The 54,042-nt window shown below is 59.3% G+C and carries 57 protein-coding genes and 1 pseudogene (2 of these 58 only partly in view); 30 read left to right on the forward strand and 28 right to left on the reverse strand.

What is annotated here, in order from left to right; genetic code table 11:
- Together ACYAS9_RS23645 and ACYAS9_RS23650 are read right to left on the reverse strand one after the other, a co-directional pair.
- Positions 1–697 carry the 5' portion of an Ig-like domain-containing protein gene (locus ACYAS9_RS23645; RefSeq protein WP_463570796.1) on the reverse strand. The gene continues 2,252 nt to the left of window position 1, outside the view, so only the first 697 of its 2,949 coding nucleotides appear in the window; it begins with the start codon at positions 695–697; the stop codon falls past the left edge of the window.
- Between the two features lie 53 nt (positions 698–750).
- Complete coding sequence (locus ACYAS9_RS23650; protein ID WP_463570798.1) at positions 751–2,589, reverse strand: hypothetical protein; 1,839 nt, start codon at positions 2,587–2,589, stop codon at positions 751–753.
- Between the two features lie 706 nt (positions 2,590–3,295).
- Here ACYAS9_RS23650 and ACYAS9_RS23655 point away from each other — a divergent pair.
- The gene (locus ACYAS9_RS23655; RefSeq protein ID WP_463570946.1) at positions 3,296–5,131 is read left to right on the forward strand and encodes an autotransporter outer membrane beta-barrel domain-containing protein; all 1,836 of its coding nucleotides are present in this window, start codon (positions 3,296–3,298) and stop codon (positions 5,129–5,131) included.
- 62 nt (positions 5,132–5,193) lie between these two features.
- On the opposite strand, the gene ACYAS9_RS23660 is transcribed toward ACYAS9_RS23655, so the two are convergent.
- The 6 genes from ACYAS9_RS23660 to acnA form a co-directional block, all read right to left on the reverse strand.
- The gene (locus ACYAS9_RS23660) at positions 5,194–5,871 is read right to left on the reverse strand and encodes a hypothetical protein (RefSeq protein WP_463570800.1); all 678 of its coding nucleotides are present in this window, start codon (positions 5,869–5,871) and stop codon (positions 5,194–5,196) included.
- Between the two features lie 388 nt (positions 5,872–6,259).
- Positions 6,260–6,730: a hypothetical protein gene (locus tag ACYAS9_RS23665; protein WP_463570802.1), complete on the reverse strand. Its 471-nt coding sequence runs from the start codon at positions 6,728–6,730 to the stop codon at positions 6,260–6,262.
- Positions 6,731–7,128: 398 nt separating this feature from the next.
- Positions 7,129–7,779, reverse strand: coding sequence for a hypothetical protein (locus ACYAS9_RS23670; protein ID WP_463570804.1), 651 nt, complete (start codon positions 7,777–7,779; stop codon positions 7,129–7,131).
- A gap of 304 nt (positions 7,780–8,083) precedes the next feature.
- On the reverse strand, positions 8,084–9,649 hold the full coding sequence (locus ACYAS9_RS23675; protein WP_463570806.1) for a methyl-accepting chemotaxis protein: 1,566 nt from the start codon (positions 9,647–9,649) through the stop codon (positions 8,084–8,086).
- Between the two features lie 255 nt (positions 9,650–9,904).
- Positions 9,905–10,696: a CPBP family intramembrane glutamic endopeptidase gene (locus ACYAS9_RS23680; protein ID WP_463570808.1), complete on the reverse strand. Its 792-nt coding sequence runs from the start codon at positions 10,694–10,696 to the stop codon at positions 9,905–9,907.
- Positions 10,697–10,792: 96 nt separating this feature from the next.
- Entirely contained in the window at positions 10,793–13,537 is a 2,745-nt protein-coding gene (gene acnA, locus ACYAS9_RS23685) for an aconitate hydratase AcnA (protein ID WP_463570810.1), read from the reverse strand.
- Between the two features lie 178 nt (positions 13,538–13,715).
- Between acnA and rlmM the strand changes: the two genes are divergently transcribed.
- From rlmM to pdxB, 3 genes are read left to right on the forward strand one after another with little or no spacing between them, the layout of a single operon-like run.
- Positions 13,716–14,786 (forward strand): 23S rRNA (cytidine(2498)-2'-O)-methyltransferase RlmM, encoded by a 1,071-nt coding sequence (gene rlmM, locus ACYAS9_RS23690; protein ID WP_463570812.1) that lies wholly within the window; start codon positions 13,716–13,718, stop codon positions 14,784–14,786.
- Positions 14,787–14,835: 49 nt separating this feature from the next.
- The gene (gene tusA, locus ACYAS9_RS23695; RefSeq protein WP_459748037.1) at positions 14,836–15,090 is read left to right on the forward strand and encodes a sulfurtransferase TusA; all 255 of its coding nucleotides are present in this window, start codon (positions 14,836–14,838) and stop codon (positions 15,088–15,090) included.
- A gap of 29 nt (positions 15,091–15,119) precedes the next feature.
- Positions 15,120–16,262 carry a 4-phosphoerythronate dehydrogenase PdxB gene (gene pdxB / locus ACYAS9_RS23700; RefSeq protein WP_463570814.1) on the forward strand — a complete coding sequence of 381 codons (1,143 nt, stop codon included), beginning with the start codon at positions 15,120–15,122 and terminating at the stop codon, positions 16,260–16,262.
- A gap of 93 nt (positions 16,263–16,355) precedes the next feature.
- Here the strand turns inward: pdxB and ACYAS9_RS23705 are convergent, their stop codons facing one another.
- The gene (locus tag ACYAS9_RS23705) at positions 16,356–16,532 is read right to left on the reverse strand and encodes a PA1571 family protein (RefSeq protein WP_459748040.1); all 177 of its coding nucleotides are present in this window, start codon (positions 16,530–16,532) and stop codon (positions 16,356–16,358) included.
- A gap of 254 nt (positions 16,533–16,786) precedes the next feature.
- On the opposite strand from ACYAS9_RS23705, the gene ACYAS9_RS23710 reads away from it, so the two are divergent.
- Positions 16,787–18,556: an ABC transporter transmembrane domain-containing protein gene (locus ACYAS9_RS23710; RefSeq protein ID WP_463570816.1), complete on the forward strand. Its 1,770-nt coding sequence runs from the start codon at positions 16,787–16,789 to the stop codon at positions 18,554–18,556.
- Between the two features lie 8 nt (positions 18,557–18,564).
- Here ACYAS9_RS23710 and ppnP read toward each other — a convergent pair whose 3' ends face one another.
- Together ppnP and ACYAS9_RS23720 are read right to left on the reverse strand one after the other, a co-directional pair.
- On the reverse strand, positions 18,565–18,846 hold the full coding sequence (gene ppnP / locus ACYAS9_RS23715; RefSeq protein ID WP_463570817.1) for a pyrimidine/purine nucleoside phosphorylase: 282 nt from the start codon (positions 18,844–18,846) through the stop codon (positions 18,565–18,567).
- 91 nt (positions 18,847–18,937) lie between these two features.
- Entirely contained in the window at positions 18,938–19,480 is a 543-nt protein-coding gene (locus ACYAS9_RS23720) for a 3'-5' exonuclease (RefSeq protein WP_463570947.1), read from the reverse strand.
- Positions 19,481–19,682: 202 nt separating this feature from the next.
- On the opposite strand from ACYAS9_RS23720, the gene ACYAS9_RS23725 reads away from it, so the two are divergent.
- Positions 19,683–20,510, forward strand: coding sequence for a substrate-binding periplasmic protein (locus ACYAS9_RS23725; RefSeq protein WP_463570819.1), 828 nt, complete (start codon positions 19,683–19,685; stop codon positions 20,508–20,510).
- A gap of 32 nt (positions 20,511–20,542) precedes the next feature.
- On the opposite strand, the gene ACYAS9_RS23730 is transcribed toward ACYAS9_RS23725, so the two are convergent.
- Positions 20,543–20,710 (reverse strand): DUF2897 family protein, encoded by a 168-nt coding sequence (locus ACYAS9_RS23730; RefSeq protein ID WP_463570820.1) that lies wholly within the window; start codon positions 20,708–20,710, stop codon positions 20,543–20,545.
- A gap of 199 nt (positions 20,711–20,909) precedes the next feature.
- On the opposite strand from ACYAS9_RS23730, the gene pyrF reads away from it, so the two are divergent.
- The 4 genes and pseudogenes from pyrF to ACYAS9_RS23750 all read left to right on the forward strand — a co-directional run bounded on the left by pyrF (position 20,910) and on the right by ACYAS9_RS23750 (position 24,745).
- A complete protein-coding gene (pyrF, locus tag ACYAS9_RS23735) occupies positions 20,910–21,608 on the forward strand; it encodes an orotidine-5'-phosphate decarboxylase (protein WP_463570822.1) in 699 nt (232 codons plus the stop codon).
- A 54-nt stretch (positions 21,609–21,662) separates the two neighbouring features.
- The gene (locus ACYAS9_RS23740; protein ID WP_463570823.1) at positions 21,663–22,592 is read left to right on the forward strand and encodes a S66 peptidase family protein; all 930 of its coding nucleotides are present in this window, start codon (positions 21,663–21,665) and stop codon (positions 22,590–22,592) included.
- A 1,067-nt stretch (positions 22,593–23,659) separates the two neighbouring features.
- Positions 23,660–23,887 (forward strand): annotated as a pseudogene (locus ACYAS9_RS23745) (HAMP domain-containing protein); the annotation flags it as partial.
- Complete coding sequence (locus tag ACYAS9_RS23750) at positions 23,882–24,745, forward strand: methyl-accepting chemotaxis protein (RefSeq protein ID WP_463570948.1); 864 nt, start codon at positions 23,882–23,884, stop codon at positions 24,743–24,745. The pseudogene ACYAS9_RS23745 and the gene ACYAS9_RS23750, both read left to right, overlap by 6 nt.
- A gap of 12 nt (positions 24,746–24,757) precedes the next feature.
- Here ACYAS9_RS23750 and ACYAS9_RS23755 read toward each other — a convergent pair whose 3' ends face one another.
- Complete coding sequence (locus tag ACYAS9_RS23755) at positions 24,758–25,951, reverse strand: benzoate/H(+) symporter BenE family transporter (protein ID WP_463570825.1); 1,194 nt, start codon at positions 25,949–25,951, stop codon at positions 24,758–24,760.
- A gap of 106 nt (positions 25,952–26,057) precedes the next feature.
- Positions 26,058–26,528: a MarR family winged helix-turn-helix transcriptional regulator gene (locus ACYAS9_RS23760; protein WP_463570827.1), complete on the reverse strand. Its 471-nt coding sequence runs from the start codon at positions 26,526–26,528 to the stop codon at positions 26,058–26,060.
- A gap of 82 nt (positions 26,529–26,610) precedes the next feature.
- On the opposite strand from ACYAS9_RS23760, the gene ACYAS9_RS23765 reads away from it, so the two are divergent.
- Both ACYAS9_RS23765 and ACYAS9_RS23770 read left to right on the forward strand, forming a co-directional pair.
- Entirely contained in the window at positions 26,611–27,777 is a 1,167-nt protein-coding gene (locus tag ACYAS9_RS23765) for an aminotransferase-like domain-containing protein (protein WP_463570828.1), read from the forward strand.
- 34 nt (positions 27,778–27,811) lie between these two features.
- Positions 27,812–28,414, forward strand: a complete 603-nt coding sequence (locus ACYAS9_RS23770; RefSeq protein WP_463570830.1) for a glutathione S-transferase family protein — start codon at positions 27,812–27,814, stop codon at positions 28,412–28,414.
- Positions 28,415–28,422: 8 nt separating this feature from the next.
- Here the strand turns inward: ACYAS9_RS23770 and ACYAS9_RS23775 are convergent, their stop codons facing one another.
- Positions 28,423–29,316, reverse strand: a complete 894-nt coding sequence (locus ACYAS9_RS23775; protein ID WP_463570832.1) for a LysR family transcriptional regulator — start codon at positions 29,314–29,316, stop codon at positions 28,423–28,425.
- Positions 29,317–29,417: 101 nt separating this feature from the next.
- Here ACYAS9_RS23775 and ACYAS9_RS23780 point away from each other — a divergent pair, with 101 nt between their 5' ends.
- Positions 29,418–29,822, forward strand: a complete 405-nt coding sequence (locus ACYAS9_RS23780; RefSeq protein WP_463570833.1) for a (R)-mandelonitrile lyase — start codon at positions 29,418–29,420, stop codon at positions 29,820–29,822.
- Positions 29,823–29,845: 23 nt separating this feature from the next.
- On the opposite strand, the gene ACYAS9_RS23785 is transcribed toward ACYAS9_RS23780, so the two are convergent.
- Together ACYAS9_RS23785 and folE are read right to left on the reverse strand one after the other, a co-directional pair.
- The gene (locus ACYAS9_RS23785; RefSeq protein ID WP_463570835.1) at positions 29,846–30,223 is read right to left on the reverse strand and encodes a glutaredoxin family protein; all 378 of its coding nucleotides are present in this window, start codon (positions 30,221–30,223) and stop codon (positions 29,846–29,848) included.
- Positions 30,224–30,277: 54 nt separating this feature from the next.
- Positions 30,278–30,823, reverse strand: a complete 546-nt coding sequence (gene folE, locus ACYAS9_RS23790; protein WP_056840245.1) for a GTP cyclohydrolase I FolE — start codon at positions 30,821–30,823, stop codon at positions 30,278–30,280.
- Positions 30,824–31,037: 214 nt separating this feature from the next.
- On the opposite strand from folE, the gene ACYAS9_RS23795 reads away from it, so the two are divergent.
- Positions 31,038–31,232 (forward strand): hypothetical protein, encoded by a 195-nt coding sequence (locus tag ACYAS9_RS23795; RefSeq protein WP_463570956.1) that lies wholly within the window; start codon positions 31,038–31,040, stop codon positions 31,230–31,232.
- A 23-nt stretch (positions 31,233–31,255) separates the two neighbouring features.
- Here the strand turns inward: ACYAS9_RS23795 and ACYAS9_RS23800 are convergent, their stop codons facing one another.
- Both ACYAS9_RS23800 and ACYAS9_RS23805 read right to left on the reverse strand, forming a co-directional pair.
- Positions 31,256–31,813, reverse strand: coding sequence for a Smr/MutS family protein (locus tag ACYAS9_RS23800; RefSeq protein WP_463570836.1), 558 nt, complete (start codon positions 31,811–31,813; stop codon positions 31,256–31,258).
- Positions 31,814–31,818: 5 nt separating this feature from the next.
- Positions 31,819–32,409, reverse strand: a complete 591-nt coding sequence (locus ACYAS9_RS23805) for a cysteine hydrolase family protein (protein WP_463570838.1) — start codon at positions 32,407–32,409, stop codon at positions 31,819–31,821.
- A gap of 225 nt (positions 32,410–32,634) precedes the next feature.
- Here ACYAS9_RS23805 and prmB point away from each other — a divergent pair, with 225 nt between their 5' ends.
- On the forward strand, positions 32,635–33,543 hold the full coding sequence (gene prmB / locus ACYAS9_RS23810; protein ID WP_463570839.1) for a 50S ribosomal protein L3 N(5)-glutamine methyltransferase: 909 nt from the start codon (positions 32,635–32,637) through the stop codon (positions 33,541–33,543).
- A gap of 3 nt (positions 33,544–33,546) precedes the next feature.
- Here prmB and ACYAS9_RS23815 read toward each other — a convergent pair whose 3' ends face one another.
- Together ACYAS9_RS23815 and ACYAS9_RS23820 are read right to left on the reverse strand one after the other, a co-directional pair.
- Entirely contained in the window at positions 33,547–34,329 is a 783-nt protein-coding gene (locus tag ACYAS9_RS23815; protein ID WP_463570841.1) for a hypothetical protein, read from the reverse strand.
- 76 nt (positions 34,330–34,405) lie between these two features.
- Entirely contained in the window at positions 34,406–35,431 is a 1,026-nt protein-coding gene (locus ACYAS9_RS23820) for an alpha/beta hydrolase (RefSeq protein WP_463570842.1), read from the reverse strand.
- Between the two features lie 131 nt (positions 35,432–35,562).
- On the opposite strand from ACYAS9_RS23820, the gene aroC reads away from it, so the two are divergent.
- The 4 genes from aroC to ACYAS9_RS23840 all read left to right on the forward strand — a co-directional run bounded on the left by aroC (position 35,563) and on the right by ACYAS9_RS23840 (position 39,246).
- Positions 35,563–36,654, forward strand: coding sequence for a chorismate synthase (gene aroC, locus ACYAS9_RS23825; protein WP_463570844.1), 1,092 nt, complete (start codon positions 35,563–35,565; stop codon positions 36,652–36,654).
- A 25-nt stretch (positions 36,655–36,679) separates the two neighbouring features.
- Positions 36,680–37,843, forward strand: a complete 1,164-nt coding sequence (locus ACYAS9_RS23830) for an MFS transporter (RefSeq protein ID WP_463570846.1) — start codon at positions 36,680–36,682, stop codon at positions 37,841–37,843.
- Positions 37,840–38,379: an acireductone dioxygenase gene (locus tag ACYAS9_RS23835; RefSeq protein WP_463570848.1), complete on the forward strand. Its 540-nt coding sequence runs from the start codon at positions 37,840–37,842 to the stop codon at positions 38,377–38,379. Before ACYAS9_RS23830 ends, ACYAS9_RS23835 begins: the two co-directional genes overlap by 4 nt.
- Positions 38,380–38,553: 174 nt before the next feature.
- Positions 38,554–39,246, forward strand: a complete 693-nt coding sequence (locus ACYAS9_RS23840) for a helix-turn-helix transcriptional regulator (protein ID WP_463570850.1) — start codon at positions 38,554–38,556, stop codon at positions 39,244–39,246.
- A gap of 118 nt (positions 39,247–39,364) precedes the next feature.
- On the opposite strand, the gene ACYAS9_RS23845 is transcribed toward ACYAS9_RS23840, so the two are convergent.
- Positions 39,365–39,643 carry a DUF3509 domain-containing protein gene (locus tag ACYAS9_RS23845; protein ID WP_459748066.1) on the reverse strand — a complete coding sequence of 93 codons (279 nt, stop codon included), beginning with the start codon at positions 39,641–39,643 and terminating at the stop codon, positions 39,365–39,367.
- A gap of 335 nt (positions 39,644–39,978) precedes the next feature.
- Here ACYAS9_RS23845 and ACYAS9_RS23850 point away from each other — a divergent pair, with 335 nt between their 5' ends.
- Together ACYAS9_RS23850 and ACYAS9_RS23855 are read left to right on the forward strand one after the other, a co-directional pair.
- Complete coding sequence (locus tag ACYAS9_RS23850) at positions 39,979–40,503, forward strand: ankyrin repeat domain-containing protein (RefSeq protein WP_463570852.1); 525 nt, start codon at positions 39,979–39,981, stop codon at positions 40,501–40,503.
- A gap of 73 nt (positions 40,504–40,576) precedes the next feature.
- Positions 40,577–41,098, forward strand: a complete 522-nt coding sequence (locus ACYAS9_RS23855) for a hypothetical protein (RefSeq protein ID WP_463570854.1) — start codon at positions 40,577–40,579, stop codon at positions 41,096–41,098.
- A 2-nt stretch (positions 41,099–41,100) separates the two neighbouring features.
- Here the strand turns inward: ACYAS9_RS23855 and ACYAS9_RS23860 are convergent, their stop codons facing one another.
- Positions 41,101–42,027, reverse strand: coding sequence for a ZIP family metal transporter (locus tag ACYAS9_RS23860; protein WP_463570856.1), 927 nt, complete (start codon positions 42,025–42,027; stop codon positions 41,101–41,103).
- Positions 42,028–42,199: 172 nt separating this feature from the next.
- Between ACYAS9_RS23860 and ACYAS9_RS23865 the strand changes: the two genes are divergently transcribed.
- The 7 genes from ACYAS9_RS23865 to ACYAS9_RS23895 all read left to right on the forward strand — a co-directional run bounded on the left by ACYAS9_RS23865 (position 42,200) and on the right by ACYAS9_RS23895 (position 49,403).
- Entirely contained in the window at positions 42,200–42,391 is a 192-nt protein-coding gene (locus tag ACYAS9_RS23865; RefSeq protein WP_463570858.1) for a PLD nuclease N-terminal domain-containing protein, read from the forward strand.
- A gap of 225 nt (positions 42,392–42,616) precedes the next feature.
- Positions 42,617–44,689: an LTA synthase family protein gene (locus ACYAS9_RS23870; RefSeq protein WP_463570859.1), complete on the forward strand. Its 2,073-nt coding sequence runs from the start codon at positions 42,617–42,619 to the stop codon at positions 44,687–44,689.
- 242 nt (positions 44,690–44,931) lie between these two features.
- Entirely contained in the window at positions 44,932–45,168 is a 237-nt protein-coding gene (locus ACYAS9_RS23875) for a hypothetical protein (RefSeq protein WP_463570861.1), read from the forward strand.
- Between the two features lie 211 nt (positions 45,169–45,379).
- Positions 45,380–45,718 carry a ribonuclease E inhibitor RraB gene (locus ACYAS9_RS23880; protein ID WP_463570862.1) on the forward strand — a complete coding sequence of 113 codons (339 nt, stop codon included), beginning with the start codon at positions 45,380–45,382 and terminating at the stop codon, positions 45,716–45,718.
- 455 nt (positions 45,719–46,173) lie between these two features.
- Positions 46,174–47,583: a circularly permuted type 2 ATP-grasp protein gene (locus ACYAS9_RS23885; protein WP_463570864.1), complete on the forward strand. Its 1,410-nt coding sequence runs from the start codon at positions 46,174–46,176 to the stop codon at positions 47,581–47,583.
- A gap of 12 nt (positions 47,584–47,595) precedes the next feature.
- On the forward strand, positions 47,596–48,555 hold the full coding sequence (locus ACYAS9_RS23890; RefSeq protein ID WP_463570865.1) for an alpha-E domain-containing protein: 960 nt from the start codon (positions 47,596–47,598) through the stop codon (positions 48,553–48,555).
- Entirely contained in the window at positions 48,552–49,403 is an 852-nt protein-coding gene (locus ACYAS9_RS23895; protein WP_463570867.1) for a transglutaminase family protein, read from the forward strand. Before ACYAS9_RS23890 ends, ACYAS9_RS23895 begins: the two co-directional genes overlap by 4 nt.
- Before the next feature lie 58 nt (positions 49,404–49,461).
- Here ACYAS9_RS23895 and ACYAS9_RS23900 read toward each other — a convergent pair whose 3' ends face one another.
- Positions 49,462–49,833, reverse strand: a complete 372-nt coding sequence (locus tag ACYAS9_RS23900; protein ID WP_463570869.1) for a rhodanese-like domain-containing protein — start codon at positions 49,831–49,833, stop codon at positions 49,462–49,464.
- A gap of 599 nt (positions 49,834–50,432) precedes the next feature.
- Here ACYAS9_RS23900 and ACYAS9_RS23905 point away from each other — a divergent pair.
- Positions 50,433–51,182: an amidotransferase gene (locus ACYAS9_RS23905; RefSeq protein ID WP_463570871.1), complete on the forward strand. Its 750-nt coding sequence runs from the start codon at positions 50,433–50,435 to the stop codon at positions 51,180–51,182.
- On the opposite strand, the gene ACYAS9_RS23910 is transcribed toward ACYAS9_RS23905, so the two are convergent.
- The 4 genes from ACYAS9_RS23910 to ACYAS9_RS23925 form a co-directional block, all read right to left on the reverse strand.
- Positions 51,160–52,131: a magnesium and cobalt transport protein CorA gene (locus ACYAS9_RS23910; RefSeq protein ID WP_463570872.1), complete on the reverse strand. Its 972-nt coding sequence runs from the start codon at positions 52,129–52,131 to the stop codon at positions 51,160–51,162. The genes ACYAS9_RS23905 and ACYAS9_RS23910 overlap by 23 nt on opposite strands.
- 101 nt (positions 52,132–52,232) lie before the next feature.
- Positions 52,233–52,922 carry a crotonase/enoyl-CoA hydratase family protein gene (locus tag ACYAS9_RS23915; protein WP_463570874.1) on the reverse strand — a complete coding sequence of 230 codons (690 nt, stop codon included), beginning with the start codon at positions 52,920–52,922 and terminating at the stop codon, positions 52,233–52,235.
- Positions 52,923–53,030: 108 nt separating this feature from the next.
- Entirely contained in the window at positions 53,031–53,324 is a 294-nt protein-coding gene (locus ACYAS9_RS23920; RefSeq protein WP_463570875.1) for a DUF6388 family protein, read from the reverse strand.
- 41 nt (positions 53,325–53,365) lie between these two features.
- Positions 53,366–53,809 (reverse strand): DUF4124 domain-containing protein, encoded by a 444-nt coding sequence (locus ACYAS9_RS23925; RefSeq protein ID WP_463570877.1) that lies wholly within the window; start codon positions 53,807–53,809, stop codon positions 53,366–53,368.
- Between the two features lie 122 nt (positions 53,810–53,931).
- Between ACYAS9_RS23925 and ACYAS9_RS23930 the strand changes: the two genes are divergently transcribed.
- On the forward strand, positions 53,932–54,042 hold the 5' portion of the coding sequence (locus ACYAS9_RS23930) for a DUF6021 family protein (protein ID WP_463570879.1). Its footprint extends 57 nt past the window's final position; the window shows 111 of its 168 coding nt (coding positions 1–111); the start codon lies at positions 53,932–53,934; its stop codon lies beyond the right edge, outside the window.

Below are 54,042 nucleotides of genomic sequence, written 5' to 3' on the forward strand. Positions count from 1 at the left end.
CAACGTAGGCAGGGAATGAAAACCGCGACCAGTTACTGACCACGTCGCGAATGTCATAACGCACCACGATATTTTCCGAGTCCCCGGCTTCAATCACGGTATCCCTTGGAATATCGACCACGACCGGACGGCCCGCCTGATCGGCCAGCAAAGGCGGCAATGCGATCTTGATGCCTTGCCAATAGACTGAAAGCAGATCGCCTTCGATCATGTTCTCGTAAGGTTGAACCGTGACAGAAACGCCTTCGGGTGAAGTAATGACACCCGTGGGTTTAACGGCGGGCAGTTGCAGTTTCTCGTTTTCATACGGGGTGCCCGGATCGGGATCGCGGCCACCGGGGATGGAGAGTTTTACGGTGACGGTTTTACTGGGAGAGTGTTCAGGATTACCACCTGGAAACGGGGTGTAGTTATAACGCACGGCAGGTGTACTGGGTTTTAGCCAGCGAGTATCGACATAGAGGGAGAAGACGCCATTGGTGTCGGGGGCGTCTGGGGAGTGAATGTAGGAGTCAATAATTTCAGTGTTTTCGCCCCAGTAGAGGTCCAAGCGATCTCGTGGGCTTAAAAGTAAAGGGCCAATGAGAACTTCCAGGGGTTTTGCAGGGTCCGCCACATCGATATCTCCGATGCCCTCGGGGTAATGGCTTAGAATATGCGGCGTTGGAAGCATTGAGGTAGTAGGAAGTTTATTCATTTTATCTATCCTTAAAAAAGAGAGAGGTAAGCGTGCTCACCTCTCTTGAAGGTTTAGAGACGGCAAACGCTTTCGAAGCGCATATCAATAAATACGCTCGTGCGCTTGGAATTACCCTGTCCTTTATCGCTTTGAACCTGGAAGGTTGCCTCTACATGGCCGTAGCAATGCCTTTTCAAAGTGGTAACCGGGACGGTGAGGTGGTAACCATTTTCTACTTCGTTCTGAGTAAGTATTGCTGATGTGTGGGACCATTCGAATTTTTTATCGCCTCCCACTAATTGGTCATAGGCCTCATAGGTGAAGACAATGACTTGGCCCTCATTGATGTTGATATAGGGTTTGATGAAAACAGTAGCGCCCGTAGCGCTGCCTATACGGTCAATGGCTCCGTATTCATTAAGTGACGTGAACTCCGGGGCATCAGGTCCCTCAGGTCCGCCTGGCAGCTCATCCTTGGATTGAACAATAATACCCTGCTCAAAAGAGGTGGATGTGTTCGGGTTTTCGTCGGCAGTTACGGTGTAGTAAACCCGAATATCATTACCCGTGCCCACTGGTTTGAAGCGGCTGTTCAATACGGTCAACAGCAATGGGCGACCCGCAACAACGTCGGTGTTTGTGATGATGTAGGGTTGCTCCAGGATTTCTGCGCCACCCCAATAAATGGTGATAATCTGAGCCGCTTTAAATGCGGGATTCCAATTGATCAGGATCGTTGCGTTGAGCTCGAAGTCATTTTCATCGATAAAATTGTCTTCATTGCTGGGGGTACTGCTGCCGCCTCGAATAGTGGGTTTGTCTGGAGTGCCGGGCACAGGGAACTCAATACGGACATTGACTTCAAGATCACTGGAAATGCCTATGGTCTGGCCGCTTCGAATAACTTCATACTTGAGTTGGCGAATGCCGTCTCTGGCCGCTTCAATAGTGGCGTACGGTATATCGAAAATCAGAATGAAGGGTTCTTCCAGGTCTTCCGGCACTACGGGTACAGGGCCGAGGTATTCTGTTCCCCAATACAGCAGAATCTGATCACCTTCCATTACTAGATCAGAGGCAGGAATCTTGACTTCTACACCAGCACGGGCGTCGGCATGGTCAATGAGACCATCGTAATTGTCGATCACCGGTGGAGGCAGGTCGGGAGTGATTTCGGTCAGAAACAGCGGAATGGTCACTTTTCCGGAATCGACAGAAATATTACCAGCCCGATCGGTCACGGTGTAGTAAGTGGCGCCCGTCGGGCTGGGCAGGCTGGTCAGGAAAGCTTTGGTAAAGGCGACGTCAATGGATTGATCTTCGTCTTCTTCGCCGCTAAGTACGATTTCAGGCCCGGCTACACTGCCCCAATAAGTATTGATGATATCTCCCTTTTGCAGTCCGGAGTAACCGAAAATTCGGCCAGTCAGTACGTCACCCATGCTACGCAATTCATCAGCAGTCAGGCCGTCCTTGGCTTGTTCAGGAAAGTCCATATACCCCAGTTGATGCGATCCTGGCGGGGTTCGGTCTACCACAATAGTTGTGGGTAGTGACGGATCGGCGATGCCGCTGGGGAAACCGGTCACAACGTAGCGAAGCTCATAAACCCCATCCTCTTTTAGTTCGGTGCTAACGGGGATGGACATTCGTAAGAGAGTGCCGACAGGAGGGACGGTTTCAAAGAACTCCTCGATCCCAACCAGCACGTTGTTCAGGCTCAACTGATAGCGGTCATTGGGTTTGGCGCCTGTCCAGAGAGGGAAGTCCACACTGACATCTGTTTCAAGGTCAATGGTCTTGATCAGGCCATCAGTTTCATCAGCCGCCGGAACAGCAGGGGGGATGTAGTTACTTTGTTTTTTTTCTCGAGGGCGGCGAGCAATTTTTTCAGTCTGAAGATATTTCATTGTTATTTCCTGATGTTTGAGATTTTTAAGGCTCAAAAGAATACGTCATCGAATAAGGCTTCGACTTTAAAGTACTTCTTCTGTAGATGATGAGGGGCTTTGGCTCTCATCTGCTAATCAAGTAATAGCAATGGTTCTGCTGTGTCAATAGGGTGCCTGTAGAAAAGTCATGGTTTCCTGGCAAAAGTGAGGGAAGTTAAAAGTGCAAGTGTGCTTGGCATCTTTTGCTGTAGGACTCTTGGGGTGGGTTCTTAGGAAAGGGACTACATATTTCAGTTTTGTAGGACGGTCTGTAGGGCGTTTCTGTTGGAGATAATTTGGCCTCGATGGTGTGGAGGGTAAGTCCATGTTGGGTTGTAATTGTGCAGTGGGTTGGAAGTTTAAGGTGGGCGTCGGCGCGGCGGTGTATCTGATTTGCGCACCCTTGCTGGCGCAGCAGCAGATCGCTGGAGTATTTATTGATAATGAAATCAAAGTAATCGATTCTTCTTATGCGCCTGATACTTATCAGGTGTGGAACGGTTCTCACTTTACGGTAGATAATGCTGTTATCAATGGTTTGTATGCCAGTGACTCTACGATTGTGTTGAATGAGGCGGCCATTCGTGGGGGGGCGATTGTAATACGGGCGCGTGAGATGCAGGTGAACAAGTCTTATCTTCAGAACCTTGATAATCCTGCGTTGGCTGTTAGTGATATTGAAAGGATGAGTATCCGGGACAGTGAGTTGGTGGGCGCCGGGGCGGGACTGATCGTTGATAAAAGTGCGACAATACTGATGAATACAAAAGTAGTTGGGGGAGCGTATCGTAATGATTCTAATTGGCTAGGATGGGGGTTGGGTATACTCGGCGCGACGGTGGAAGTCAGATCTGGAAGTCACGTTGTCGGAGAAACCTACAGTGTTCACTTTACGGTTCCAACTTATAAGCCCGAGAGCAATGGGCGTCTGATTGTCGATGCCTCTCGTCTCGAATCACTAAAGGGGGCCACCATCAGAGTTGAAGGGTTAGACGGACGTGCTCACGATGCCGAGATCGATATCCTGAATAATTCATCACTGATCTCAGGCAATGGCAATTTGCTGGAAAGCTTTAGCCAGAGCACTACACAGTTCAAGGTCGACAACACCACACTCACGGGGCATCTGGTCGCCGATGATACAAGTACGCTGAATGTAACCTTGCAGAACCATGCCCGACTGGCCGGCAATATCGTCAATGGCAACGCGGTGTCCGTCAATTCCGGTGGTTACTGGCAAATGAGAGATGACAATGCCATCAAGTACTTGAAAATGGACGGTGGCACCGTGAATTTTGGCGAAGGAGATTTCAAAACACTATCGCTGAATCAACTGTCCGGTACCGGCACCTTTGCCATGCGCATTGATCTGGATCAGGACGACGGTGACTTGCTTGATGTGCAGGGCCAGGCCAGTGGCGTGTTCGGCCTCCGTGTACGCAATACCGGTGCTGAAGTAGTGTCGCCAGAGCTGGAGCCGTTGCTGCTGGTGCACACCGAGGGTGGCAATGCCAAATTCAATCTGGTCGGCGGTCGAGTCGATCTGGGTGCTTACTCCTATGAACTGGAGCAGCAAGGCAACGACTGGTTCATTGTCGGCAATAACCGCACGGTTAGCCCCTCCACTGCGAGCGCCCTGGCGTTGTTCAATGCAGGACCGACCATCTGGATGAGCGAGCTTTCGACTTTGCGCAGTCGCATGGGTGAAGTACGTAGCAGCGGGGCGGGCGGTGGCTGGATGCGCGGCTATGGCAACCGTTTTGAGGCCACCACCGGTGACGGGATCGAATACAAACACAAGCAACAAGGTTTCACTCTGGGAGCTGATGCACCCATACCTATCAGTGACGGCCAATTGTCCTTGGGTATCATGGCCGGCCATAGCCAAACAGATCTGGATTTGAGCCATGGCACCAGCGGTAAGGTCGACAGCCTTTCTGTCGGCACCTACGCGACCTGGTTGTCGGACCAGGGTTATTACCTGGACGCAATGCTCAAACTCAATCGCTTGCGCAACAAGGCCAAGGTCGCGATGAGCGACAGTACCAGAGCCAAAGGTAACTATGACAACACCGGTATTGGTGGTTCGGTGGAGTTCGGTCGGCATATCAAGCTGGCGAATGACTGGTTTGTTGAGCCCTATACGCAACTGGCGGCAGTGACGCTCAAAGGTCAGCGTTATCGTATGGACAATGGTTTGCAAGCCAGCAACACCCAGACTCGTTCGGTGCTCGGTAAGGTCGGTAGTTCACTGGGGCGTGATTTTGCGCTCACGGATGGTGGGGTGTTGCAACCTTACCTGCGTGTCGCGCTGGCTCAGGAGTTCTCGCGCAGCAATGATGTGAAGGTTAACGACAGCCATTTCGATAACGACGTGTCCGGCACTCGGGCGGAGTTGGGGGCAGGCGTCTCGGTATCGTTGTCCGAACGTCTGCAACTGCATGCCGATTTCGAATATATGAAGGGCAAGCGGGTTGAGCAGCCCTGGGGGGCCAATGTCGGTCTGCGCCTGGCTTTCTAAAACCCGTTCCTGAGTGAGCGCAAAGCCCCCGGCGTGTAATCGCCGGAGGCTTTTTCATGGTTTTAGCGAGTGTTGGAAAACGCTTGGCCTGTCATGCCCAGTGTCAAAGGCCAGGAGAGGTTCGACTTATTGCCTGCACGGTCAGTTACTTGATAAGTAAATTCAATCTGGCCGCTGTCAAGACACCGTAGAAAATCGTGGCTGAAACTGATCTGTATGATGTTTTCGCTCAAGTCATGCTCACTGACGGTATAGGCCGGGCCTTGTATACCATTGCAAAAAACTTGCAGCGTGTCGCCCACGTTTATATCGGCATAGCCGGGTATTTGAGCGGCAAGTACTTCTCCAAAATTGATCTGTGGAAAGATCATTGGCGCCAGCAAGGCGGCACCCGGTGCAGTGCGGTCAATTCGGATCGTGGTTGCTAAAGAATCGTCAGACAAACCTGAAGGATAGCCAATGGTTCTGTATGCAACTTTATGTTTGCCATCGGCATTAAGTAATTCCAAAGGGATTTTCAAGGTCAATAAACCTTCAGGAACCGGGTCTGGGAAACGAATGAACTCCCCTATACCAATGCCATTGAGTGCCAGCTGGTAACCGTCTCTTGGTCTGGAACCCTTCCAGACAGGAAAGTGCATTAGCACATCTTGAGTTAGGTCGCTGAGTTTAATCAGCCCATCCTGCTCTGCGACGGGCACGGTAGGGGCTGGTAGATAGTCGAGCTCTAAGGTGTTCATACTGTTTTTCCATTGTAATGCAGGGCGTGAGTGCCCTGCTTGTGAGTGGGTCTTGCGGTTGTCTGATTTTTAATTAGCCGTCATATGAATGTGATGTCAATCACCCAGGCAAAGTTTGATAGGTTTTTAGAGTATTTGGGAGGTTTCCTACGATTGTCTAGGGTTGTATTTTCTGGCTGTGTAGGACACGCCATAGGTTTATCTTCCTGGTTTCTCTAAAGTAGTTTTCCTATAAAGCACAATGCCGTATTCAGTATTGCAGAACCCGGGTATAGCACCGGCTCCAGCGGAACCGGTGCTGTAAGAAAGTACCGCGATCAGAAAACACAACACTGTCGCGGGTACCGCACTTTCGGCCGCTGTACGTCCGTTCAGATTGTCTTTCCAGTCAACGCCTACCGTTAGACTCGACCACCACTTGCAAAAACGGTGAGGTACCGATCAGTTCCTCGGCACGCCAGACTTCGTAATACAGGTCCAGAGAACCGTATTGCTGCAAGTCGATGTACTCGTAGCAAATGCACAACACCCATACGATGTTATGACCGATCGAGTTGTGAAACAGGATGTTCGAGCATGCATGTGCACCCCAGTGGAAGACGATAACGTCTTCTCTGCGCATCATGGGTGAGCCGGGAATCAGCACCTTCACTCCGGCTTTCATCTGGTCGCGGCTGATCAACTCAGGGTTGGCATTGTCCAGTCTGGGTGGTTTGAGGCTGATGGAAATCTCCGGCAGGCTCAACAGAGAGCGAGTCCCGTCGATGTGCCGTTGAAGATAGAGATCGACAGGTTGGGGTTCGACAGTGATAGCGCAATGGCCATCTAATGGCATGTCTTCTGGTTCAAGTTCTTTCATGGCGCTCTATGGTAATTGGGTGTTGATGAGAGGGGGCTTATTAAGAGCAGTTGCTTGTAAATCAATCAAGTGGGGCTCGTGGATGACTATTCTTCGTTTTAAGGTGATTAGATGTTTCGATATATTTCCAAAGATGTTGCTTGGCGAAAGTGATGCATCTGCTGAAAGGCGGGTTTTAAAGCCTGTGCGATGGTTTCTTTCATGAGTTATGTTTAGAGGGAAAGGCAAAGGGCTTGTAGTCTGCGTATGACAGGATGACTTATTTTCAGGTAGGAGAATTCGTTGTTCCTGGATTTTGTTAAAACTGTGGGAAGTTTCACTCAAATTTTTCCTAGATGTCCTGCACTCAAAAGGGTGCAGGACATCGAGTGGCATACTTGAATGAGTGTGGGAAAGACTCAGGCTGACATTGTGAGGGTCACAGGCCAGGCGAGAAGCGACTGATTGCCTGCGCGATCAGTGATCTGATAGCTGAATTCGACCTGGGTATTGGCGAGGCTTTGCAGAAAGTCGCGGGTGAAGCTGATCTGCATCGGCCGCCTGTTCAGATCGTCATCGCTGATAGTGTGCGACGGGCCTTGTACTCCGTTGCACAGGGTTTGCAGCGTGTCGCCCACCGCCATGCCGGCATAGCACGGTACCTGAGCTTTCAATACGTCAAAATTAATGTTTGCAAAGATCAATGGTGCCAGCAGCGTAGCGCCCGGTACGCTTCGATCCACTCTGATCTGGATGGCAGGAGCATCCGTAGAGTGCAGGCTCTTATCGTTGGTTGCCCGGTAACCAAGCCGATACAAACCCTCATGTTCAAGATTCCCGACGGGAAGTGTCAGGGTCATGATATCCCCTGCCAGATCTGCGTCGGTTTTAGCGTAGGGTTCGCCTAGCAATTGACCATTCAGTGTCAGTTGAACAAAGTAGCCTGTTTGCATGTTCTCCCAAATGACAATATTTACCGGCAGTGGCTTGTCCAGTGCTGAAACAGGCAGTAACCCGTCAATAGGGGCTGCAAGCGCTACAAAAGGAGAAGGTAGTTCGAAAGTGTTCATGTGCTGTTCTCATTAAGATGACGAGTTCCTTATGGTGCTCGTCAGGGATAAGGGGCAGGCTAAACAGGATTAAGGGTGTGAAGTCCCTGTCTTATTGCCTGATTTCGAACTAATCGACTTGCCTTCCCCCTGTCAACCCACTCCAACCCAGCCAGACCCACTTCAATAATATTTGGGAAATGTCCTGCAAGTTCACACATGCTTTTTACAAAACCCTGTAGGACCCACGCCCACTACTAAAACCCGGCCAATAAAAAACCCCGCCAGGCATGCACCTGGCGGGGTTCCAATAAGCCGTAAAAGCCTACCGGTTAAAACGCTCCACCAACGAGTATTGCGAGTGCGCGGTATGAGTCAGTTCTGCGCTGAGCACCGCCGAGCGTTGGGCGCCGTCGGAGGTCTGGTCGGCCAGGTCGGCGATGTTGGAGATGTTGCGGCTGATCTCGTCGGCTACCGAGCTTTGCTGTTCGGTGGCGGCGGCGATCTGGGTGGCCATGTCGGTGATATTGGCCACCGCCTCGCTGATGCCCACCAGTGCCTGGTCGGCTTCCAGCACGCGGGCCACGCCTTCTTCAGCCTGGCGATGGCCGGCGTTCATGGTCTGTACGGCGTTATTGGCGGTTTGTTGCAGTTTGGCGATCAGGCCATGAATCTGCCCGGTCGATTCGGTGGTGCGTTGTGCCAGTTGCCGCACTTCGTCGGCCACCACGGCAAAGCCGCGGCCCATTTCGCCGGCGCGGGCGGCTTCGATGGCGGCGTTGAGGGCCAGCAGGTTGGTCTGGTCGGCGATGCCTTTGATCACATCGACCACGCCGCCAATTTCATCGCTGTCGCGGGCCAGTTGGGTTACGGTCAGGCCGGTTTCGCCCACCGCAGTCGACAGGCGCTGGATCGCTTCACGGGTTTCGCCGGCGATGTCGCGGCCGCGACGGGTCAGGTCGTTGGCCTGCTGTGTGGCGGTGGCAGTGCTTTGTACATGGCTGGCCACTTGTTGTGTGGTGGCGGCCATCTGGTTGATGGCGGCGGCAACCTGTTCGGTTTCGACGCGCTGACGCTCAAGGCCTGCAGAACTTTCGTTGGCCAGAGCATTGGATTGCTCGGCTTGCAGGTTCAGGTGCTCGGCGGTGTCCTGCAGACGAGTCAGGCAGGTTTTCAGGCGTGCGTCCTGGCTGAGGATCGACATTTCAAGGCGCGCTTGCGGGCCGCGGCTGTCGGTGTACATCTGCGCGATCAGCGGGTCGGAGGTGGTCTGCTCGGCCAGGCGCAGCAGGCGCTTGATGCCGCGTTGCTGCCAGCTCAGGCCAATCAGGCCCAGCGGTACCGACAGGGCCGCTGCGAGGATGAAGCCCCACCACGAGTCGAGCCAGACGCCGATCAGAAAGCCGATCTGGCTGATCAAAATGAATGGCACCCAGTCTTGCAGCACCGGCAGCCACTTGTCGCGGCTCGGCACGGCGGATTTGCCGCCGTTCAGGCGTGCATACAGGGCCTGGGCGCGGCGGATCTGCTCGGCGGTGGGCTTGACGCGCACGGACTCGTAACCGATCACCTTGCCGTTTTCCAGAATCGGCGTCACATAGGCGTTGACCCAGTAATGGTCGCCATTCTTGCAACGGTTCTTGACGATGCCCATCCAGGGCTGGCCGGTTTTCAAGGTGGCCCACATGTGCTCGAACACCGCAGGCGGCACATCGGGGTGACGCACCAGGTTGTGTGAAGCCTTGAGCAGTTCTTGTTGGCTAAAGCCGCTGATCTGTTGAAAGGCTTCGTTGCAGTAGGTGATTACGCCTTTGGTATCGGTTGTGGAAATCAACCGTTGTTGTGCTGCAAATGTCCGCTCACGCTGAGTGATGGGCTGATTATTACGCATGGGTATTCGATCCTTCGATCCAATAAGGCTTTGAGGCACCGCTAAAAACTACCTGCGTTGTCATCGCTGCGTTAAAAACAGCCTCTCAATGCTCATTGACAACTCGTCAACTCCGCTTGCTCGCCTGTTTTTGCCTCGCGCTGACTGCCTCGCCTACGTTTTTAAAGGTGCCCTTTGGCGAGTTATCGGCACGCGACGCCGGAAATTGAGGCGTCGATCACGTTATTGAGCGCACGTCTTGCCCGCGATCAATACTCAGCGTGCCAGCATCGGGTAGGCGAAGAGGGTGAAATGCACCAGATTCAGACCGAAGTGCGCGCTGACCGCCGCCCATAGTCCGCCATAACGCCAGGCAATGCCGTAGCCGACACCGGCCAGACCGGCCAGCAGCACCCAAGCCCAACCCCCTCCGATATGAGCCAGCCCGAATAACAGGGCGACCGTGACAACTGGCAGTATGCCTCCAGCCGACCATCGATGACAGTAACGTTGCAGCGCGCCCTGAAGATAGGCCCGAAAAAATAGCTCTTCGGTCAGGCTCACCAGCAGCAGGTTGTTCAGCAGCCACATCAGGCTATAAGGCGGCCACTTCGGTGCCCAGGTCGTCACACCCAGCGCCCAGGCCAGTGCCAGGCACAGGCTGATGACCAGCAGCGTGACCGATGCGGCGACCTTGAGCGCGCGAACCGGGTCCACCGGCTGCAAGAGCCACGGGCAGGCCAGCAGGATCCAGAGCCCGATCAGCGGCTTGTCCAGGTTCCAGTAGGTGATGAAGGGCACCGACTCAGGGCTTGAGCGAGCCAGCGTCATGAGCGGCGCATTGTTGAAACCCGGCAGCGCGTGCATCGCCAGGGCCAGGCCGGTAACGATGAACACGCCATGACCCAGGCAACGCACCGGCAGGCGTTGGGTTGGACGCACGGCAAAGGCGGCAATCAACAACAGCCCGATTGCGCCCAGCGCTGCAGGTTCGAGCTGGCCGTGGTACAGCGCAATGCCATAGCCCAGGCTGAGCAGGGTCAACGCTGTCCAGCGCGATGCAGTCATGAGAATCACCTGAATAAAGAGCAGGCGATTCTAGCGGGATAAGGGATGTACAGGAAAAGGTCCGTCAGCGGTTTACAGCCGTGACGGACCCCGTTTTCAGGCTGCGATCAACTGACGCAACACGTAGTGCAGGATGCCACCCGCCTTGAAGTATTCCACTTCATTGAGGGTGTCGATGCGGCACAGCAGCTCGATGTCTTGCTGACGGCCATCTTCGAAGGTGATGCCCAGCTTCAGGGTCATCCCCGGATGCAGCTCAGCCTGGCTCAGGCCGCTGATAGCCAGGGTTTCCTTGCCGGTCAGGCCCAGGCTCTTGCGCGTGTGCGGTGCCTTGAACTGCAAAGGCAGCACGCCCATGCCCACCAGGTTGGAGCGGTGAATGCGCTCGAAGCTTTCGGCGATCACCGCCTTGACGCCCAGCAGGTTGGTGCCTTTGGCCGCCCAGTCGCGGCTGGAGCCGGTGCCGTACTCTTGACCGGCAACGATCACCAGCGGCGTGCCTTCTTGCTGATAGCGCATCGACGCATCATAGATCGGCAGTTTTTCGTCGGTGGGAACGTGCAGGGTATAACCACCTTCTTCGCCGCCAAGCATTTCGTTGCGAATGCGGATATTGGCGAAGGTGCCGCGCATCATCACTTCATGGTTGCCACGCCGTGAACCGTACGAGTTGAAGTCCTTGGGCTCGACGCCTTGCTCGCGCAGATAGCGACCCGCGGGGCTGTCGGTCTTGATGTTGCCGGCCGGGGAAATGTGGTCGGTGGTCACCGAGTCGCCGAGCAGGGCCAGGATGCGCGCCTCGTGGATATCCTCGATCACCGGCAAGGGACCGGCAATATTTTCGAAGAACGGCGGGTGCTGGATATAGGTGGAGTCGTCCTGCCAGACATAGGTGGCGGCTTGCGGTACTTCGATGGCTTGCCACTGCGCGTCGCCGGTGAAGACCTGGGCGTATTCCTTGTGGAACATGGCGGTGTCGACCTTGAGCACAGCGTCGGCGATTTCCTTCTGGCTGGGCCAGATGTCGCGCAGGTACACCGGCTGCCCGTCGCTGCCTTCGCCCAGTGGTTCGCGGCTGATATCGATGCGCACGTTACCGGCCAGCGCGTAAGCCACCACCAGTGGCGGCGAGGCCAGCCAGTTGGTCTTGACCAGCGGATGCACGCGGCCTTCAAAGTTGCGGTTACCGGACAACACCGAGGCGACGGTCAGGTCCGAATGCTGGATGGCTTTTTCGATCGGCTCCAGCAACGGTCCGGAGTTGCCGATGCAGGTGGTGCAGCCATAGCCCACCAGGTCGAAACCCAGCTTGTCGAGGTACGGCGTCAGCCCGGCTGCCTCGTAATAGTCGGTGACCACCTTGGAGCCGGGGGCCAGCGAGCTTTTCACCCACGGCTGGCGCTTCAAGCCTTTTTCGACGGCTTTCTTGGCCAGCAGCCCGGCGGCCATCATCACGCTGGGGTTGGAGGTGTTAGTACAAGAAGTGATAGCGGCGATGACTACCGCGCCGTTTTTCAGGCGATAACTCTGGCCGTTGTATTCGTATTCGGTGCCGTCGATCACTTGTTCGGCGTTGCCCACGGCCACGCCGCCACCGCCTTCGCTTTCCAGACGGCCTTCGTCGACCTGGGTCGGCTTGAGCTGCAAGCCGAGGAAGTCATCGAACGCCTGGGCAACCGCAGGCAGCGGCACGCGGTCTTGCGGGCGTTTTGGTCCGGCAAGACTGGCTTGCACCTCACCCATGTCCAGCGCCAGGGTGTCGGTGAACGCCGGCTCCTGGCCGGGCAGGCGCCACAGGCCTTGCGCCTTGCAGTAGGCCTCGACCAGCTCGACGGTTTCAGCCGGCCGGCCAGACAGGCGCAGGTAATCGAGGGTCACGTCATCGACCGGGAAGAAGCCGCAGGTGGCGCCGTATTCCGGGGCCATGTTGGCGATGGTCGCGCGGTCGGCCAGCGCCAGATCGGCCAGGCCGTCGCCATAGAACTCGACGAATTTGCCGACCACACCTTTCTTGCGCAGCATCTGGGTCACGGTCAGCACCAGGTCGGTGGCGGTGATGCCTTCCTTGAGCTTGCCAGTGAGTTTGAAGCCGATGACCTCCGGAATCAGCATCGACACCGGCTGGCCGAGCATCGCCGCCTCGGCTTCGATACCGCCGACGCCCCAGCCCAGTACGCCCAGGCCGTTGATCATGGTGGTGTGCGAGTCGGTGCCGACCAGCGTGTCGGGGAAGGCATAGGTGCGGCCGTCTTCTTCCTTGGTCCACACCGTGCGGCCCAGGTACTCAAGGTTGACCTGATGGCAGATGCCCGTGCCCGGCGGCACCACGCTGAAGTTATCGAAGGCGTTCTGGCCCCAGCGCAGGAAGGCATAACGTTCGCCATTGCGCTGCATTTCAATGTCGACGTTCTGCTTGAAGGCGTCGTCCGAGGCGTAGCTGTCGACCATCACCGAGTGGTCTATCACCAGGTCGACCGGCGACAGCGGGTTGATGCGTTGCGGGTCGCCACCGGCCTTGGCCACGGCGGCGCGCATGGCGGCCAGGTCGACCACTGCCGGTACGCCGGTGAAGTCCTGCATGAGCACGCGGGCAGGGCGGTACTGGATTTCGCGGTCCGAGCGGCGTTCGTCCAGCCAGGCGGCCAGCGCCTTGAAGTCTTCGCCGGTCACGGTCTTGTCGTCTTCCCAGCGCAACAGGTTTTCCAGCAGCACTTTGAGCGACATCGGCAGCTTGTCCAGATCGCCCAGCGTGCGGGCGGCGTCGGGCAGGCTGAAATAATGATAGGTCTTGTTATGAGCGGTCAGCGTTTTCAGGCTTTTCAGGCTATCGAGGGAGGGCATCAAATGGCTCCTTGAACAGTAAGCAGGTGTTCCGGGGCTAAATCGGAACCTGATCGGTGGCGCAACACGGTAAGTGCGCCGATTCCCGTACTGTTGGTGTGGACCCCTGGGCCGAGTCAGAGGTTCCGGTTTCAGCTATCATGCGCGGCTTTGATCGTCGCAGGCTCTGGAATCGCTCATGAATACGCTGTTTATGCATTGCCGGCCCGGCTTCGAAAGCGAGGTCTGCTCGGAAATAGCCGATATCGCTGCCCGCCTGAACGTGGCCGGCTATGCCAAGGCCAAGGCTGACACCGCCTGCGCCGAGTTCATCTGCCTTGAACCCGAGGGCGCCCGGCGCCTGATGCAGGGCCAGCGTTTTGATCGCTTGATCTTCCCGCGCCAGTGGGCCCGCGGTGACTTTGTCGAGCTGCCGGAAACCGACCGTATCAGCGTGCTGCTTGAGCGCCTGCAGGCTTATCCGGTGTGCGGCAGCCTGTGGCTCGAGGTGCTCGACACCAATGACGGCAAGGAACTGTCGACCTTCTGTCGCAAGTTCGAAGCGCCGCTGCGCAAGGCCTTGCTCAAGGCGGACAAGCTGCGTGACGACCCGGCCCTGCCGCGCTTGCTGCTGACCTTCAAGAGCGGTCGCGAAGTGTTTCTGGGCATTGCCGAGTCCGATAACAACGCGATGTGGCCGATGGGCATCCCGCGCCTGAAGTTTCCCCGCGAAGCGCCGAGCCGCTCGACGCTCAAGCTCGAAGAGGCCTGGCATCACTTCATTCCTCGCGACCAGTGGGACGAGCGCCTGTCCGGTGAGATGACTGGGGTCGACCTGGGTGCGGCGCCCGGTGGCTGGACCTATCAACTGGTGCGCCGTGGCATGCTGGTGACCGCCATCGACAATGGCCCGATGGCTGAAAGCCTGATGGACACCGGTCTGGTCCAGCACCTGATGACCGACGGTTTCACCTGGAAGCCGCGCCAGACGGTGGACTGGATGGTCTGCGACATCGTCGAGAAGCCTGCGCGTAACGCAGCCTTGCTGGAAACCTGGTTGGGCGAAGGCCTGTGCCGCGAGGCGGTGGTCAATCTCAAGCTGCCGATGAAGCAACGCTATGCTGAGGTGCGCCGGCTGCTGGAGCGGATCGAAGACGGCTTCAAGGCACGCGGTGTCAAAGTCTCCATCGGCTGCAAGCAGCTGTACCACGACCGCGAAGAGGTCACCTGCCATCTGCGCCGCCTTGACCTGCGCCGCCCTGACCGGTGAAGGCGCTGAGCTGTCTATTTGTGCACCATCTGTTTTTTCGGAGTAACCGATGCCTGAACCGATCGAAAACCTGACCGCCGACGCTACCCTGGACGCCACCGGCCTCAATTGCCCGGAGCCGGTGATGATGCTGCACCAGAAAGTGCGTGACCTGAGCGCCGGTGGCTTGCTCAAAGTCATTGCTACCGATCCTTCGACACGCCGCGACATTCCCAAGTTTTGTGTGTTTCTGGGGCATGAGCTGGTGGATCAACAGGTTGAAGGCTCGACTTACCTGTACTGGATTCGCAAGAAAGCCGACTGATGGCTTTGATTAATTCGCAGGAGCCACCCATGCAAATCGTTGCTGACGAAAACATTCCGCTGCTCGACGCCTTTTTTGCAGGCCTTGGCACCTTACGGCGCCTGCCGGGCCGCGCCATCGACCGTGCGGCGGTGGCGGACGCCGATATCCTGCTGGTGCGCTCGGTGACTCAGGTCGACCGCGCCTTGCTTGAAGGCAGCCCGGTGCGTTTTGTCGGCACGTGCACCATCGGCACTGACCACCTTGACCTTGAATACTTCGCCAAGGCCGGTATCCAGTGGTCCAGCGCGCCCGGTTGCAATGCCCGTGGCGTGGTGGATTACGTACTCGGCAGCCTGCTGACCCTGGCGGAAATCGAAGGTGTCGAGCTGGATCAGCGCACTTATGGCGTGGTCGGCGCGGGGCAGGTGGGTGGCCGGCTGATCGAGGTGTTGCGTGGCCTGGGCTGGAATGTACTGGTCTGCGACCCGCCGCGTCAGGCCGAGGGCGGCGATTACGTCAGCCTGGACGAAATCATCCAGCGCTGCGATGTGATCAGCCTGCACACGCCGCTGGAGCGCACGGGCCAGCACCCGACCTGGCATTTGTTTGACCGCGAGCGGTTGCAGCGCCTGCGCCCCGGCACCTGGCTGATCAACGCCAGCCGTGGCGCGGTGGTCGACAATCAGGCGCTGTATGAGGTCATGCTCGACCGTGAAGACCTGCAAGCGGTGCTCGATGTCTGGGAAGGCGAGCCGCAGGTGCATGTGCCATTGGCCGAACTGTGCACCCTGGCGACACCGCACATCGCCGGCTACAGCCTTGATGGCCGTCAGCGCGGCACGGCGCAGATCTACCAGGCGCTGTGCGCGTTTCTCGGCCAGCCGGCCCGCATTCAGTTGCAAGACTTGCTGCCGCGCCAGTGGCTGGCGCATGTCGGTCTGGATGCCGAAACCGATCCGGCCTGGGCGCTGGCCATGCTTTGCCGGGGCGTCTACGACCCGCGCCGCGACGACGCCGACTTTCGCCGCACCCTGGAAGGCGACACCGACAGCCAGCGCCAGGCCTTCGACGCCCTGCGCAAGCATTACCCGCCACGCCGCGAGATCGATGCGCTGAACGTCAGGCTTGAGGGCAATGACACGCAGGCACTGGCGCAGATCGTGCGGGCACTGGGTGCTCGACTGGCCTGAGTTCGACTGGCCCTAGCTCGACTGGCCAGAGAGGCCTGCCGTTGCGCATAAAAAACCCGACACACAGGTCGGGTTTCAAGGCGATACGGTGGATCAATCTTGTTTGTCGGGGGTTACCCAGTGCTTGTCGCACTCCTGGCAGGCTTGCTGCACCATCGCTTCGGTAATCAGGACCTCGCGTCCATTGTCATCGACAATTGCGCCACCCACGGGAAGGTTGGGGGTGGCCCGAATGACCTCAACTTGATTGCCGCTATTATGCAAGCTCATGGTCTTTCTCCTTCATCAGATGTCGCATTCAGGTTAATTACGCTTGATGACCGCGCCGTGACACGGCACGACCGTTCCGTTGCCCGGTCAGTGCAGCAGAAAGGACTGTAAACATCCAGCGCATGCTTAGACCGATCTGCACGCGTGTCTCTACATTGTCGTCATAACCACGCTATGGTGGCTGGCGGCAGACGCACAGGTGCAACCGGTGTAGCCTTCGCCCTATATGTGATACGACAGATGGAATTGAGTTCATGGTTTTTGCGTTTTCCGGTGATTCGCGCCAGGCCCTGAGTCTGGCCTGGCACTTTGTTTCACCTTATCGCTGGCGCGTAGGCGCTGCTTTGCTGGCGTTGGTGGTAACGGCCAGCATCACCTTGTTCATGGGCCAGGGCATCAAACTGGTGGTCGACCAAGGCTTCATGACCCGCTCGACAGAAGCGCTCAATGAGTCCATTGCACTGTTCGTGTGTCTGATTCTGGGCCTGGCAGGCGGGACATTCGTGCGCTCCTATCTGGTTTCATGGACCGGTGAGCGGGTTGTCGCGGATGTGCGCAAGGCGGTTTTCAACCATTTGATCGACCTGCACCCTGGCTTCTACGAGTCCAACCGTGGCTCGGAGATACAGTCGCGGCTCACCGCCGATACAGCCTTGCTGCAATCGGTGATCGGCGCGTCGCTGTCGATGTTCCTGCGCAGTTCCCTGATGGTGATTGGCGGCATTGTGCTGCTGTTTATCACCAATCCGCGGTTGACCAGCATTGTCGTGGCCTGCCTGCCGCTGGTACTGGCGCCCATCGTGATCTTTGGCCGGCGTGTGCGGCGCCTGTCGCGGCAGAACCAGGACCGGGTCGCTGAGGTGGGCAGCTACGTGGCCGAAGCGCTGGGGCAGATCAAGACGGTACAGGCCTATAACCATCAGCCGCAGGACCGGCAGCGCTTTGCCGGCACGGTCGAGCAGGCCTTCGAGGCCGCACGCCGGCATATCCTGCAACGCGCCTTGCTGTTTACCCTGGTGATCGGGCTGGTGCTGGGCGCTGTCGCCGTGATGCTCTGGGTCGGCGGCATGGATGTGATTCACGGGCGTATTTCCAGCGGTGAGCTGGCTGCCTTCGTGTTTTATGCACTGATTGTCGGCACCTCGTTCGGCACCATCAGCGAGGTGATTGGCGAACTGCAACGGGCCGCCGGCGCAGCGCAACGTATCGGTGAGTTGTTGCAGGCGCGCAATGACGTGCATGTCCCGCTGACGCAGGCGGCCCGCTTGCCAGCGCGGGTCAGCGGTCGCCTGGAGCTGGAGGATCTCGGGTTTGCCTATCCCTCACGTCCCGAGCGCAAGGTGCTCGAGGCATTGAGCCTGACCATCGAGGCCGGCGAAACGCTGGCACTGGTCGGGCCTTCCGGGGCAGGCAAGTCGACATTGTTCGATTTGTTGCTGCGCTTCTATGACCCGCAGCAGGGTGAAATACGCATTGACGGTTTGCCCCTGCGGCAACTGGATCCGCATGATTTGCGCCGTTGTTTCGCGCTGGTGTCACAGAACCCCGCGCTGTTTTACGGCAGCATCGAAGACAACATTCGCTATGGCAGGCCCGAGGCCACCGATGAGCAGGTCGAAGCGGCAGCGCGCATCGCTCACGCCCACGAATTCATTCAGCAGATGAAAAACGGTTATCGCACGCACCTGGGCGAGGGTGGGCTGGGATTGTCCGGTGGGCAGCGGCAACGTCTGGCAATTGCCAGGGCGTTATTGGTCGATGCACCGATTCTGCTGCTGGACGAGGCAACCAGCGCGCTGGATGCGCAAAGCGAGCACCTGATTCAAGAGGCCTTGCCGAGCCTGATGAAGGGGCGCACCACGCTGGTAATTGCCCACCGCCTGGCCACTGTGCAGAACGCCGATCGCATTGCGGTGATCGATCAGGGGCGTCTGGTGGCGGTGGGCACGCATCGGCAGTTGATTGCGGGTAATCCGCTGTATGCACGCCTGGCGGCGTTGCAGTTCAATGCCGATGCGGTGTAACCGGGGGGTTAGCGGTATTCGCAGAGGTAAGCGGTATCTACGCTGACCTTAAGCTGGAACTTGCTGTTGGCCGGTACGTTGAAGCGGCTGCCGGAAGCGAAGGTCTGCCAGTCGCTGCTGTCGGGCAGCTTGACGATCAGTTCGCCGGAAATGACGTGCATGATCTCGGCCTGGGCCGTGCCGAATTCATATTCGCCTGCTGCCATCACACCGATGGTGGCCTGGCCTTCAGCCTGGCTGAAGGCGATGGATTTGACGGTGCCGTCGAAATACTCGTTGACCTTGAACATGGCGATTCCTTGAAGAATGGCTAAAAAAGGCCGGCCAGTATGCCGAACCCTATTCGTCGCGTCACTCGCTTCAAGGGATTGGTCAGTGCTTTCAGTTGGGCAGGATCAGCGGTAACAACCGCGCGGTGTTGCGCGCATCGACCAGGGCGCGATGCTGCTGGCCAGTGAACTGCATGCCGGCCAGTTGTAACGCACTGTTGAGGCCCACCGGTCGTTGCAACTGGCGCGCTTCGGCAAACCGGCGCTTGAGGTTGACGTAAGGCAGCTGCTGCAGGGCGCTGCTCAGTTGATGGTTGCGCCATTCTTCCTGCAGTTGCTTGTGGTCATAGTCGCCCCAGCTGGCCCAGCCCACGACACGGGCCTGGTGATGGCCCAGCCAGCGCTCGAACTGCATCCAGACACTGGGCAGCGAGGCTGCGCTGTCGACATCGCTCTGGCTGATGTGCGTCAGGTCCCGGCAAAAGTGCGTCAGCAGTGGCCGCCGTGCCGGGCGGACAAACCGTTCGAAATGATCCAGCTCACGCCCATCCTGATTGACCAGAGTGGCGCCGATTTCGATGATTTCCATTTCCGCGACCGGCCAACCGCCTTCCTCGGTAGTGGCTTCCAGGTCGATCACCAGCCAATGCGGCATGTTCAAGCTCCCATCCATCGTTTTCGGTACGCAAAACACGTTTATCCAGCGTAGCCAGATTCGCGCGAGTATGCGCAGGTATGTGTTACATCGACTCTAAACGCCGTTAAACGTGCCACTACCTGATGTCACTGCAGCAGCGAGGAGTTGTTTAACCGGTCAAAAACGCATAGCGTGTAGCGTTTTGCATGCGCCCCTAATCATGAAGTCTCTACGGCTGTTTATTGCTCTTCTGGCGCTGTCACTGGCGACCGTGTGGCCAGTGGGTGATGGGGTTGAGGCCGCGCAAGTGGTGCGCATCGGTGCCGTGCATTTTCCGCCGTATGTCATCCGTCCGGAAAATGGCCAGGGTCAGGGTTTGTTGTCCGAACTGGTTGACGCTCTCAACCGTCGCCAGAAGGCTTACGAGTTCGTGACGGTGCCCACCTCGGTGGCCCGGCGTTACCGCGATTTCTCTCAGGGGCGTATCGACCTTGCCGTTTTCGAAAACCCTAAGTGGGGCTGGCAGGATATCAGTCATGCGTGCGTGGACATGGGCCTGGAGGATGCCGAGGTCTTTGTCGCCCGGCGCGAGCAAGGCCGGCAGCAGGATTATTTTGCGAACCTGAAAGACAAGCACCTGGCGTTATTCAGCGGGTATCACTACGGCTTTGCGAGCTATAACGCTGACCCCAACTACCTCACGTCCAATTTCCAGGCGACGCTGACTTATTCGCACGAGAGTAATTTGTTGATGGTGGTGCGTGGACGTGTGGATATCGCACCGGTCACCCGTTCGTTTTTCAATGGCGTACAGATGCGCAAGAGTCTGCCCACCGAACAGCTTATGGTGTCCGAACGTGTGGATCAGGAGTACAGGCACTTTGCGCTGGTACGCCCCGGCGGCGCGATTACTGCTCAAGCATTTTCGGAATTGTTGGGTCAGGTGCGCGACACCGGCGAGCTGGCAAAAATCTTCGAGCCTTATGGTGTGCGAGTGGTCGCAGAGCCCGGCCCCGCAGGCGGCAAGCCCCGCTTGACGGCCAGGTAGAAGGCGGTGCGAGTGCACCGCCGGTTCGCGGCTTAGCGGTCTTTGGCCTCCTTGGCGTCCATCTCGGCATTGCGCTCGTGCACGCGCTTGAGCTGTTCTTCGGTCAGTGGCAGCTTGTGCGCCGTGTCGCGCAACATCATCAGCCCTCCAACGATCGAGCCTATTGCAACGATCAGAATTAACCAGGCATACCAGGGCATAGTGCGCACTCCTTCTTGTTCATACCGGTTTGAGCCATAGCGGCGTCCGATGGTTCCCAGTGTATGCCTGTCTGACGCCCGCAACATGGGCCTTCGGCCGGGCGCGCCGCAACAATGGCAAAAGCCGATCATCGGGTCCCGTCGCTGCTGATGATCGGCTACAATACGCGCCGATTTCGACCAGCCTGAGAACCCGCTAATGTCCGCCTGCCAGACCCCTGTCATCGTTGCCCTGGATTTTCCGACCCGTGACGCCGCCCTCAAGCTGGCCGATCAGCTCGATCCCAAGCTGTGCCGGGTCAAGGTCGGCAAGGAGCTGTTCACCAGTAGCGCATCGGGCATCGTTGAAACCCTGCGCGATCGCGGCTTCGAAGTGTTTCTGGACTTGAAGTTTCACGACATTCCCAACACCACCGCCATGGCCGTCAAGGCCGCCGCCGAAATGGGCGTGTGGATGGTCAATGTCCACTGCTCCGGCGGCCTGCGCATGATGCAGGCGTGCCGCGAAGTGCTGGACCAGCGCAGCGGCCCGCAGCCTCTGCTGATCGGCGTTACCGTACTGACCAGCATGGAGCGCGAAGACCTGGCCGGTATCGGCCTGGATATCGAGCCGCAGGAGCAGGTGCTGCGCCTGGCCGCGCTGGCCGAAAAGGCCGGTATGGACGGTCTGGTGTGCTCAGCCCAGGAAGCGCGTGCGCTCAAGGCCGCACACCCGTCGTTGCAATTGGTCACTCCGGGCATTCGTCCGGCCGGCAGTGCCCTGGACGATCAGCGCCGTATCCTGACCCCGCGTCAGGCGCTGGAGGCGGGTTCCGATTACCTGGTGATCGGCCGGCCGATCAGCCAGGCGGCCGATCCTGCTCAGGCGCTGGCGGCCGTGGTTGCCGAGCTGGCTTGAGCCCCAGGCTGGGCTACTCTGGATTGCCGGCTCACTGATTACGCGGATGCCCCAATGTCATTGATTGCAACGCTTCATCCCAAGGTTCTGCGCACAGGCGATGCCGTGGCCCTGGTTTCCCCGGCAGGTCCTGTGCAGGCCGACAAACTTGAAGCGGCCGTCAAGGTACTGGAAGGCTGGGGGCTCAGGCCTCGGGTGTATCCCCACGCGCTGGACCGGCATTCGTTTTATGCGGGCACCGATGCCGATCGTCTCGCCGACCTGAACCACGCCCTGAACGACCCTGAAATCCGTGCGGTGCTGTGCAACCGTGGCGGTTACGGGGCGCAGCGCATTGTCGGGCAGATGGACCTGGACGCCGTGCGCCGCGACCCCAAACTGCTCAGCGGCTTTTCCGATATCACCGTCTTGCATGGTGCGCTCTGGGCCCAGGCCAGGGTGGCCAGCGTGCACGGTCCGGTGGCTACCCAGCTTGGCGGCAGCCAGTCGTTTGCTGCCGGCTTGCGTCATGCGCTGATGACCACTGAACCGGTGCTGCTCAAGGCCAATCCGCAGGCCGGCACCGGCAGTGTACGCACCGGCGGTCGTGCCCAGGGTGTGCTGCTGGGCGGTAACCTGAGCATGCTCAGCACCTGTGTCGGCACGCCGTTCATGCCCGACCTCAAGGGCGCGATCCTGTTGCTTGAAGATGTCGGCGAGGCGGCTTACCGCGTTGACCGGATGCTGACGCATCTGGGCAACAGCGGTGTGCTGCAAGGGCTGGCCGGCATTGCCTTGGGGGATTTCAGCGTGCCGCACAATGCAGCAGGCGCCATCACGCCTGCCGATGTGTTGCTCGAACGCCTTGGCGGTTTGGGTATTGCGGTGCTTGGCGGCCTGCCGGTCGGCCATGGCGAGGCCAATCAGGCCGTGCCGTTGGGCACCGATGCGGTGCTTGATGCCGACGCCGGCACCTTGTTGGTGAGCGCTGCCGCTCACGCCTGAATGCTCGTGCAGGGTGGCGATGCCGGTTTCTGGTAAGCCACCTTGGGCAAAACATTCTGGAAGCGACCTCCATATAGCTTTTTGCTACCACTCCTGCGTTCCCTGCTTGTGCGGCTGCCTGCCCGTTGCGACTCTGCACGGATATTGAATGCTGCCGTAGCACTGTGCGCTTCGAACGGGGATGGGACGCTATGAGGTCGACCGGATTCACTCACCTGGGAATGGCGAAAAAGCTGGGCCTGGGTTTTGGCCTGGTGTTACTGCTGACGGCCCTGGTGGCGGGCATGGGGATCTGGTCACTGAAGCGCGTCAGCCAGCATTTCGACGGGCTCAAGCAGATGTCGTCGCTCAACAGCGGCTTGCTGGATGTGCGCCTGCTGGAGCAGGACTATGCCCTGCACAACGATCCGAAAGTCGCCGAGCGTTTGCGCGTTGATGTCGAGGCGCTCAACGCCCGTGCTGAAGCGCTGGCGGCCCATTCGCCGGCCAATGCTGCAGTGATGGAGAAGGTTCGCCAGGCGCTGGCGGACTATCGTCGTTCGTTCGATGCCTTTGTCGATATCAACCAAAGCAAGGACCTGGCGCTGGAGATGGCCAACTGGTCGGTTTCCAGTGTCGCCAATAACCTTGAGGTGCTGCAGAACGGCCTGGCCGACGATGGCGCCTGGACCCTCAAGGATTCCCAGGGCAAGGACGGCGCGCAATTTATCGAACAAGCCGGCAAGGTCAGCCAGGTCGCCCGGTTGATGCTGCAAGCCATGGACGAAGCCCGCGTGCGCCTGGACAAGAGCCGCCGCACAGGTTCGGGGGAAGAGGTGCGCACCGGCACCATCGAGCAGGCCGAACAGGCCAGGGTGCTGGCCGAAGAGCTCAAGGGCGCGATCACTGATCCGGGTTATCAGACCGTGATCAACGAGGTCAGCGGCCACATTGCCAACTTCAATGACCAGCTCAAGCAATACACCGATCTGCTGGCCAGGCAGGCCGGTATCGCCGAACAACTGGCCGGTAACGCCCGGCAAGTAGTGGAGCAGGTACGCCAGGTGTATGCCGCCGAAGATCAGGCGATGCAGCAACAGCTCACTGTCGATACCTGGCAGATCATCGCCTCGTCTGTGGTGGCCTTGCTGGTTGGCCTGATCGCCTCCTGGTTGATCACGCGGCTGATCGTCGGCCCGCTGCAGCAGGTGATCAGCCAGGCACAGCGCATTGCCGCCGGCGACTTGAGCGGCAGTGTCCAGGTTGAGCGCCGCGACGAGATCGGGCAGTTGATGCAGGCCATGCAGCAGATGAGCACGGGCCTGAGCCAGATTGTCAGCGGGTTGCAGGACGGTATCGAGAAGCTGGCCAGTTCAGCCCATGACCTGTCAGCGGTGACCGAGCAGACCAACCTGGAGGTCAGCAGCCAGAAGGAAGAAACCGAGCAAGTGGCCACGGCCATGAACCAGATGACCGCGACCGTGCACGATGTGGCGCGCAATGCCGAGCAGGCTGCGCTGGCGGCACAAAGCGCCGATGAAAAGGTCGGCACCGGTCAGGCAGTGGTGCGCCAGAGCTTGCAGCGCATCGAGCAATTGGCGCTTTCTTCGACCTCGGCCAGCGAGAGCATCGAAAGCCTCAGCGCCCAGGTGCAGAACATCGATCAGGTGCTTGGGGTGATCAAGAGCGTGGCCGAGCAGACCAATCTGCTGGCCCTCAATGCCGCGATTGAAGCCGCGCGGGCCGGCGAGCAGGGGCGCGGTTTTGCCGTGGTGGCCGACGAGGTGCGTGCGCTGGCGCGGCGTACCCAGCAATCCACCGCCGAGATCGAGAGTCTGGTGGTCAGCCTGCGCAGCGGCGCCCGCGCGTCGGTGGTGCAGATCCAGAGCAGCAGCGAACTGGTCAGGCTGGCCGTCGGCGATGCCCGCGAGACCGAAAATGCCCTGAGCAGTATCGCCACGGCCGTCTCGACCATTGAGCAGATGAACCAGCAGATTGCCGCCGCCGCCGAACAACAGAGCTCGGTGGCCGAAGAAATCAACCGCAGCGTCACCAGCATTCGCAGCAGCGCCGACCAATCGGCCTTGGCCATGCAGGGCAACGCCGCGTCAAGTGTCGAGCTGGCAGCGCTGGGCCATCAGCTCAAAGGCATGGTCGGGCATTTTCGGCTGTAAGGTCGTTCTCGGTCACGATTTACGTGCATTCAGAATCAGCAGCGTCAACACGCCCGCCACAATGCCCCAGAACGCCGAGCCTACCGAAAACAGGGTCAGGCCGGAGGCGGTGACCATGAAGGTGATCAGCGCCGCTTCGCGTTCGTTGGGTTCCTGCATCGCCACGGTCAAGCCATTGATGATCGAGCCGAACAGCGCCAGCGCTGCAATCGACAGCACCAGCTCCTTGGGGAAGGCGGCGAACAACGCTGCCAGGGTCGCGCCATACAGGCCGGCGATGGCATAGAACACCCCGCACCAGATGGCGGCGGTGTAGCGCTTGCTCTTGTCTTCATGCGCATGCGGGCCGGTGCAGATTGCCGCGCTGATTGCCGCCAGGTTGATCCCGTGCGAGCCAAACGGCGCCGCTAGCAGCGACACCAGCCCGGTCACGGTGATCAGCGGTGAAGACGGTGTGTCATAGCCATCGGCGCGCAACACGGCGACACCGGGCATGTTTTGCGAGGCCATGGCGACCACGAACAGCGGGATGCCGATGCTGATGGTTGCGGCCAGCGAGAAGCTGGGCGTGGTCCACACCGGCGTCGCCAGCTCCAGCGCGAAACCGCTGAAATTCAGCAGGCCCAGCATGGCAGACAAGCCGATGCCGACCAGCAAGGCAGCCAGCACCGAATAGCGTGGCGAGACGCGCTTGATGATCAGGTAGGTGAAAAACATGCCCAGTACCAGACCGGTGCGATGCTGGGCGGCGATAAAGATTTCACTGCCGATCTTGAACAGGATGCCGGCCAGCAAGGCGGCGGCCAGTGACGCCGGCAAGCGCCGCACCAACCGCTCGAAGCTGCCGGTCAGGCCGCACAGGGTGACCATCACCGCACAGGTGATGAACGCGCCGATGGCTTCGGGATAACTGACCCCGCCCAGACTGGTGACCAGCAATGCGGCGCCCGGCGTCGACCAGGCCACGGTGATCGGTGTGCGATAGCGCAGCGACAGGCCGATGCTGCACAGCGCCATGCCCATGAACAAGGCCCACAGCCATGAAGAAATCTGCCCGCCGCTCAGGCCTGCGGCCTGGCCGGCCTGGAACATCAGCACCAGCGAACTGGTGCAGCCGGTCATCATGGCGATGAAGCCGGCCACCACCGAGGACAACGAAGAATCTGCCAAAGGGCGAAGGGGCGTCTTCACGGCGGTCTGGGGCATGCGGGTCTTTCCTTAAAAGCGCACAAATGACAAGGGCGCTCAGCCTAAACCCAAGGGTTACAAGACATTACGATACAGCGAAGGGCGTATTGGACCGTACAGTTGTTCACTCCGATTCCGGCACAGGCGCGCTGGTGCCCGATTGCAAGGTCTTGCCCAGCGCCTGGTTGACGCTCAGCCAGCCATCCACCGCCTCTTGCCCGGCCTCGGCAAACACGCGCTGCAACAGCTTGACCTGTTCGCGGCGCAACGCCTGCTCGAATTTCTGACCTTCAGCGCTCAGCGCCAGCAGGCGCTTGCGCTTGTCGGTCTCGGGTGCGCTGCTGTGCACCATCTCCATGGTCACCAGCTGGCGCAACGGCATGTTCAGCGCCTGCTTGCTGACCCCAAGCACAGCGAGCAGCTCTTTGACGCTCAAGCCGGGATAGCGGGCGATGAAAAACAGAATGCGCTGATGCACGCGACTAAAGCCGCGCCGCGCCAGCATTTCATCGGCCTTGGCGGTGAATGCCTGGTAGCCGAAGAAAAAGGCTTCCATGGCAATTTGCTGATTGGAGCAGTTTTTAAGGTCAAGCATATTGACGTATCTACTGATGGCATCGTAGTTTTGGTCAACCAGTTTGACGTATTTCCCTTCTGCTCGGCTACCGGTGAATGTCATGGCTTTTTCTGAACGAGTGTCACGTCTCAAAAGTTCTCTGATCCGCGAAATCCTGGCCGCTGCCCAGCGTCCTGAAGTCATGTCGTTTGCCGGTGGCTTGCCTGCCGAGTCGATGCTGCCGGCGGTGGACTGGTCGGCGATGCCGGTCGGCCTGGGCCAGTACGGCATGAGCGAAGGCGAGCCTGCGTTGCGCGAAGCCCTGGCGGCCGAGGCGCGAGCATTGGGTATCGACTGCCAGGCCAGCCAGGTGCTGGTGGTCAGTGGCTCGCAGCAGACGCTCGACCTGGCCGCCAAGCTGTACATCGACCAGGGCACCGAAATCCTTATGGAGGGCCCGACCTATCTGGCCGCGTTGCAAATCTTCCAGCTGTTCGGCGCTGATTGCCTGACCGTGCCGGTACAGGCCGAAGGCCCGGACCTGAGTGCCTTGCGCCAGCGTCTTGAGCAGCACACGCCAGCGTTCACCTATCTGATACCGACCTTTCAGAACCCGTCCGGTGTGCGCTACAGCGAAGAGCGTCGCGAAGCGGTGGCAGCCTTGCTCGACGAGTTCGGCGTGACCCTGATCGAAGACGAGCCCTATCGTGAACTGACTTTCGATGGCGGCAGCGCGAAACCGATCGTGGCGCGCTTGCGCAAGGCCAGCTGGATCTACACCGGCACCGTCTCCAAAACCCTGCTGCCGGGCCTGCGCGTCGGCTACCTGATCGCCAGCCCCGATCTGTTTCCGCACCTGCTGCGCCTCAAGCAATCGGCTGATCTGCACACCAACCGGATCGGCCAGTGGCAGGCGTTGCAGTGGATCGGCAGTGCCAGATACAACGACCATCTGGGCGTGCTGCGCCAGTTCTACCGCGAGCGCCGCGATGCGTTCGAGGCGGCACTGCAAACGCACTTTGCCGATCTGGCGAACTGGAACACCCCGCAGGGCGGGCTGTTTTTCTGGCTGACCCTCAAGCAACCGCTCGACACCCGGACCCTGCTCGATGCCGCGCTGGGCCAGGATGTGGCGTTCATGCCGGGCGAGCCATTCTTTGCCGATCCGCAGGCTAATCTCGGCCACCTGCGGCTCAATTTCAGCCATATCGACCCTGCGCGTCTGGACGAAGGGCTCAAACGTCTGGCCGCTGTCGTGCGTGGGGCACAACTTGAACAAGCGGCCTGAATGACATTTTTACGATCAAGCCAGGAGAGGGACGATGTACAAGGTTTACGGTGATTACAACTCGGGCAATTGCTACAAGATCAAGCTGATGCTCAGCCTGCTGGGTTTGCCCTGTGAATGGGTGGCGGTTGACATTCTCAAGGGCGAAACCCGCACGCCGGCATTTTTGCAGAAGAACCCCAATGGCAAGATTCCGGTGCTGGAGCTCGACGACGGCACTTGCCTGTGGGAATCCAACGCCATTCTGAATTTTCTCGCCGAGGGCAGCGCTTACTTGCCCACCGAGGCGCGCCTGCGCACGCAAGTGCTGCAATGGCAGTTTTTCGAGCAATACAGCCATGAGCCGAGCATTGCCGTGGCACGTTTTATTCAGTTCTATCTCGGCATGCCGGCCGAGCGGCGCGAGGAGTACCAGCTCAAGCTGCAGGAAGGCTATCGCGCGCTGGCGGTGATGGAACAGCAACTTGAGCGCACGCCGTTTCTCGTGGGCAACGACTTTTCCATTGCTGACATCACGCTGTATGCCTACACCCATGTGGCGCATCAGGGCGGTTTCGACCTGGCGGCCTACCCGGCAATTGGCCGCTGGCTGGCGCGGGTGCAGGCATTGCCTGGGTATGTGGGCATGCTCGATTGATCGGCCGATCAGCCTTGGTAACGTAGCGCCTCGATGACCAGCGCCAGTGCCGGGGACAACTGGCGCCGGTTGGCGTAATACAGGTGGTATCCGGGAAAGCACGGCCACCAGTCCTGCAGCACCGGTATCAGCGCGCCGCTGGCCAGGTACTTTTGCGCCAGGTCCAGCGGCACATAGGCCAGGTCTTGCCCGTCGAGGGCGGCCTGCACCATCAGAAAGGTGTTGTTGAAAATGGCCTGGCCTTTGACCCGCACATTCAGTGATTGACCCTCTTTTTCGAAATCCCACGCATACAGCGCGCCGTGGGTAGGCAGCCGCAAGTTGACGCAGGTGTGTTCGGTCAGATCCTTGGGGTGTTGCGGCGCCGTACGGCCGTGCAGGTAAGCAGGCGAGCCGACCGCGGCCATGCGAAAGTCCGGCCCGATGCGTACGGCGATCATGTCCTTGTCGACCTGATCGCCCAACCGCACGCCGGCATCGAAACGCTGGCCGGCAATATCGGTCAGGGCATAGTCCACGCTAAGTTCGACCTGGATATCAGGGTATTGCTCAAGCACCGGGTGCAGCTTTGGCCACAGCGCGGCGCTGATTGCATGGTCATCAGCGGTGATGCGCACAAGGCCTGCCGGTTTGTCGCGCATCGAACCCAGCAGTTCCAGTTCTGCTTCGATCTCATCCAGGCGTGGCCCCAGAGTGGCGAGCAGTCGCGCACCGGCTTCTGTGGTCGAAACGCTGCGCGTGGTGCGGGTCAGCAGCCGTATGCCCAGCCGGGCTTCAAGCGCCAGCATGCTGTGGCTCAGTGCCGAGCGGGAAATACCCAATTGAGCCGCTGCCCTGGTGAAGCTGCGTGCTCTGGCCACCGCTACGAAAGCCTGAAGGTCGGGAAGCGTTTCTCGAGACATTGGTGTGGCTCATTCACAAGAGCATTCGAATTTGCGCATCTTATCAACCAATCACCCAGTGCGTACCTTGAGGCATCTGTTGTGTTCTAGAGGAATGACTGATGAAACTCCACCGTGCAGGCTCTCAACCCTCGATCAAGGGATCACCTGAATTTTTCACCGGCAATGTGCGTATCGACCCGCTGAATTCGCCGCCCGAGCCATCGCGCGTGTCATGCGCCAGCGTGACCTTCGAGCCGGGTGCGCGCAGTGCCTGGCACACTCATCCAGTGGGGCAGACTCTGATCGTGACCAGCGGGTGTGGCTGGACTCAGTGCGAGGGCGAGGCAATTGTCGAAATCCGTGCCGGCGACGTTATCTGGTGCCCGCCCGGCCATCGTCACTGGCATGGCGCGACAGCGACGACGTCAATGACCCATATCGCCATTCAGGAGGCGCTCGATGGCAGCGCCGTGCACTGGATGGAACAGGTCACCGACGAACAATATCTGGGTGGGGCGGGTTGAGCGCGTCAGCAGGCTGATGCCGCTCAGACGGCGCCGAAGCGCTGATCCAGATAACCGATGATCAGCTTGGACTCGTACAGCCAGGTGACCTTGTCGCCTTCCTGAATGCGCAGGCAAGGCACCTTGATCCGGCCGCCCTCATTGAGCAGGGTCTGCCGGTCGGCCTCGTTGTTCTTGGCGTCCCGCAAGGCCACCGGCACGTTAAGGCGGTGCAGGGCGCGACGGGTCTTCACGCAGAACGGGCAGGCATGAAACTGATACAGGGTCAGGTCCTTGGCCGCTTGCTCGACGTCGGCCTGGGCCTGCGGGCTGCGTTTCTTGCGGGCAGGGCGCGAGACGGCGTCGCCAAGAACGATGAGTTGGCCGAGACCAACCCGAAGGGCTTTCATGAGCACGGGCATACCTCTTTGGGGCGGAGCGGGCGGCAGGGCAGGGCACCGTGCCGCCGGGGCCTGTTACTTGATCAGGCTGAGAAATTCGCTGCGTGTCGCCGCGTTGTCGCGGAACTCGCCGAGCATCACCGAGGTGATCATCGAAGAATTCTGCTTTTCCACACCGCGCATCATCATGCACATGTGCTTGGCTTCGATCACCACGGCAACGCCCAGGGCGCCGGTGACCTGTTGCACGGCTTCAGCGATCTGGCGGCTGAGGTTTTCCTGAATCTGCAGGCGACGGGCGTACATGTCGACGATACGCGCAACCTTCGACAGCCCCAGCACTTTGCCATTGGGGATATAGGCCACGTGGGCCTTGCCGATAAACGGCAGCAGATGGTGCTCGCACAACGAATACAGCTCGATGTCCTTGACCATCACCATCTCACTGGCGTCGGAGCTGAACAGCGCGTCGTTGGTGACTTCTTCGAGCGTCTGCTGATAGCCGCGGCACAGGTACTGCATGGCTTTGGCAGCCCGCTTGGGCGTGTCGCGCAGACCTTCGCGGGCGACGTCTTCACCCAGTTGACCCAATATGGCGGTGTAGTTGTGTTCCAGTGTCACAGGACTGTGTTTCCGTATGGATAGCGATCAGGTGCACATACTACCCGACCCATGCGAGCAGGTGTATGGGTGCGTATAAAACGCCAGCTATCGCCCGGAGTGGCTCTGTATCGATTTGCTTACCAAGCGGCGACCAAGGCGCTACCTACTTTTGCCTGCCTGGGCAGTCTGATGCTGCAGATCATCTTGATTGTTGTCAGAGAGTGAAACGCACATGTTGAGTCGAGTAGCAAAAATAGCGATGTTCGTCGCCGTGTTGTCATCGGTGTCCGGCTGCTGGCCGTTCTGGGGGCCGGGTGGCCACGGCGGTCATGGTGGTGGCGGCGGAGGCGGCGGTGGTCATCACCAGGGTGGTCCCGGTGGCGGCGGCGGCCCAGGCGGTGGTGGTCCAGGCCCGGGCCTGCGCTGAGCCCGATAAGGCGGGGCGCGCGGTTACTCGTCGCGCCCTTCGAGCATGGTGCGCTTGAGCAGCACATACAGCGCGCCTGCGCCGCCATGTTTGGCCAGGCATGAGCAAAAGCCCAGCACCTGCGGGTGCTGTCGCAGCCAAGTGTTGACGTGGCTTTTGATCATCGGCCGCTTGCCATCTAGGCGCTGCGCCTTGCCGTGGGTCACCCGCACACAGCGGATTTCCAGCCTGGTGGCTTCGGCGAGAAACGCCCAGAGGGTTTCGCGCGCCACTTCCACATTCATGCCATGCAGGTCCAGGCTGCCCTCAAAGGACACCTGACCCAGCTTGAGCTTGCGCATCTGTCCTTCCTGGACACCATCACGTGCCCAGTGCAAGACATCTTCAGGCCCGACATCGATGACGAATTGATCGGACAAGCCATCGATGGTGACCGTGGCAACGCTGGCCACGGCCGACTGGCGCAGCTTGTCCAGCTGACGGCGGTCTGCCTTGGGTTTGCCCAGGTCGGCATGCACGTGGCGGATCTGTTTCACACCGCGCATTTCGTTGTGAAAAAGGGAAAAATCATCGTCTGGCATAGGGATCAGATCAGGTCTTTAGTCACGACCACAGTGGCAAAGTTGTCGGCCATGACCGCCATTTCGGTGCGATGCACGACTTGCGCGCTGATCACGCCGTCCGGGCTGGGCAGGTCGCGGGTGGCGCAGGCATCGTCCACCAGGGTGCAACGGTAGCCGTAATCCTTGGTGGCGCGCACCGTGGTGCTGATGCTCGAATGGCTCATGAAGCCGCAAACGATCAGGTCCAGGTGGCCGAGGCTCTGCAACAGCTCATGCAGGCCGGTGCCATTGAAGGCGTTGGGCAGGCGTTTCTCGACCACGTGCTCGCCTTCGAGCGGCAGCAGCTCGGGGACCAGTTTGCCGCGTTCGCCCTGCGGGTCGAACAAGCCGCCCACAGTACCCAGATGGCGAATATGCACGATGGGGCACTTGGCGGCGCGGGCCTTTTCCACCAGCAAGCCGATGTTGGCCAGCGCTTCGTTGACACCGGTCAGTGCCAGAGGGCCGCTGAGGTACTCTTTCTGGGCATCGATGATGATCAGCGTGGCATTGCTCAGGCTGGCCCGGGCGTGAACCCGTCCGCTGAGTTGAAACATGGTCTTAAGAGAAGACATCTGGGGCTCCTTCAAGTGGGGCTTTTGTCACATTGTCCTCTGGTCGAGCGATTCTGTGAATCGCCACAATTCAAAGCCACGGTTTTAGAGGGCTGCAGGACAAAGGAGCGCGTGCTGGATGGTGGCTGTTTGCCTTGATGGAAGGGGTGCAATGGTAGACACTCTGCAACTTTCCGTCACCCACTGCTGTTAGAATCCTCCGTCGTTTTCCCAGGAGCTTGCCCCATGATTACTTCCCGCCTGCGCACCGTGCGCGACCATATCCGCTGGGCTGTCAGTCGGTTTCATGAGGAAGATGTGTTTTTCGGTCACGGTACCGACAACGCCTGGGACGATGCCCGGCAACTGGTGCTCGGTGCCTTGCACCTGCCGTGGGAAATCACCGACAGCTATCTGGACTGTCGTCTGGAGGTCGATGAAATCGCCGAATTGCAGCGCCTGATCAAGCGCCGTATCGACGAGCGTGTGCCGACGCCTTACTTGCTGGGTGAGGCCTGGTTCTGCGGCATGTCGTTCATCGTCGATGACCGCGTGCTGATCCCGCGTTCGCCGATTGCAGAGCTGATCGAGGAGCATTTTGCGCCCTGGCTGGCCAATGACCCTGCGCGAATTCTCGATCTTTGCACCGGCTCGGGCTGCATCGGTATTGCCTGCGCCGACGTCTTCCCGCAGGCAGAAGTGATTCTTTCCGACCTGTCTTTCGATGCCCTTGAAGTGGCCAACCAGAACATCGAGCGCCATGGCCTGGACGAGCGTGTCTACACGGTGCAGGGCGATGGTTTTCAGGGGTTGCCGGGTCAGCGTTTCGACTTGATCGTGTCCAACCCGCCGTATGTCGATGCCGAAGACTTTGCCGATATGCCCGACGAGTACCAGCACGAGCCGGAACTGGCGCTGGCCTGCGGTGACGACGGCCTGAACCTGGTGCGCCGCATGCTCAGCGAAGCGGCCGACCACCTGACTGAAAAGGGACTGTTGATTGTCGAGGTCGGCAACAGCCAGGTGCATGTGCAGGCGCTGTACCCGGAAGTCGATTTTGCCTGGCTGGACTTCAAGCGCGGCGGTGATGGCGTGTTCATGCTGACCGCCGAACAATGCCGTACGCATCGCGCCTTGTTCGAGTCGAAGGTATAGCGCCTATCGGTGCGTCGCAATCCAGATCAGCAGGCCAGCCTGGAACACTGCAAAGGTGACCAGGCAGGCGATGGTAAAGCGCAGGCTGCTGTCTTCACGCTTGTACTTGTTGACCCGCTCTTCATGTTTGCGGATTTCCATTTCCTGCGTTGCCAGGTTTTGTTCGGCTCTTTCCAGCATGAAGGCGGCGTCGATGATTTCGACGATCTGCACCTTGTCGTTGTTCCAGGTGTTGTGCAGGTTGCCGACCTGTACTGCCTTGATGCTGCCCTTCATGTGCTGGGTGTCTTCATACCCGACTTCAAAACCCTGAGTGCGCAGGAAGTGATCACGGCGCTGGCGGGTGTCTTCGTTCAAACCGTCCTTGCTGGCCAGCGCAAAGCCTTCGAGCTTGTAGGTCGACCAGCGTTTTTGCGCCCAGTGAATCGCATGAGCAATCAGAAAACGCCCCAGGCCACGGTTCCACGGCTCGACCTGCAAGCCTGAATCCGGCCCGAAACGCACCACGCGCAGTTGATGGTCGGCCCACACGTCCAGATGGTTCTGCTCGCGGCGCACCCGTTGCCCCGGCAACTGGATGTTGATGCGCAACAGGCTCAGTTCGCGGCTGTGGCGTTCGGCGCGACCGAACTGCACGAAGCGCAAAGGCCGGCCGCCGGTGGCTCGGTCGGTGGGCAAGGGCGCCAGGCGCAGCATCTGGAAGTGTTCGGGAACCACATCTTCCCAAGGCTGCGGCGGCGCGGCGGGCTCTTCAGCAGGTTTTTCAGTTTCGGCGGCTTGGGTCATTCATGGCAATCCTGTCCACGGCCGTGCACGGCGCACACACAGCCAGTGCCTCGCTATCGGCCAGCCTGCGCAACTCTTAAGGGGTACGTGGCGCATTGACGTCAACATTCTGTTGTGTGGAGACCTGCTCGTCGATGAAGGCCAGGATGTGTCGGCTCAGTTCACTGGCCAGCGGCAGCTTGGGGTTGCGATAGGAACGCAATTGTTGTTCCAGGTCATTGGGCACGATGCGCAGTACATGATTCATGCCGTCGATCAGTGCCAGCTGCGATTCTGGCCGGGCCTTGTGCAGCAACTGCGCGTCCTCGACGCTGACCTGAATGTCGTTGCGCCCCTGTACGATCAGCGCCGGCACCTTGATGCTGGCGAAGGCCGCCGCCGGGTCCTGGCGCAGCAGCGAGATCAGGTAAGGCTGCACGCTGGGGCGGAACACCACCATCAGTTCCTTGGGCACCTTGGAGTCGGTGCGTCCGGCCTTGAGCGCGTCGAGAATCCGGTCGCTGCGTTCGCGCAGATTCTCGGGCAGGCGTTCCTGTAGCTGCTCGCGCAGCACCTGATCCACCGGTCGCCCGGTGCCGCCCACGGTGATGACCGCTGCGGCGCCGGACTGTTCTGCGGCCAGTGAAGCCAGCAACGCGCCTTCACTGTGCCCCAGCAGAATCAGCGGCCCCATGCGCGGGTCGGCTTTTAGCTGGCGCGACCAGGCCAGTACGTCGGCGACATAGCCTTCCACGCTCAGATTGCGTTCATCGGGTGTGGCCGCCTTGCTGGCCGCGACCCCGCGCTTGTCGTAGCGCACGCTGGCAATGTTGTGCCGCGACAGGGTAATCGCCAGTTGCTTGAGGCTGTCGTTGCGTCCGCCTTCAGGGTTGTTGCCGTTGCGGTCGGTCGGCCCGGAGCCGGCAATGATCAGCACCACCGGCACCGGTTTATCTGAACGTGGCAGCAGCAGGGTGCCGTACAGCGTGCCATTGCCGGTCTGCACGCTGATCGGGCGTTGCAGCACGCTGGGCGCTGCGGCCTGGGCAATGCCGGCAAGCAGTGTCATGGCCAGGCAGAGCAGGGCAGGCAAGGAGCGAGTCAGAAAAATTCCAGGGTGCATCACAAGGCCATCATCAGGGAGTTATCGCTTGGACGCGCCGCGCCTGCGAAGGTTCGTGGATGAACTGTGCGCCGAGCCTGCGTATACTGCGCGCCTGCTTTTCTCGAACTGGTTTTTCTCGGAGCCCTCGCATGTCCGGCAACACTTTCGGCAAGCTGTTCACTGTCACCACCGCCGGCGAAAGCCACGGCCCGGCGCTGGTCGCTATCGTCGACGGCTGCCCGCCGGGTATCGAGCTGTCGCTTGAAGACCTGCAGCGTGACCTGGACCGGCGCAAGCCCGGCACCAGCCGCCACACCACCCAGCGCCAGGAAGCCGATGAGGTAGAGATTCTGTCTGGCGTCTTCGAGGGCAAGACCACCGGCACCTCGATCGGCCTGCTGATCCGCAACACCGACCAGAAGTCCAAGGACTACTCGGCGATCAAGGACCAGTTCCGCCCGGCGCACGCCGATTACACCTACCACCACAAATACGGCATCCGCGATTACCGTGGCGGTGGTCGCAGCTCGGCGCGCGAGACCGCCATGCGCGTCGCGGCCGGTGCCATCGCCAAGAAATACCTGGCCAGCCTGGGCATCACCGTGCGTGGCTACATGAGCCAGTTGGGCCCGATCCCTATCGAGTTCAAGGGCTGGGACAGCGTCGAGCAAAACGCCTTTTTCTCGCCTGATCCTGACAAGGTGCCAGAGCTGGAAGCCTATATGGACCAGCTGCGCCGTGACCAGGACTCGGTCGGCGCGAAAATCACGGTAGTGGCCGAAGGCGTAATGCCGGGGCTGGGCGAGCCGATCTTCGACCGTCTCGACGCCGAACTGGCTCACGCGCTGATGAGCATCAATGCGGTCAAGGGCGTTGAAATCGGCGCCGGTTTCGCCTGCGTCGCCCAGCGTGGCACCGAGCATCGCGACGAGCTGACGCCTGAGGGCTTTGTGTCGAATCAATCGGGCGGCATCGTCGGTGGCATTTCGTCGGGCCAGCCGATTGTCGCGCACCTGGCGCTCAAGCCGACGTCCAGCATCACCACGCCGGGCCGTTCCATCGATGTCGACGGCAAGCCGACTGACGTCATCACCAAGGGCCGTCACGACCCATGCGTCGGCATTCGCGCTACACCGATTGCCGAGGCAATGATGGCCATCGTGCTGCTCGACCACCTGCTGCGTCATCGCGGGCAGAACGCCGATGTGCGGGTCGCCACGCCGGTGCTGGGCCAGCTGTGATCCATCCTGGCTCAAGAGCCACGGCGTGACGCCGTCTGCCGACGGACAGTTGCCTTACTGGCGGCTGTCCGGGTTCTACCTGTTCTATTTCGCCCTGCTGGGCTCCACGGCGCCATTTCTGGCGCTGTATTTCAATCATCTCGGCTTTTCCAGTGCGCGCATCGGCGAACTGGTTGCCATTCCCATGCTGATGCGCTGCATCGCGCCTAACCTGTGGGGCTGGCTGGGCGATGTCAGCGGGCGGCGGCTGGCCATCGTGCGCTTTGGCGCGGCCTGCACGGTGCTGACCTTCGCGCTGATCCTGGTCGACAAAAGCTATGCCTGGCTGGCGATGGTCATGGCCCTGCATGCGTTTTTCTGGCATGCCGTGCTGCCGCAGTTCGAGGTCATCACCCTGGCGCACCTGCGCGACCAACCCTGGCGCTACAGCCAGGTGCGGGTCTGGGGCTCGGTCGGCTTCACGCTTGCGGTGGTGGTGCTGGGGGCTTTGTTGCAGCACTTCAGTCTGGACCTTTACCCGTACCTGCTGCTGGCGATCATGGTTGGTATTGCCCTGAGCAGTTGGCAGGTGCCCAATGCCCAGCCTGTGGTGAAGACTGCCAGGATCGATGAGGGCGGCTTGTGGCGGCAATTGACCCGCCCCGGCGTGCTGGCCTTTTATGCCTGCGTGGCCTTGATGCAGCTCAGTCACGGGCCGTATTACACTTTCCTGACCCTGCACCTTGAGCATCTAGGCTATGGCCGTGGCGCCATCGGCCTGCTCTGGGCGCTGGGCGTGGTGGCCGAGGTGTTGATCTTCATGGTCATGGGCCGGGTGTTGCAGCGTTTCAGCGTGCGCAAGGTGCTGCTGGCCAGTTTTCTGCTGGCGGCGTTGCGCTGGCTATTGCTTGGGCAGTGGCCCGAATACCCCGCCGTGCTGCTGTTCGCGCAACTGCTGCATGCCGCGACCTTCGGCAGCTTTCACGCCGCCGCGATTCATTTTGTGCAACACAGTTTCGGCTCGCGCCAGCAAGGTCAGGGTCAGGCGCTGTATGCGGCGCTGTCCGGCACAGGCGGCGCGTTGGGTGCTTTGTACGCGGGTTACAGCTGGAACACGCTGGGCCCGGCCTGGACATTCGGCATTGCCAGCCTGGCGGCATTGGCTGCCGCCGGCCTGATCGTCACTATTCATAAGGAATTGCCCGCATGAGCAGTTTGTTCGTTTATCACCAGTCTTGCCCCGATGTACCGCACAAGGTGCTTAACCATCAGGAAGACATCACCTCGACCCTGGCTGAGCAAGGCGTGGCCTTTACTCGAGTGCAGGTTGCGACGCCGATCGTGCCGGGCGCCAGCGTGCAAGAGGTCATGGCGGCATTCAAGGCGCAGATCGACACGCTTGAAACACGCCAGGCCGCGCTGGAGGTGATCAGCGTGGGCAACGATCACACGCAAAAGGGCGAGCTGCGTGGACGCTATCTTCAAGAGCAGTTTCATGAGGCCGACGAAGTGTGCTTTATCGCTGCCGGTCGTGGCTTGTTCAGCCTGCACCTTGGCGAATATGTCTATGCGCTGTTGTGCGAGCGCAACGATGTGCTTTCAGTGCCGGCCGGTACCCGCCGCTGGTTCGATATGGGTGAGAACCCGTATCTGGTGGCCATCCGTCTGTTCAGCCAGCCTGACGGTGATGCCATCCGCGTAACGGGTGATGACATCGCCAGCCGCTTCGCCGGTCTCGACGACTGAGCGCTATTGCGCGGCCTTCAGGCCCTTGAATGTCAGTGATGTCCGATGCATCGGTAGGACCCCATCTGTTTGTCGGTCAGTCTCGCCTGTTTGTTGGGTGGTCAGGTTTTAAACGTGTTTATTGCTGTAGGTTCATGTCTGCGCCCCAGCCTGATCCATCACACAGGCACGACAATGGATTTACTGATACAGCACACGGTGAGCAGCATTTCCGAACGCGATGGCCTGGTGGCCATCGAAAACGCCCTTGAGTGGCTACGGCAGGAATGCCGCTGCGAACGAGCCTTGTTCTACCAGTTCAAGGGCGCGTCATTACTGACCCTCGCCACCTCCAATGTCGATGACGCCTGGCGCCGCTTTTATCAGCGGGGCCAGATGCTGGCCGAAGACCCGGTGATTCGCTGTTACCGCAATCAGATGGGGTTCATCGAGTGGCGCGATGCCTTCAGGCAATACCCGACATCGCCGGCCTGCCTGAAGGCGGCGCAGCGTTACGGTTTGCTGCCGGCGCAGTCTTATGGCTACACCAGTCATTGCCGGGGCATGAACGGGGTGATTTCGGTGTGTACCCTGGGCGGCCTGCATCGCGGCCTTACCAGTGAAAACAAATACTTGTTGAGCAGTCTGGTGCCGGTGCTGCACATGGTCGGGCGCGGCACGCGGCTGCGCTCGCAAGGGCTGGCCGAGCGTGAGCTGCAAATACTGCGCTGGGCGCGGGAGGGCAAGACCAGTGGCCAGATTGCGCTGATGCGTGAGGTGTCCGAGGCGACGGTCAAATATCACTTCAAGGTGATTTACGGCAAGCTGGGCGTGGCCAACCGGGCACAGGCGGTGGGCGAGGCCCTATGTCGCGGGCTGATTGGCTAGGGCAATACACGCGCAAAAAAATACCGCGAAAGCGTCAGGCAATCGCGGTCAGATCGAGGGAGCAATACGGTAGAGCGTGCGGTGCCGCCAACCGACGGCTCTGCAGATTCAGCAAATTTCAGCGAGTGTGGTACGTCGGCAGATCGAAGCGGTGCTGGCTTTGCAGCATGGTGATGGCTGGCAACTCGCTGGCCTGGGCGGCGAGGTCGCGGCGGATGGCGCTGATCAGCCATTCCAGTTGCACCGGGGTATTCAGTTGGGCGTAGGACACGCAGCGGCGGGTCTGATTGCCGTCGTGATCACGCAGGGTCAGCAGGACGCCGCCATCAGGGCGAGCCTGAGTGGTAACAACGTAGTCAGAAAAGACCGAGGCGAATTTTTCCTGGATAAAAGTCATGTCTGGCGGCTCCGTAGGTCATTGAATATCAAGCGTGACCTAGTGATTGCAGTGTCTGTGCCAGTATGATGCTTTTATAAAATTCCTTTAAAATCAGTAATTTATGAATGTGCTGATTTTTCGGTCTCGTGCAAAATGCATGAATGGCTCTCGTGCATCCTGCATTTTGCCGGTCGTAGGACCACTGGTTCCGGTAAAAAGTGCCGTATCTATTTCTCTATCGGCTTTATAGCCAGCACTGCGTTGACCCCGGTCGAACCGCTGGTGAGACTGGCGGTCATTGTCTACAGCGCATCATTTGTTCGATTGCCCGAATTTCGCCTCAGGAGAGTTTCATGACCGACGCCCATCGTAATCCGCCTCAAGAAATGACTGATGAGGAGACCGCCGAGTTTGCCGAGCAGGTGTTCGACGTTGCCCGCCAGGGTGACGCATTCATGCTCGAGCGCCTGCTCGACAAGGGCTTGCCTGTCAATTTGCGTAACCACAAGGGCGATACCCTGTTGATGCTGGCCAGTTACCACGGCCACTTGTCTGCTGTGCAGGTGTTGCTCAAGCACCAGGCCGACCCTGAAATCCGCAACGACAACGGCCAGAGTCCGATTGCCGGCGCGGCGTTCAAGGGCGATGTGGCCGTGGTCAAGGCGCTGGTCGAGGCGGGCGCGAATGTCGAAGGCGCTTCAGCCGACGGACGCACTGCGCTGATGATGGCGGCAATGTTCAACCGCACAGCGATTGTCGACTATCTGATTGCTCAGGGCGCCGACCCTCATGCCCGCGATGCGCGCGGCGTGACCCCGTTGGGCGCCGCCCAGGCCATGGGTGCGCCCGACACGGCAGCACAATTGGCAGCGATCTGACAGGCTGAGATAGAGCTGCGCAGACATTCCCGTTATTCTGCGCGGCTCTTTTTGCTTGTCCAAGGATCGCCCCATGAAAGATTCCCTCATCGAACTCATCACCAAGGTCAGCTCCGGCTGCCTGGGCGAGCAAGAGATTCAGCGGATTGCCGACGAAGCGACCCAGGCATTCGCAGACCCTGCGGCATTTCTGGCGGCCAATCCCGATATCAATTACGACGACAGCTTCCCCATTCCTCTGGGCGAATGGGTCGTGGTCGGCAGCCTGCCCGACACCGTGCTGTTCCAGGCCGATAACTACATGGACCTGTTCAGCCAGATTGTCGCCTCGTTCGGCCCTGAAGTGTCGTTCAACATCAAGCCCAAGCAACTGGCCAAGACCGAGCCGTTGACGGCGCTCAACCGCATCCAGATTCAACTGAGCAGCATGAACAAGGATGCTGGCGGTTACGTGCTGATGAACTTCAGCCAGCCACTGGACGACGAGCTGCAGGCTGTATTGGTGTACGGCTGCGACGAACAGCGGGTCGTTGAGCTGGCCGCCGAGGCAGGCATTCACGCGGCTCCTGCGCTCAAGGCTTTGCAAGACGCCTGAGGTTAACCCAGCGCCGTATCGAGAAACATCATCACCGCAAAGCCGCCCATCAGCCCCAGGGTCGCCGAGGTCTGGTGGCCGTTGCGGTGGGTTTCCGGGATCACCTCGTGGGACACCACAAACAGCATCGCGCCCGCCGCCAGCCCCAGGCTGAGCGGGTAGGCGATGGCAAAGCCGCTGGAGATGCCCAGGCCGACCAGTGCGCCCAAAGGCTCCATCAAGCCTGAACCCACTGCAATCAACATGGCTTTAAGGGGCGAAAGCCCGATGGTGCGCAGGGCCAGCGCAATGGCCAGGCCTTCGGGAATATCCTGGATCGCGATGGCGCTGGTCAGCGGCAGGCCAACGTTCATGTCGCCGCCTGCAAAGCTGACACCGATGGCCATGCCTTCGGGCAGGTTATGCAGGGTAATGGCCAGCACAAACAGCCAGACCCGATTGATGCGCTCGGCATTGGGCCCTTGGCGGCCGACGCTTTCATGCTCGTGCGGCGTGAATTTTTCCAGGCCCAGCATCAACAAAACACCCAGCCCAAGGCCTGCGACCACCGTGGCTGCGGCCAGGGTGTTGTTGTCGGTGATGTCACGGGCAGCGGCCAGGCCGGGCAGGATAAGCGAAAACGAACTGGCGGCCAGCATCATGCCGGCGGCGAAGCCGAGCATGATGTCCTGAGTGCGCTGGGCTATATCGCGAAACACTATCGCCATGATCGCGCCCAGCGCCGTGGCGGTAAAACCGGCACTGCCGCCAAGCAGGGCATGTTCGAGATTGACCCGATTGGCGCCGTTGACGGCGTTATACAGGCTGGCGATGCCCAAACCGATAATGGTGACGAGAGCCAGTGCAAAGCCCAGGCTCATCAGCGGTGCGGCCTGCACCTGAGCCGACCAGGTCGCGCGCAAGGTACGCAGTGAAGCGGGTGTTGGCATGAAACGACACCTTTCATAAAGAAGCAGAGTCATAAAGAAGCAGAGCAATTCTGTGATTTCCGAGCCTTGCGAGGCTCGTTTGGTTCAATGGAAACCTTTTGTATTCATTGGGCTCTGTAGTGGACAGGCGTGCGACCGATGCCTGGATCAATGACTATCAAGGAGCAACACCATGGGTTCGACCTTTAACAGCCTGGTTGGCTTGATCATTCTGGCGCTGGATATCTGGGCCATTCTGCACGTGCTCAAAAGCAGCGCCGAAGTGGGGATGAAGATCCTCTGGGTATTGCTGATCGCACTGCTGCCGGTACTGGGCCTGATCATCTGGGCAATTGCCGGCCCGCGCGGCAATCTGCGCGTGTAGCAACGTGAAGGATCCGTGTAACAGCCGGTTACCATAAGCCTTTATGGCCCAACATAAATTTCACATCGCCTGACTCATCATGCCCGGCTATCATTGCCGGCCGCTCGTATGCGACGGCGATACTCCATGGAGGGGTGGCGTAGCACGCCTGAACCTGTTCATGGCTGCCCGCTTGCACCCCTTGTGCCCTTCAAAAAACCCAGATTCCTACGGATCCTACAACACATGGCCAAAACGGACGCCGCTGCTCGGCATGCTTTGTCTCGCTTGCACAAACCTACCTTAAAGGCCCACCTGGTCTACACCCTGCTCAGCGGCCTGGCCCTGATGCTGATGTACACCCTGCTGCGCATCGGTTTGCTGGTCTATAACCGCGAGATGATCGGCGAGACGCCGATGTCGACCTTTTTAGAAGCGCTGTTCAATGGCACACGCTTCGACCTGCGTCTGACCATCTACCTGCTGATCCCGCTGTTCTTTGCGGTATTCAGCGTCCGGGCCATGAGTGCGCGCGGGTTCTTTCGTTTCTGGTTGACCCTGGTCGGCAGCATCACGCTGTTTCTGGGCCTGGTCGAAATGGACTTCTATCGCGAATTCCACCAGCGCCTCAACGGCCTGGTCTTCCAGTACATCAAGGAAGACCCGAAAACTGTGCTGAGCATGCTCTGGTACGGTTTCCCGGTGGTGCGCTACCTGCTGGCCTGGGTGGCCGTAACCTGGTTGCTGAGCCTGGTGTTCAAAGGCATCGACCGTGTGGCACGTCCGGGCCAGAACACCTTCGGCAGTCGCGCTGTTGCGCCCTGGTACACACGTGCCGTGGTGTTCTTCGTGATTTTGCTGGTCGCCGTGATCGCAGCCCGTGGCACCCTGCGCCAGGGCCCGCCGCTGCGCTGGGGCGACGCCTATACCACTGACTCCAACTTCGCCAACCAGTTGGGCCTCAACGGTACCTTGACCCTGATCACCGCCGCCAAGAGCCGCATGTCCGAGGACCGCGACAACATCTGGAAAGCCACGCTGCCTCAGGATCAGGCGCAGCAGGTGGTACGCGACATGCTGTTGACCGCCAATGAGAAGCTGGTCGAGACCGACCTGGCTGCCGTACGCCGTGACTTCACGCCGCCTGCGCAGAACACCCTGCCGATCAAAAACGTGGTGGTCATTCTGATGGAAAGCTTCGCCGGTCACTCGGTGGGCGCGCTGGGCAGTAATGCCAACATCACCCCTTATTTCGACAAGCTGTCTCAGGAAGGCCTGCTGTTCGAGCAGTTTTTCTCCAACGGCACACACACCCACCAGGGCATGTTCGCGACCATGGCCTGCTTCCCGAACCTGCCAGGTTTCGAATACCTGATGCAGACCCCGGAAGGCAGCCACAAACTGTCCGGCCTGCCGCAACTGCTCAGCACCGGTCGTGACTACGACGATGTGTATGTCTACAACGGCAACTTCGCCTGGGATAACCAGTCGGGCTTTTTTAGCAACCAGGGCATGACCAACTTCATTGGGCGTGGCGACTACGTCAACCCGGTGTTCTCCGACCCTACGTGGGGCGTGTCCGACCAGGACATGTTCGACCGTGGCGCCCAGGAGCTCAAGGCGCGTCAGGGCGGCAAGCCGTTCTATGCCTTGCTGCAAACCCTGTCCAACCACACTCCTTATGCGTTGCCGGAGCAGTTGCCGGTCGAGCGCGTCACCGGCCACGGTTCGCTGGATGAGCACCTGACGGCCATGCGCTACTCGGACTGGGCGCTGGGCCAGTTCTTCGAAAAAGCCAAGAAAGAGCCTTACTACAAAGAGACCCTGTTCGTGGTGCTGGGCGACCATGGCTTTGGCAACAACCGTCAATTGACCGAGATGGACCTGGGCCGCTTCAACGTGCCGCTGCTGTTGATCGCGCCGGGCATCCAGGACAAGTTCGGCAAGCGCAGCAGCATTGTCGGTACTCAGGTCGACGTGGTGCCCACCATCATGGGGCGCCTGGGTGGCGAGACTCGCCATCAGTGCTGGGGTCGTGACCTGCTGAACCTGCCTGCGGGCGACAAGGGCTTTGGTGTCATCAAGCCGTCGGGCAGTGAACAGGTGGTGGCAATCATCAACGGCAACCGCATCCTGATCGAAGCGGTGGATATGCCGGCCAAGGTGCTGACCTATCGTCTGGGCGCGCAACCGTCGGCCGAGCTGGTCCCGGATGCTGCTGATAGCGACGAGCTCAAGCGTAAGCTCGAAAGCTTCCTGCAAACGGCCACCAAGAGCCTGCTGGACAACACGGCAGGCGTTGAGGCCAGCAAGAACTGATCAGCGCTGTCATGTGTTTTGAAAGGCCCTTCGGGGCCTTTTTTTATCGGCCGGCCTCCGCATTCTGTGCTGCCGTCTAAAGTAAGGCATGCAGTGTTCGGCCTCTTGTCGGTGCACAGCGCTTCGATGACGACTTGCAGGCCATGCAGTCATCAAAACCCCTGCACTGGATTTGAACGAACCGCTTAACTTCCCGGTCAAGATCAGGTAAGCCAACGTCTGGCTGAATTGCGGAGGCATTGATGAAACAGTGGGCCGTTTCGTATCTCGATAAAGATGGTGAACTGCAACGCTTGAATGTCGACTCGCAGGAGCTCCCCACGCATGAGCGGGTTGCTCAATTATTGCGTCCCATACTCTTTCCGGTCACCGGTGAACTGGACCTCAACGATCTGGAAGGGCGCACGGCGGAGCCGACGGTCAAGACCCTCAAGGACCATAACAGCGTCCAGATCATTTCCATCAAGGAAGTCTCCTGAAGTGGCCTGATCGTTTGTGCCTCTTGGCAGGCGTGTGACGATAGGACTACTCTGCAAGCGGGGCCGGTCATACGGCCCCTTCCGTCGGCGTTGGTTCTGGTGCAGAACGACGCCGCCGCGCTTCATGCTTGATCGCCAGGCGTACGCAAGGCTTAGCCCAGGCGTACACCTGCGTTGAAACTCTATCTATCGTTGCATAGGAGGACGTTTCATGAGCACAGCCCATTCGGAAGACATCAGCACCCACGTGCTGCGTTGTATGAAAGAGGGCGGGTTCGACTTCGCCCGCATCCATCCCATCGAGTTCTATGCTGTGTTCCCCGATGAGAAACGGGCCCGTAAGGCCGCTCAGCAATTTCGCGGCGAATCGCTCAATACTCAGATCAACGAACGTGAAGACGGTGCCTGGCATTTACAGGTCAGTAAGGTCATGTACGCCACCTACAACGGCATTGGTGATTTCGAACACGACTTGCAGACCGCGATCTTGCCGCTGGACGGCGAGGTCGAGGGCTGGGGAGTCAAACACGAACTCAGGCGCCTGAACTGAAACGGAGGTTTTCGCACAGTCACCCCTCGACCCGTCACGGGCATGGCCCGGGCGGGCCGATCAGATTCATCGGTTGTGTCCAGGCGCCTTAACGGTGCATGCAACAAAGTCAGGAGATAAAAAAAACCACTGCAAGCAGTGGTTTAAAAGGGAATTCAGTCAATGATCGGGTGCAAAGCAGAATCGGTCGGGGAGGGCCGGTGCCTTCTCTGCTTGCGTGTGGCGATTATGGCGAACTAATAGCCACCCCGGTAATCAACTCTTTCTATGCGGCCCATAGTTTTCACGTGCGCAGTGCCTGCGAATGAGGCGCCAGTGAATCTTCCGCTCGGTTTGTGCACAAGGATGGTGCGTTAATTGTCTTGCTCATTCGTAAATAATTGATAACAAAGGGTTTATGCCGGTGGCACGGGGCTTGCGAAGGCTTCCGGGCCCTGGGTGACAAGGAGTACGGCATGATCCGCACCTTTTATGATGAGATGTACGATGCTGGCGGCCTGGTTCGCCCGCATTACCGGGAATTTGCCCGTTGGCTAGGGGACGCGCCGCCAGAGCTGCTGGCTCAACGGCGCCGTGAGGCCGATCTGTTGTTTCATCGTGCCGGCATTACCTTCACGCTCTATGGAGACGAGCAGGGCACCGAAAGGTTGATTCCCTTCGATACGATTCCGCGCAGCATTCCGGCCAGTGAATGGCGGATTGTCGAGCGCGGCTGCATCCAGCGCGTCAAGGCGCTGAACATGTTTCTCGCTGACCTGTACCACGACCAGCGCATCATCAAGGCCGGCATCATTCCGGCCGAGCAAGTGCTGGCCAACGATCAGTATCAGTTGGCAATGCAAGGTCTCGATCTGCACCGCGATCTGTATTCGCACATCTCCGGCGTGGACCTGGTACGCGACTCTGACGGCACCTATTACGTGCTTGAAGACAACTTGCGTACACCAAGCGGCGTGAGCTACATGCTTGAAGACCGCAAGATGATGATGCGTCTGTTCCCGGAACTGTTTGCCGCGCAGCGTATTGCACCGGTCGATCATTATCCGAACCTGTTGCTCGACACCCTGAAAAGTTCAAGCCCGCTGGATAACCCCAGTGTCGTGGTACTGACGCCGGGACGTTTCAACAGCGCGTTTTTCGAGCATGCATTCCTGGCGCGGGAAATGGGTGTGGAACTGGTCGAAGGCGCCGATCTGTTCGTGCGTGACGACCGCGTATTCATGCGCACCACTTCAGGTCCAAAGCCTGTCGATGTGATCTACCGCCGTCTGGACGATGCCTTCCTCGACCCGCTGGCCTTCAAGCCCGATTCGATGCTCGGTGTGCCCGGCCTGCTGGCGGCCTACCGCAGCGGCAATGTGGTGTTGGCCAATGCCATCGGCACCGGTGTGGCGGACGACAAGTCGGTCTACCCGTACGTTACCGACATGATCCGTTTCTATCTGGATGAAGAGCCGATCCTGAAGAACGTGCCGACCTGGCAATGCCGCAAGCCGGCCGAGCTGTCCCACGTGCTGGCCAACCTCAAGGATCTGGTGGTCAAGGAAACGCAAGGCTCCGGTGGCTACGGCATGCTGGTCGGCCCCGCTTCTACGGCTGCCGAGATCGAAGCTTTCCGCGCGCGCCTGATCGCCAAACCGCACGCTTACATTGCCCAACCCACTTTGTCCCTGTCGACCTGTCCGACCTTCGTCGAGAACGGCATCGCCCCGCGACACATCGATCTTCGTCCATTTGTCCTGTCCGGCCGCGAAACCCGCGTGGTGCCCGGCGGGCTCACCCGGGTCGCCTTGCGTGAAGGCTCACTGGTGGTGAACTCGTCTCAGGGTGGCGGTACCAAGGACACCTGGGTGGTCGAGGATTAAGGATGCCTGCTTATGCTTAGTAGAACTGCCTCTGATCTGTTCTGGATGTCGCGTTACCTTGAGAGGGTCGAGAACCTCGCGCGCATGCTCGATGTGAGTTATTCCCTGTCGCTGATGCCCCAGGACGGGCGCGGCGACGGACTGGACGAAATTGCCATGCCGCTGTTGATCACCGGCACCCTGGACGCTTATGTCGAGCGTCATGGCGAAATGCATGCCGAACGCATGCTGCATTTCTTTGCGCTGGACGCGAGCAACCCGGCCAGTATCTACAGTTGCCTGGGCGCAGCGCGCAGCTGTGCGCACGCGGTGCGTGGACGGATCACGGCCGATATCTGGGAGAACATCAACTCCACGTGGCTCGAGATTCGCGGCATTGCCCAGCAAGGGCTGACCCGCTACGGGTTGAGCCGTTTCTGTGAATGGGTCAAGGAACGCTCGCACCTGTTCCGTGGCGCCACCTACGGCACGATCATGCGCAACGATGCGTTCCGTTTCATTCGTCTGGGCACTTTCATCGAGCGTAGCGACAACACGTTGCGCATGCTCGATGCCCGCTACGACATGCTCGAACTGCGTGGCTCGCATGCCAATGCTGCCGCTGACAACTCGGCTGCCGGCTACTATCAGTGGAGCGCCTTGTTGCGCGCGCTCTCCTGCTTTGAGGCCTATACCGAGCTGTACCGTGATGCACCCGACGCGCGGCATGTATCGGAGCTATTGTTATTACGTGCCGACACGCCACGTTCGTTGCTTGCGTGCCTGGAAGAGATCGACGAGATCCTCACCAGCCTGCCCGGCGACAACGGTCGCCCGGCCCAGCGCATAGCCGCAGAGCTGCATGCCCGCCTGCGTTTTACCGGAATCGACGAAGTACTCGATGCAGGTCTGCATGAGTGGTTGAACGGCTTCCTTCCCCTGGTTGCCCGTTTGGGCGATGCCATCCACACATCCTATCTGGAGGTTGCATGAGACTTTCGATCAGCCATGAGACCTGCTACCACTACGAAGCCCAGGTCCGCGCCAGCATCCAGTATTTGCGCCTGACGCCGCATGACAGCGAGCGCCAGAAGATTCTCAGCTGGCAACTGAGCCTGCCACGCCCGGTGCGTGCCCAGGTCGACCCGTACGGTAATATCCTGCACGTGCTGACCCTGGACGAGCCGCATGAAGCGATCAAGATCAGTGCGCGTGGCCAGGTAGAAATCGACCCTGCGCGCGAGTGCGAGCATGAAACAGGTTCGCCGCTGCCGTTCTTGCGCTCAACGCACCTTACCGAGCCTGACCAGGCACTGCGTGAGTTTGCGGCTGCGCAAAGCCAGCAACGTACCGACCGTGCAGGGTTGATCGACCTGATGCATGCCTTGAACCAGCACATGGTCTACACCCCGGGTGCTACCGAGGTCGACACCAGTGCGGCGCAGGCGTTTGCCGGTCGCAGTGGCGTGTGTCAGGACCATACCCATGCGTTCCTGGCCTGCGCGCGCAGCCTGGGTGTTCCGGCGCGTTACGTGTCGGGTTATCTGTGCAGCGAAGACAGCGATCATCTGTCCAGCCATGCATGGGCTGAGGCATGGATCGATGACGCCTGGTACAGCTTTGACGTGACCAACCAGCTCGCCATTCCCGAGCGCCATCTGAAAGTGGCGGTTGGCCTGGATTATCTGGACGCCTGTCCGGTACGCGGCATGCGCCGTGGTGGTGGCTTCGAGCAGATGCATGCCCGGGTGCTGGTAGAGCCGGCCGAACCCATTGCGGTTCAGGTGCAAAAGCAGTCGCAATCGCAAACCCAGAAGCAGACACAAGCGCAGCACCAGTGACAGTACGGCAGACCGGATGAACCTTACCGGTCTGCCTGCCTTGCATGGGCGAGGCAATCTACTCGGCGGGATCGTCGCTGATGTCGTAGAGCGCGTTATGCAGCTCTTCGTAGTTGCCGCCATTCACCACGCTGAAATAGCCCGCATTACGCAGCTTGTCCTGGGCGCGGCTGGCTTTTTCGTCGCTGCTGGAAAAAATCACAAAAACCGAATTGCGATCGTTGAGCACCAGTTTCATCTGGTTCACCAGCCGGCGATCGTCAACGCGGACCGCGTTAAGAACGGTGCCGGCGTCATATTCGATCTGGCTGCGTACATCGACGGCAAGCTTGCCTTCCTTCAAGGCGGCCACGGCACTGGCCTGGTCGACTACGCCTGCCTGAGCGCCCACGGCACAGGTCATTAATGCAAGAGCTATCCATTGGCGCATGAGCCGATCTCCCTGGTTCCTTGACGACGAACCGGTGTCGATCAACGACGCATTGTCTGTTTCAACCGAACAGGCGACTCAGGTTCGGTACGATCAACACCAGTATGGTTCCAAACAGGATAAGCCCCGCCTGACGATATTTCGAATCATTGAGCATGGCTGACTGCCTTTTGTTGTTATTGCTGAGAGACAACAGCTGTCCGGCTTTCGCGATGAAAATCGTTATTGCGCCCCCGCCAAGATACAGATTTAACCTTAGAGGCCTCGTTTCATAAGGCTTAGAACGCTTTGGTATTTGTAAGGCGCCATACAGGCTCTAAAGATTATTAACAGGTATCTTGTCGTATGCCGATGCCTTGACTAGACACTTCAGCGCGGACGCCGTCAGGCTTGACCGTTCGTCCGGGGAATCGTTATCGATGTGACTTGATACCTGCCGTTTACAGAGTGATGTAAAAACCGCAGACAATCAGGTCCACATGCGACCGTGCGTTATCCATCAGCGCATCGTGCAGAGCGGCCTTGTGCCTTGATTTGCCAGTGCTATCAAGGCAGGCTTGGCGCTTCTTTTCTTCCTCATCGTTTCAGGTCAATTTTCAATGCCGTTACGTATCTGCATTCTGGAAACCGATGTCCTGCGTCCGGAACTGGTCGAGCCTTACCAGAGCTATGGCCGGATGTTCGAGCAGCTTTTCGCTCGTCAGCCGATCGAGGCGCAGTTCGTCATTTATAACGTCATGGAAGGCCATTACCCGGCCGAGGACGAGCGTTTCGATGCCTGGCTGGTGACCGGCAGCAAGGCCGACTCGTTTGGCAGCGACCCCTGGATTCAGACCCTGAAGGCGTACTTGCTGAAGCTTTATCAGCGCGGTGAGAAGTTGCTGGGTGTCTGTTTTGGCCACCAGTTACTGGCCTTGCTGCTGGGCGGCCAGACCGAGCGGGCAAGCCGCGGCTGGGGCGTCGGCATCCACCATTACCGCCTGCAGGCGGCCGAGCCCTGGATGACGCCGAACCTGGATGACCTGACGCTGCTGATCAGCCACCAGGACCAGGTGACGCGCCTGCCCGAGAACGCCACGGTGATTGCATCAAGTGATTTCTGCCCGTTCGCGGCCTATCACATCAACGATCAGGTGCTGTGTTTCCAGGGCCATCCCGAGTTCATTCGCGACTATTCCAAAGCGCTGATGGACATTCGCCAGGAGTCCCTGGGCGAGGCCTTGTATCGCACGGCGGTGGCCAGCCTGGAACATGATCACCACGGCACCACCGTGGCCGAATGGATGATGCGCTTTGTCGCGCACACACCTGAAACGGCAACAGGCTCTAAAGCCAGCCAGAGCGCTTGAAACTGGCGAACAATGCGGTGCAGCCACCGAAGATCACGCCCAGCACCATGAAATAGCCGTAATGCCAGTTCAGCTCCGGCATGTTCTGAAAGTTCATGCCGTAGATGCCGGCGATGGCGGTGGGGAAGGCCAGGATTGCCGCCCAAGCGGCAAACTTGCGCTGCACCAGGCTTTGCCGCGACGACTCCAGCAGCAGGCCGATTTCAATGGTCTGGCTGGCGATATCGCGCAGGTTGGCGATGTCTTCCATCTGCCGTTTGACATGGATCTCCACGTCGCGAAAGTACGGGCGCATGTTCTTGTCGATGAAGGGGAAGCTGAGCTTCTGCAACTCTTCACCGACCTCGACCATCGGCGCCAGATAACGCCACAGGCGCAGCAGATCGCGGCGCAGGCTGTGAATGCGATGGATATGGGTGTCGCTCATCACACCGTTGAGCACGCTTTGTTCGAGCTCTTCAAGTTCGCAATGAATGGCCTCGGTGACCGGCTGGTAATTCTCCGTGACGAAATCCAGCAAGGCATACAGCACAAAATCTTCGCCATGTTCGAGCAGCAACGGGCGCGCCTCGCAGCGTTGGCGTACCACGCTGTAGGACTTGGAGTGGCCGTTGCGTGAGGTGATGACATAGCCCTTGCCGGCAAAGATATGCGTCTCGATGAACTGCAGCTTGCCGTCTTCCCTGATCGGCGCATACGTCACGATAAACAGGGCATCGCCAAAGGTTTCCAGCTTGGGCCGGCTGTGGACTTCCAGTGCGTCTTCAATGGCCAGCTCATGCAGGTTGAACTGCTTCTTCAGGCTGGCCAGCTCCTGCGGATCAGGCTTTTCCAGCCCGATCCAGACGAAATGGCCAGGCTTGGCTGCCCAGCTCGCGCCTTCGTCCAGAGTGATATTGCTGACTTTATGGCCTGCACTGTAAACCGCTGCTGCAACGACTCGGCCCATAGCTATTTCGCTTCTTCCAGAGGGTAACGGCGCAGAGATGTCTGCGCGCTCGTTGATCAGATTGTGGCGCCTGCCATGAGTTCGGGCAGTGTCGGCGGGGCTTAAAGCAAATGCTGGCGGTCTTGCTCGATGGCCGCGTCCAGCGTCTGCAGCAAGGCGTTGCGCACCTTGAGCTTGGTTTGTGCGTGGGCCTTCATATTGAGCTTCAGCAATTGGGCGGCGACCTGGCGTGCGGTGTCGTGCAGTGCTTCGCTGCTGACCACCAGATCGAGGAAACCGGCTTGCAGTGCCTGTTGCGGGTTGAACATTTCTGCGTTGATCACTGCACGATGAAAGGCCGACTTGCGCAACCGGTCACGCGCCAGTTCGATACCGGCGTGGTGCATGGTCATGCCGATCTGCACTTCGTTGAGACCAATATTGAACGCGCCTTCGACACCAATCCGGTAATCGGCCGACAACAGCAGGAATGCGCCCTTGGCCACCGCATGCCCCGGGCAGGCGACAACGATAGGGAAGGGGTGCGCCAGCATGCGTCGCGCCAGCGTCGAACCTTGCGCCACCAGGTCGATGGCCGCCTGCGGGCCTGAAGTCATGACCTTGAGGTCGTAGCCGCCCGACAGAATGCCCGGCTGGCCGGTGAGGATCACCACGGCGCGATCCTGTGCCGCTTGATCGAGCGCTGCATCCAGTGCATCGAGCACGGCCGGCGACAGGGCATTGACCTTGCCGTTGTTCAGGGTCAGCGTGGCGATGCCGTCTTGCAGGTCATACGAAACCAGGTCAGTCATGGCGCAATTCCTTGTTGTTGTGAAGATGGGGCAGACGTTACCCACCCGATGCGGACAGGTAAAGAACTGACTCATCGGTCATGTGGAGCATGTCGCCATGACGAACTTTCAAGGCTCGATATCGTTGAAGCCGCAGTACTCTTCCCAGTCCATGCCCAGAGCCTCGGCCACTTGCCGATGGGCTTCAAGACGCATGCTTTTAAGTTGCTCGGGGGATTCGGCGATCAGCTCCAGCGCCAGCTCCCAAGGCTCGATGCCCTGTTCTTCGGCGCTGTCTTCAAAAGCCCATTGCACCTGTTGCTGCTGTTCTTTAGCACTGAGCTGACTGATTTCATCCTTGAGGGTCGGATGGTTCGCCAGGTATTTGGTCAGCGCTGCTTCATGCCATTGGTCCAGATTCATTACGGGGCTCCTCACAGGCTAGCGGATACGAAAAAGCGCCATTATCGATGGCTGGCACCGTCTGGCAAGCCCGCCGCGCTTTTGCGCCGGGCGGCATTGATCGAAGATTGCCCGCCGGACGGATCAAAGCACTGGCTGTCGTAGCGCGGGCTGATGCATTGCGAAGGCACCGTCGGCGGCGGCAGGCGATTGCGCTGCAACTGTTTGTAGCCTTCGCTTTCGACCACATACGTGTTGGCCTTGCTGCTGACTCTCAGATTCTGGATGGCCTGCAGATTGACCTTGTGCACATGATCGCGAGGCGCATCCGGCATGGCCAGCGGCGGTCCCGGCCGTTGCTGTTGCACAGTCGCCATGGGGCAAGGGATCGAACTGAAACTGACCGCGCCCTGCGCCGAGGTGCATTTATAAATCTCGGCCTGCGCCAATGAGCACAAGGCCAGGCCCAGTGGCACGGCGAGGAATAATAGTGAAGGCCTTTTCATGCATGCTCTCCTTGAGTGGCGCAAGGCTAGCACTTGCACCGTCCGTCTGTCGAAAGCGCACCTTTGGCGTCAGCGTTGTTCGGACAAGTAACAGAGGTTTTATTACTGCACTGGAGATTGAAATGTCCGACCCTAAATCCAATGACCCCCAAGCCGATGATCTGAACTTCGATCCTGAGTCGCCGGATGTCGAGGATCCACAGGTCGACCCTACATCCCCCGCCGAAACGCCT

The organism is Pseudomonas sp. HP_08 (genome assembly GCF_055284095.1).

Excerpts from the sequence above, each read along its gene's own strand:
- pdxB (WP_463570814.1), top strand. The coding sequence starts at position 15,120 with ATGCAAATCGTTGCTGACGAAAACATTCCGCTGCTCGACGCCTTTTTT.
- ACYAS9_RS23835 (WP_463570848.1), top strand. The coding sequence starts at position 37,840 with ATGAGCAGTTTGTTCGTTTATCACCAGTCTTGCCCCGATGTACCGCAC.
- ACYAS9_RS23770 (WP_463570830.1), top strand. The coding sequence starts at position 27,812 with ATGTACAAGGTTTACGGTGATTACAACTCGGGCAATTGCTACAAGATC.
- ppnP (WP_463570817.1), bottom strand. The coding sequence starts at position 18,846 with ATGTTCAAGGTCAACGAGTATTTCGACGGCACCGTCAAATCCATCGCC.
- ACYAS9_RS23915 (WP_463570874.1), bottom strand. The coding sequence starts at position 52,922 with ATGACTGACCTGGTTTCGTATGACCTGCAAGACGGCATCGCCACGCTG.
- aroC (WP_463570844.1), top strand. The coding sequence starts at position 35,563 with ATGTCCGGCAACACTTTCGGCAAGCTGTTCACTGTCACCACCGCCGGC.
- prmB (WP_463570839.1), top strand. The coding sequence starts at position 32,635 with ATGATTACTTCCCGCCTGCGCACCGTGCGCGACCATATCCGCTGGGCT.
- ACYAS9_RS23845 (WP_459748066.1), bottom strand. The coding sequence starts at position 39,643 with ATGACTTTTATCCAGGAAAAATTCGCCTCGGTCTTTTCTGACTACGTT.
- ACYAS9_RS23815 (WP_463570841.1), bottom strand. The coding sequence starts at position 34,329 with ATGACCCAAGCCGCCGAAACTGAAAAACCTGCTGAAGAGCCCGCCGCG.
- ACYAS9_RS23920 (WP_463570875.1), bottom strand. The coding sequence starts at position 53,324 with ATGAATCTGGACCAATGGCATGAAGCAGCGCTGACCAAATACCTGGCG.
- ACYAS9_RS23890 (WP_463570865.1), top strand. The coding sequence starts at position 47,596 with ATGCTTAGTAGAACTGCCTCTGATCTGTTCTGGATGTCGCGTTACCTT.
- ACYAS9_RS23750 (WP_463570948.1), top strand. The coding sequence starts at position 23,882 with ATGAGCACGGGCCTGAGCCAGATTGTCAGCGGGTTGCAGGACGGTATC.
- tusA (WP_459748037.1), top strand. The coding sequence starts at position 14,836 with ATGCCTGAACCGATCGAAAACCTGACCGCCGACGCTACCCTGGACGCC.
- ACYAS9_RS23895 (WP_463570867.1), top strand. The coding sequence starts at position 48,552 with ATGAGACTTTCGATCAGCCATGAGACCTGCTACCACTACGAAGCCCAG.
- ACYAS9_RS23855 (WP_463570854.1), top strand. The coding sequence starts at position 40,577 with ATGAAAGATTCCCTCATCGAACTCATCACCAAGGTCAGCTCCGGCTGC.
- ACYAS9_RS23765 (WP_463570828.1), top strand. The coding sequence starts at position 26,611 with ATGGCTTTTTCTGAACGAGTGTCACGTCTCAAAAGTTCTCTGATCCGC.
- ACYAS9_RS23670 (WP_463570804.1), bottom strand. The coding sequence starts at position 7,779 with ATGAACACTTTCGAACTACCTTCTCCTTTTGTAGCGCTTGCAGCCCCT.
- ACYAS9_RS23880 (WP_463570862.1), top strand. The coding sequence starts at position 45,380 with ATGAGCACAGCCCATTCGGAAGACATCAGCACCCACGTGCTGCGTTGT.
- ACYAS9_RS23725 (WP_463570819.1), top strand. The coding sequence starts at position 19,683 with ATGAAGTCTCTACGGCTGTTTATTGCTCTTCTGGCGCTGTCACTGGCG.
- pyrF (WP_463570822.1), top strand. The coding sequence starts at position 20,910 with ATGTCCGCCTGCCAGACCCCTGTCATCGTTGCCCTGGATTTTCCGACC.
- ACYAS9_RS23680 (WP_463570808.1), bottom strand. The coding sequence starts at position 10,696 with ATGACTGCATCGCGCTGGACAGCGTTGACCCTGCTCAGCCTGGGCTAT.
- ACYAS9_RS23650 (WP_463570798.1), bottom strand. The coding sequence starts at position 2,589 with ATGAAATATCTTCAGACTGAAAAAATTGCTCGCCGCCCTCGAGAAAAA.
- ACYAS9_RS23720 (WP_463570947.1), bottom strand. The coding sequence starts at position 19,480 with ATGCCGCATTGGCTGGTGATCGACCTGGAAGCCACTACCGAGGAAGGC.
- ACYAS9_RS23755 (WP_463570825.1), bottom strand. The coding sequence starts at position 25,951 with ATGCCCCAGACCGCCGTGAAGACGCCCCTTCGCCCTTTGGCAGATTCT.
- ACYAS9_RS23870 (WP_463570859.1), top strand. The coding sequence starts at position 42,617 with ATGGCCAAAACGGACGCCGCTGCTCGGCATGCTTTGTCTCGCTTGCAC.
- ACYAS9_RS23705 (WP_459748040.1), bottom strand. The coding sequence starts at position 16,532 with ATGAGCTTGCATAATAGCGGCAATCAAGTTGAGGTCATTCGGGCCACC.
- ACYAS9_RS23800 (WP_463570836.1), bottom strand. The coding sequence starts at position 31,813 with ATGCCAGACGATGATTTTTCCCTTTTTCACAACGAAATGCGCGGTGTG.
- acnA (WP_463570810.1), bottom strand. The coding sequence starts at position 13,537 with ATGCCCTCCCTCGATAGCCTGAAAAGCCTGAAAACGCTGACCGCTCAT.
- ACYAS9_RS23675 (WP_463570806.1), bottom strand. The coding sequence starts at position 9,649 with ATGCGTAATAATCAGCCCATCACTCAGCGTGAGCGGACATTTGCAGCA.
- ACYAS9_RS23885 (WP_463570864.1), top strand. The coding sequence starts at position 46,174 with ATGATCCGCACCTTTTATGATGAGATGTACGATGCTGGCGGCCTGGTT.
- ACYAS9_RS23665 (WP_463570802.1), bottom strand. The coding sequence starts at position 6,730 with ATGAAAGAACTTGAACCAGAAGACATGCCATTAGATGGCCATTGCGCT.
- ACYAS9_RS23900 (WP_463570869.1), bottom strand. The coding sequence starts at position 49,833 with ATGCGCCAATGGATAGCTCTTGCATTAATGACCTGTGCCGTGGGCGCT.
- ACYAS9_RS23780 (WP_463570833.1), top strand. The coding sequence starts at position 29,418 with ATGAAACTCCACCGTGCAGGCTCTCAACCCTCGATCAAGGGATCACCT.
- ACYAS9_RS23850 (WP_463570852.1), top strand. The coding sequence starts at position 39,979 with ATGACCGACGCCCATCGTAATCCGCCTCAAGAAATGACTGATGAGGAG.
- ACYAS9_RS23840 (WP_463570850.1), top strand. The coding sequence starts at position 38,554 with ATGGATTTACTGATACAGCACACGGTGAGCAGCATTTCCGAACGCGAT.
- ACYAS9_RS23795 (WP_463570956.1), top strand. The coding sequence starts at position 31,038 with ATGTTGAGTCGAGTAGCAAAAATAGCGATGTTCGTCGCCGTGTTGTCA.
- ACYAS9_RS23655 (WP_463570946.1), top strand. The coding sequence starts at position 3,296 with ATGAGTATCCGGGACAGTGAGTTGGTGGGCGCCGGGGCGGGACTGATC.
- ACYAS9_RS23775 (WP_463570832.1), bottom strand. The coding sequence starts at position 29,316 with ATGTCTCGAGAAACGCTTCCCGACCTTCAGGCTTTCGTAGCGGTGGCC.
- ACYAS9_RS23730 (WP_463570820.1), bottom strand. The coding sequence starts at position 20,710 with ATGCCCTGGTATGCCTGGTTAATTCTGATCGTTGCAATAGGCTCGATC.
- ACYAS9_RS23820 (WP_463570842.1), bottom strand. The coding sequence starts at position 35,431 with ATGCACCCTGGAATTTTTCTGACTCGCTCCTTGCCTGCCCTGCTCTGC.
- ACYAS9_RS23660 (WP_463570800.1), bottom strand. The coding sequence starts at position 5,871 with ATGAACACCTTAGAGCTCGACTATCTACCAGCCCCTACCGTGCCCGTC.
- ACYAS9_RS23760 (WP_463570827.1), bottom strand. The coding sequence starts at position 26,528 with ATGCTTGACCTTAAAAACTGCTCCAATCAGCAAATTGCCATGGAAGCC.
- ACYAS9_RS23710 (WP_463570816.1), top strand. The coding sequence starts at position 16,787 with ATGGTTTTTGCGTTTTCCGGTGATTCGCGCCAGGCCCTGAGTCTGGCC.
- ACYAS9_RS23910 (WP_463570872.1), bottom strand. The coding sequence starts at position 52,131 with ATGGGCCGAGTCGTTGCAGCAGCGGTTTACAGTGCAGGCCATAAAGTC.
- ACYAS9_RS23785 (WP_463570835.1), bottom strand. The coding sequence starts at position 30,223 with ATGCCCGTGCTCATGAAAGCCCTTCGGGTTGGTCTCGGCCAACTCATC.
- ACYAS9_RS23865 (WP_463570858.1), top strand. The coding sequence starts at position 42,200 with ATGGGTTCGACCTTTAACAGCCTGGTTGGCTTGATCATTCTGGCGCTG.
- ACYAS9_RS23905 (WP_463570871.1), top strand. The coding sequence starts at position 50,433 with ATGCCGTTACGTATCTGCATTCTGGAAACCGATGTCCTGCGTCCGGAA.
- ACYAS9_RS23805 (WP_463570838.1), bottom strand. The coding sequence starts at position 32,409 with ATGTCTTCTCTTAAGACCATGTTTCAACTCAGCGGACGGGTTCACGCC.
- ACYAS9_RS23875 (WP_463570861.1), top strand. The coding sequence starts at position 44,932 with ATGAAACAGTGGGCCGTTTCGTATCTCGATAAAGATGGTGAACTGCAA.
- rlmM (WP_463570812.1), top strand. The coding sequence starts at position 13,716 with ATGAATACGCTGTTTATGCATTGCCGGCCCGGCTTCGAAAGCGAGGTC.
- ACYAS9_RS23925 (WP_463570877.1), bottom strand. The coding sequence starts at position 53,809 with ATGAAAAGGCCTTCACTATTATTCCTCGCCGTGCCACTGGGCCTGGCC.
- ACYAS9_RS23860 (WP_463570856.1), bottom strand. The coding sequence starts at position 42,027 with ATGCCAACACCCGCTTCACTGCGTACCTTGCGCGCGACCTGGTCGGCT.
- ACYAS9_RS23740 (WP_463570823.1), top strand. The coding sequence starts at position 21,663 with ATGTCATTGATTGCAACGCTTCATCCCAAGGTTCTGCGCACAGGCGAT.